The following is a 57,671-nucleotide window of genomic DNA, read 5'->3' as shown; positions in this document are numbered from 1 at the left end:
TCGATGTTGTGGATACAGGAAACACTTTACGTGCCAATGGTTTAGAGCCTTTGGAAGAAATCTGTAAAGTGTCTTCACGTTTAATCGTGAACAAAGCAAGCTTTAAACGTAAGCAAACTTTGCTGAACCCAATTCTTGCACAGCTAGAAAAAGCCGTGGAAGAACGCGAGCAAGCAAAAAAAGCATAAGTTGTTAAGTTTCTAGCTATGCTGATCAAACCGCTCAAATTTGGGCGGTTTTTTTTATGAAAACTGAAAAATAATGATAAAACTGTATTTTCACCAATTTTAACGAAAGTTATTTTCAATAAAACTCCACATGAACACATGCGATAGATGTCCACAAGCTGCAGTAAAACAGGTAAACTAATCTTTTCCAATAGATTACCTTGTGGGTAAATTGATGCGACGTTTATCGACTCAAGATCAAAACTTCAAGCAAGCTTTTGCTGACTTGTTGGCTTTTGAAACTGTGAATGATCCAGAACTTTTAAAAACCGTTGACCAAATCATTGCTGATGTTCGTCAGCATGGTGATGCTCATGTTCTTAAATTGACACAGCAGTTCGATCGACATCCAGCGCATCAATTCTCAGAATTAGAGCTGACACAAGAACAGCTGAAAGCAGCATTTGAGGGTTTAAGTTCAGAAGTGCGCGAGGCCTTAGAACTTGCTGCGAACCGTGTTCGTGAATTCCACCAAGCGCAAAAGCAAGACGGCTGGACCTATGTAGATGCTTTAGGCAATACCCTTGGTCAAAAAGTCACACCGCTGGACCGTGTGGGTATCTATGTGCCTGGTGGTTTAGCTTCTTATCCGTCTTCTGTATTGATGAATGCTGTACCTGCGCATGTTGCTGGTGTGCCTGAAATTATTATGGTGGTACCTGCGCCGAATGGCGATTTAAATCCATTGGTTTTGGCAGCAGCTTACTTAGCCGGCGTACACCGTGTATTTACCATTGGCGGCGCGCAAGCGGTTGCAGCATTGGCTTACGGCACAGAAACCATCCCATCTGTGGATAAAATTACTGGCCCGGGCAACCGTTTTGTTGCGGCAGCAAAACGTGCGGTATTTGGTCAAGTCGGTATTGATATGATTGCAGGGCCATCCGAAATTTTGGTCTATGCCGAAGGTCAAAACAATGCTGAATGGCTGGCAATGGATTTATTGTCACAAGCGGAACATGACACTGTGGCTCAAGCGGTATTTATTACGCCAGATGCAGAACTTTTAGATCAAGTAGTGCAATGGATTGAAAAGCATTTAGAAGCATTGCCTAAAGCGGAAATCGCGCGCACTTCAATCGAAAACCGTGGTGCATTAGTTTTAGTCAAAGACCGTGCTGAAGGCGCTGAATTGATTAACCAAGTTGCACCTGAGCATTTGATGCTGTGCTTAGATCAAGCGCAGGAAATGGCTGAAGATATCCGCCATGCCGGCGCGATCTTCATGGGGCGTTATACACCGGAAGCCATTGGTGATTACTGTGCAGGTCCAAACCACGTGTTGCCAACCTCCGGCACAGCGCGTTTCTCATCACCGCTCGGTGTATATGATTTCCAAAAGCGTTCAAGTTTAATCATGTGTTCTGAAGATGGCGTGAAAACTTTAGCGAAAACGGCTGATACATTGGCGCAGCAGGAAAACTTAGATGCGCATGCGAGATCTGCGAGATATCGTTACCAGTAATAAAATATAGACTAGGTGAAAAACTTAGTTTTCCAAAACTATAAACCTCTCCCTAACCCTCTCCTGAAAGGAGAGGGGAAATCTCATAAAATGAATATTCCTCTCCCTGAACGAGCTTTAAGGATTCCTTTAAAGCGAAGTGCAAGAGAGGTTAGGAGAGGGTTAAAAAGAGCAAAATAAAATGCCAAATATTACCTCTGAACAAATGCGTTTTTGGAGCCCTGATGTACGTGAATTAGAGCCGTACACACCGGGTGAGCAGCCTAAAATCCAAAATATTTTAAAACTCAATACCAATGAAAACCCGTATCCGCCATCGCCAAAAGTGGTGGAAGCAGTACAAAAAGTATTGGTAAATTCTGCTGATGTTTTACGTTTATACCCAGATCCAGATGCGTCAGAGTTAAAGCAAGCGATTGCAAAACAACAGCAAGTACCTGTTGAGCAGGTTTTTGTCGGCAATGGATCGGACGAGGTGCTGGCACATATTTTTAAAGCCTTTTTTGTGCAAGAGCTGCCGGTTTTGTATCCAGACATTACCTACAGTTTTTATCCGGTATATAGCCAATTTTTTGGTATAGCTGCCAATACTAAAATTTTGCCGCTGAACGATGACTTTGAAATTGTGGTGGATGACTATAAACAGCCGAATGGTGGCATCATTATTACCAATCCGAATGCGCCTACCAGTATTGCTTTAGGTTTGTCTGCAATTGAGGAAGTGTTGCAAGCCAATCCGAATTCAGTGGTTGTGATTGATGAAGCGTATGTCGATTTCGGTGCGGAATCTGCTGTGGCTTTGGTTGCGAAATATGAAAACCTTGTGGTTTGTCAAACGACGTCTAAGTCGCGTTCACTTGCCGGTTTGCGTGTCGGTTTCGCGATTGCACAGCCGCATTTAATCGCAGCGCTTGAGGCGGTAAAAAATAGCTTTAACTCTTATCCGATGGACCGTTTTGCGATTGCAGCAGCCGTGGCGTCATTTGAGGATCAAGCCTATTTTGAAGCGCAAAATGCCAAGGTGATTGCGAGCCGTGAAAAACTTGTAGGTCAGCTGTCTGAGCTGGGCTTTAAGGTATTGCCGTCTGCGGCAAACTTTATTTTTGCATCATTGCCTAATAAAGATGCAGGTGAGTTGGCTGCTGAATTGCGCGAACGCGGAATTATCGTGCGTTATTTTAATAAGCCGCGGATTAATCAATTCCTACGTATCACCATTGGTACAGATGAACAAAATCAGCGCCTTGTGGATACGCTTAAAAACGATATTTTGGCTTGATTTCTGCAAGCTCCGCTAAATGTAAATCTAGCCCAACCCTCCTTTTAAAAAGGGTGGTTGGGAGTGATTCATTAAAAAAGCGATTCAATTGAATCGCTTTTTTTGTTTAATCTGCCGTATACCACGTGTTTAACAAATCCAGCATCGCTTCGACTTTATCAAAGCATTCTTGATATTCTGCATCGCAATCTGACGCGATGGTGATTCCGCCGCCCGCCCACAGCGAAACCTGATCTTGGTATTTTTGAATAGAGCGGATTAAAATATTCCAAGAGCCCGTGCCATCGTGATTAAAATAACCCATCGAGCCGCAATAGGCGCCGCGAGGAGCACCTTCAAGTTCATCAATGATTTGCATCGCGCGAATTTTAGGCGCGCCGGTAATCGAACCGCCCGGCAGTGCTGACATCAGAACCTCAAAAGGGTTTACATCGGTTTTCAGCACGGCCTCAACTTCACTGACCATGTGATGCACCTGATTAAAGCTTTCAATATCAAAAAGTTTTGGTGTTTTTACAGAACCTGTTTCAGCATAAACACTCAAATCATTACGCAGTAAATCGACAATCATGACATTCTCAGCCATGTCTTTTTCAGATGATTTTAACCGTTGTTTTGACTGCTCATCTAAAACTGGGTCTTCATAGCGAGGCATCGTGCCCTTGATTGGTTTAGTAATAATCTTGCGTTCAGGCTTAAAATCTATAAAAAGTTCAGGCGAACAACTTAAAATTTCAAAATCATCAATACGTAAGTAGCCTGAAAATGGTGCATCAGTCAGTGACCAAAATTCTTGAGCGGTATCTAAGAGTGAACCGTTTGCTTGAGCTGTGAACTCTTGGGTTAAATTAATTTGATAGCAATCGCCTGCTTTAATATATTCCTGCACTTGATCAAAGGCTTTGGAGTAGTCTGACTTGGACCATCTTGCAGTACATTTTTGCGTTAATTTAAATCGATCTTGAGCGATCTTTGTTTGAATGAACTGATCAATGTAGTCGTAAATCTTAGCTGCAGAATGATCTGAACTATAAAAATACCAACCATCATCTTCTAATTTTAAAAAACTGGAAAATTGCCCCAAAAACAAGCGAGGTTGCACTTTTGCATGCAGGGAAATCTGTTGTTGCGCTGCATAATCATAGCTAATAAAACCAGCCCAGCCCCCAGAAAACCCACTGCCTAATTTTGAACATAAATCGTGGATGGCGATATCTTGCAAGGGCTGAGTATCACATTCCTCATATTGATCTAAATGAGTACGGACATAAGTTTTAAGTTCAGCATTCTTAAATTGCTGATATTGATTTGCCAAAAAGCAAATAACAGGTTGGTTTTGATCTTCTAAAAAAATCACATGTGACAAGTGTGCAAGCGCTTGCAAAATTTTTTGAGCACTAACAGTTTGTTTAAGAATAAATTTTTTAAAAGAAATCGGTTTTTGCATCAACAGAGAAATTAAATTTAAAGACTAAAATGGATTTTATACCATTCCTAATTCATTTGGTTTGCAAATACCGTTTATCGGTAAGAATTAGATTGCGACCAACGACAGTTGAACAAATTACAGCTTGGATATAATTTAATCGAGCGAGCAAACAACTCAAGGAAAGATTTAACAGTTGTCACAAAATAATATTACAGCTGAATAAATCGAGTGGTTGAAAATCAAAAAAAATAAATACTCTTGGGAGAGTACCGTATGAAAAATTTCACTAAATTAGCTCTAGTTTCTTCAATCGCATTTAGTGCGAATGCTATGGCTATGCAAGCAATGGACGATGCTGCACTTAGTTCAACCACTGGTCAAGATGGTATTAACATCGGGATTGGTATTTCTAAAATTGAAATTGAAAAACTTTTCATTCACGATAACGACGGTTTAACGGATACAGCTAAGGGCGGTACAAGTACTGCTGGTGCGATCGTTATTCAAGGTAACGGAATTGCTGGTAATGCATTAGAAAACAAAGGTATCATCATTGGTGCAAACTATGATAACGGTGGTGCTTATCTTCTAGCTTCTCGTAATTTAGCTGATTTACGTATCGATACTGATGCGGGTACTGGTGCAAATGGTGCATTCATTAACATCGCAGCGGATGTGTCTGGTTTAGATATCAAAATTGGTGAAATTGGTGTAACAGCATCTGGTACAGCTGGTACTACAGGTATTCGCCGTGGTGGTGATGATAGCAACTACAATGCAATTTTATCTGGTCTTTCTCTAAAAACTGGACCAATGACTGCTAATGTTCAGTTAGGTGCTGCTCCACAAGGTGCAATGATTAAACTGAGTACGACAATGGTTGGTGGTTTAGAAATTAAAGATCTTGGTATCCTTGATGCATCAACTAAAACGGCTACACGTGAAGCAGGTGAAATCTTTATCGAAAGCATCAAAGTTGCTGATGCTGGTAAAACCGACTTAACAATTAACCAAGATGTTCGTGTTTATGGTAAAGAAGGCACAAACAATGGTTATATTCAAATGGTAAGCAACTCTGGTCCAATTGATAACTATGTGAAAGGTGTTCATCTAGGCAGTAAAGACGCTGGTTCAATCGGTGATATCGAAGTTCAAGGCTTACAAACGTTCTACAGCCCAGCTATGGGTGTATATAACCAAGGTTCTGTGATTACGATTTCTAGTAAGTAATTTAGAATAAAAATAAGGCGCGTGTTGATCACGCGCTTTTTTTTACAAAAAAGTGCGGAATGACCCAACAAAGCATAAAAAAATGCTGTTTTTTTATAAAAAAAAAGGTATCTTGCATAATACATGGATGTAGAGCATTAGCTCTAAAAAATAATGAAAAAAGGCACATCATTGCCGATAACTAAAAGTTAGAAGATATGTTAGAGATAGCTGTAGGCTCGGCATTGATGTATTACTTTGCCAAAGAGTCCTTCGATTTAAAAGAAAAGCCAGTCGGAACAGTTCACTATACCGAAACATTGGATTCACGAAATGATTCCTTTACTCGGATGCACCGTGAATCTGTAAAAATTAAACCTGCCATAGAAGATCAATTTCGAGGCATTGTTCGGCAAGCCTACGACTACAGTTGTGGTTCGGCGGCCTTAACGACTTTATTAAATGGTTATGTAGGGACACAGCTGACTGAGCAACAGACCATGAATGGTTTGCTGAAATTTGGTGAAACTGAAAAAATTATTGAACGTCGAAGTTTCTCCTTATTAGACATGAAACGTTTTGTCGGCGCTGTCGGGCTAGACAGTGGGGGCTACAAAGGGGAGTTTTCAGATCTAGTTAAGCAAGGTCAGCCTGCGATTGTTCCCATTTCATATGCTGGTTTTAAACATTTTGTGGTTTTTAAAGCCTATAAAGATGGGCGTGTTTATGTTGCAGATCCAGCACTGGGCAATATCAGTTTTGATGAAGTTCGATTCCAAGAAATATGGGAAAACAACACATTATTCTTAATCAATGTTGCGCCTGAGCAACGTAAAAATTTATTGGCTTTGCAAGATTCAGACTTGCGACATGTTGAAGATGCAACCGTGAATCGTTATGCATTGGTTGATATTCAGTATCCGCAGTTTTACATGGAAAAAATTGCAGACAAGGCATCTACGATACGACTTGATAAAAATATGAATGAAGAGTCGGAGTCATATGGTAAATCGAATTACAACTTTCTAAGGCTTTACTATAAGAGTAAATAATTAGATCAATGCGTATAACAAAGCGTCAGGATTAAAAAAATAAAAACGGTGGGAAGGAACATGAATCGTAAATGGATGAACAAAACACTACTAGCCATGAGTATTCAGGTGGTGATGGGGGTTGCCTACGCAGCTGAAGAGCCAAGCCTTGGAGAATATGATCCGGTTGAACAAGAGACAGTCGTAGAAGAGTCTGTATCTCCTGCTGCTGTAACCCAAGCTGATACTGCACAAGAAGCTGCTGCTGAGCCAGAAATTGGACAGTATGAATCTGTTGAAGAGCCAGTACAAGCTGAGGCACCACAAGTAGAAAGTGCTACTGCCACTGAAAAGGCATCGACAGCACTTCAACAGCAAGAGGGTGATGCGAGTCAAGAAGCTAACTTACAGGAAGTATTTAGCTCGAATGAACGTCAGTATTCATTGATTAAAAAGGGTGAAATATCATCTTTTTACGATATCGATTATACCTATTACCGTGATACTCAACTTGATATGGAAATGGCACAAGGCCAACTGTATCAACTGCGTGTACAAGAGAATGCCACACACTCAATGACCAATACATTTACCGTGCAATACGGTGTAATGGACAATTTGACATTCTCGGCGTCTGTGCCTTTAGTGGCAAAAACTGATTTATTAAAAGATACTTCAACTGCTGGATTAGGGGATATTTCTTTAGGTGCACGTTGGGAACCCTTCCCATTGAAACAAGGTCGTTTACCACTGATTTTATTTGGTAATTTGTCTACGAAAACAGGTGACAGTCCATACGAAGTCAATGCAGTAAATGATCTAGCAACAGGTAAAGGTTACTATTCGGCAGGTATCGGTGCGAGTACGCGTAAATATATTGACCCCGTTGTGTTGTTTGCATCTGTCTCAGCCAACTATGGTTTTAAAGAAACTGGTTTAAACCAACGTCGTGGTACGCGTGTCATTGAAGAGTTTGAACCGGGAATTAGTGGCGGTTTTGCATTCGGTTTTGCATACTCGTTTAACTACGATGTTTCCCTCACCATGTCATATCAACAAAGTTTCAACACCGGTGCAGAATTTACCTATAGCAGTGGTGAATCCTATTCACCTGCAGACCAAACCAGTTCAACTCTCGCGATTTCTTTAGGTGTACGTGTATCACCGGATACGATCGTGAACGGTACGGTGGGGCTAGGTTTAACTGAAGATGCACCAGATGTGTCTTTAGGACTGTCTTTCCCGTTAGATATCCTAGGTTTTGGAAAAAAACTTCGTTAAGAGGGCTGTCGTATGCGTAAAATTCGACTCAGCCCACTTGTTAGTGCGATTGTTTTAACGGGCTGTTCTAGTGCTGCTTTTGCACAATTGGGTACCAACCTTTCAGTTGATGTCCGGTCACTTGCATTAGGTAATGCAGTAACTGCTGATCCTCCGGGGATTAGTGCCGTGCATTTTAACCCTGCAGCATTAACCAAAATTGAAGGTTTGCAAACCGATATGCAGGGGATCATTGCAAACTTTGATATTCAACGTGAATTTACCGTTCCTGCGGGTTATAACGTCTTTGGTTATTCAGATGATCCAATGGTCTGTAATGATGGCCCTGAAGTAACGGCTGATATTTGTACGGACTTTAAAGATAAGGTTTCTGGTGATGTTGAATATGCATCTCTATATGTACCTGTCTTAAAAAAGATGGTGGATTTTGGTGCTGGACAACCCATTGCCGCGCCAACGATGGGGATTGCCTACAATCCACCAGGTTCAAAAGCAACATTTGCATCAGCCGTTTATGCGCCCTTGATTGCGGGTTTTGGTGCTGAAAATGGCAACCCGGGTAATTTCATGGGGCAGCAAGTTGCTCTAGAGCGTATTACTTATCTATCGCCAACTGTGGGTTATCAAGTCAGTGATGAGCTATCGATTGGTGGTGGTGTAGGGATGTCCTATCAAGCCATTGGATTGAAATCTGATCTACGATTTCCCAATGAGTTGATCGGCATGTTAAGGATGATTGATGAGGTCGTCTGTACGCCATTTAAGGAAAATTCGGACATTATTACTGACATCTTGCTATTGGGGATGTGTAATACTGAAGAAGGGATGAACCCATTTGGTAAATTTGGTCAGATGGAATTGGCTTTAGAGCAGTCACTGAGTCCAAGCTATAACTTAGGGGTTTTGTGGGAGCCACGCGAAGATTTTAGTTTTGGTATGGTGTACCAAAGCGCTGCGAAAATGCGCATGAAAGGTCGTTATCGCATACATAATGCGAAAGCGCCTCAGGAGATGATTAAGGGATTAATGTCATCACCAACTGGTCAAATTTTAGCTGCCATTTTAGGTTTCCCAAATGCCGTACCAAACTCGGAGTCGGGTTTGGTTTCGATGGATTTTGAATATCCACAGCACGTACAGGCCGGGATCAAATATAAGGTCATGCCTGATTTACAAATCAATTTTGATGTGGGATGGACCGATTATCGTGCTTGGGACAAATTCCGTTTCGAATTCGACCGTCAAATTTCAGCGCTGAAAATTGCAAAATTATTATCTGAAAATGTGACCGATAATTCTTTGGCCTTACCTTTGAAATTTACATCGCCTTGGAACTGGGGTATTGGTATTGAATATTCTGCAACAGATCGTTTGAAATTACGTGCAGGCTATGAACCACGGAGTACGTCTATTCCTGATGGTAAGCGAAATACCATGGTCCCGATTAATGGTGCGCAGCTCTTTGGTATGGGGATTGGATATCGTTTTGATGCAGATACGGATTTAGATTTATCAATCGGCTTTTTACGCAGTAAAGATAACATTCCAGCGAATGCTAGTAGCTTGGCAAATTTAACAGGTGTGAATAACTTAATTTTTAACCCATATGCTGGGCTGAATGTAAAAACCGATACGAAAATCACCATCTTAGGATTAAATTACAGAACTCGTTGGTAGGATAAGCAAACAGAATGAAAAGGATTTTATTCATAAAAACGTTACTTGCACTTTCTGTGGTGCAAGTGTCGTATGCCAACGCTGGAGCGTTTCATACCATTATTGGGCCAGATGGGCGCCCAATGGTGGTACAAGTGCAAGAAAAACCTGCAAAGAAATCTAAAGAAAGTCCAACTGTTAAAACGATCAATTCTCAACCTGTACAACAAATTACTCAACCATCTGTAAGCATTAGTCCGTCTCAAACCAAGACACCGATGACACGTCAAACGACTCCAACAGCACAGACTGTTGAATCACTGAAGTCTCAACGTTTAAGTGTACGTGAGCCGGAAAAACGGGATGAAATTAAAGCTGTCACAGTAGATAAAATTAAAAACGTCTCAGGTGATAAAGTTCCCAAATCTGAAAAGTCAGTACAAGCGTCAGATACTTCAGCAAAAGTCTTACCTTCAACAACATGGACAGAGAAGTTACAGCAATCAGAGCTAACCCAACCTCGTGAAACGTATGGGACCAAAGTTTTAGCTGAAAAAGATAAACCTGTCGTTGAGAAAAAGCTCCTTACTGAGAAAGTAGTTAGCACTGATCAATCCGTACAAACTTCAGGTGAAAACTTAGAAAATAATCCTTCAAAACAATTGACTAAGGCAAAACAAGAGCAAGGTTTTTCGACCATGGCTGGTGAAAAGTATGTCAAAAATGAATATCTTGAAGATAAAGAGTTTAACTTAGAAGGCAAAAAGCGCTTTTACACCATGCCCGAAGGCGTTATTGACAGTAAGATGGGGCAAACGCGGATGCAAACCATTGAACGTGAAAAAGGTGTCAGTCGCTCCGTCATTGATAATTTATTTAAACGTAATCAACCCGAAGATACAGGCCCGATCACTTTAGCCACTTCGTATTATCGGGTCTCACAAGCTGATACTATTCAAGGTTTAGGTCAGCAATGTTTTTCGAATAAAAAAATGAAGAAAGCCAAAGAGCTCGACTTAGCTCAAGATATTAATTTATGGCCTCGAGCACCGTTGTCTGACGAATTTGACTATGAAGTCGTAAAACTAAAATCACCATTACAAAATATTCGTATACATTCATTTGCATCCAAAGTACAAAATCCTACATTTTATTGGCCATTTGCGGTATTTTTAGACAAAAATGGATGTGTCATGGAAGGCGCAGGTGGATTCAAAAATAACCAAGGTGAAGCGGATCATCTTTACCATGAAAAAATTGAAGGCGTGATTCAAGTGCCTAAAGGTAGCCAGTATTTATTCCTAACGCCTTTAGCAACAGCAATTGACGTCGATGGCCGCGTATTAACCAATCAAGGCCAACTTAAATTAACAGCAATCCGTTAAGGACATAAGAAAGAGAATTAGGATGAAAAATAAAATTTTATTACCGTTTGCTTTAACGGCATTGGTTGCAGCGCTCAGTGGCTGTGGCGGTGAAAGTGCAAATGTGAATCCTGAAATTTATGATACCAGTACGACTAATGGTACTTGTAAAAGTAATACCGAAGGCTGTGTTGAGTTCGTTTTAGATTATCCAATTGAAGGTCTGAATTTTAATTGTTCGAGCGACGTTAAAAATACCTATATTACCTTGTTTGATCTAAAAGAAGGTGTTTCGACAGGTGCTTGTAAGATTGGCGATACGGTAACTTTCTTTGTCCAAGGTGAAAAATCACGTCGAATTGATTTGGGTAAAGTGGATTTGAAGCAAATTTCAAATGTAGCCAGTGGCACGACACCCCCACGTTTGACCTTATTGGATTTGGCTGCCGGCATCGCGGGTAAACCTGCTGCAACGATTTCAAATAGCGACGCAACGGTTAAAGTGGCCATGCGTTTAGCCAAAATCATTCAAGCCTTGGCATTGAAAAATAATAGTGCAGTTACAGCTACAGACATCCAAGCGGTTTATATCAACAATGCAGATAAAGTTTTGATTGATCAAATCACTCGAAATGTCGCGACAGCAGATTTCAGTATCAGTTCAGATACGGAATTTAATGATCTGTTTACGCCTTGGCTAGACTTGTCCGAAGTCAGCAATGAAAACGCATTTACCTTAGTTTCAAAACTCATGAATATCTCAACGGCTGCAGTATATCAGCCTGAGTTTGCATTGTTTTCAACTGATGGCGTGATTACCAATGCCAGTGGTTCAAATGGACTGGTGGGCTGTGATAAAAATGAATGTTTGCCGACCGATAGTTCAAAAGTCAATTTATTTGGTCATTTCATGTTAATGACGGACCGCCAAGGCATGACTTTTGGTAGTGGTTTACAGTGGAAGGGTAAAGTTGATCAACAGTTGAGTACCATTGGTGGTGTGAATGTCTTACTCTTGACGCAGGTACGACCAACACGTTTAACAGCAACGCCACAGGATAATTGGATTGATCCGCTTACCAAGCAAATTGATAAACCTGCCATACTGGGTTTCCGTTTTGATGCAGAAGAAGCCAACTCTGGTCCTCTGATTATTAAACAAGGCACGCTACTTGCCGACAAAATGGTGGTCGGTACGGGGGGAAGTTTATATAAAACGTTAATGGCTAAAAAAGATGATTATGTTCTAACGGCCGATGATAAGAAAAAATTAGGTCTTTGGGAGCAAAACATTAACCAAGTGCAATTTAAAGGCACGATGGATTTATACAAGCTCTATCCACTGTCGTATTTAGACAAAAAAGTCTTTAAGTCTGTTGAAAATGTTGCTGCTGGACAAAATTATATCTTCCCATTGTATGCAGATTTAACCTTTAAATTTACCGATACTTCGATCAAAACAGTGAAATTGGGTGTGGTGATTGACCGTAATGGTGATATTCGCACAAATATAAAATCTGGCGTGCCAGACGATGTATTTACTCGTCAAGATAGTCAAATTGTCGACTTGTCTACACACGCGACGGAAGGCTGTAGCGGAAAAGATGTGCTCGATCCACTGCTAATGAAAGATGATAAAGGTGTACAGCAATATCGTATCGGAACGACAACACGTACCTTTACACCTGAAGGAAATATCAATCCAAATACCATTTCGATTCGTATGATTTTAGCTGACCCATATTTCCATACCCTTGATGGCGCGCTGATTGGAATGAACTCAAGTGTGAAAACTTCAGCGGACACCTCAATGGTAGTGGGCGGTGCTTTAGTGCAGTTACACAATATGATCAATGCCAATGCAGGCACGCGTCCATCTGGCGTTGCTTTGACAGATTCGGATAATAAAGTGGTGAAGTGGGGGAATAGTTTGGCCAGCTTTAGTTATATTTATAGCTTAAAAAATCCAACCGATACTGCTGCGGCTCAAACAGCGAAGTTAAGCGGTGGTGATATTTCATTAGAGTTAGCCCCTTGTTACACCATCAATGCAAAATAATCGTCAAATATGAGTAAAATAAAAAAGCCCATCAGTGATGGGCTTTTTTTAATATTGAGAGCAGCAAATTAACCTGTGTGATCGAGTCGCGTACCAAGGGTTTCGAGATGCATTTCAAACAGACCTGTTTTGCGGTCAGCAAAATAATGCCGCAGCGTTCGTTCCACACTTGGAAAGGCTAAATCATCCCAAGGAATATCTTCTTCACTGAACAATCGTGATTCAATGGTTTCATCACCCGCACCAAATTCACCATTGATTAGTTCAGATTTGAACAAGGCATAAATTTGCCCAATACGGGGAATGTTATACATGCAATATAGTTGCTCAATGTTGACTTCTGCTTCGGCTTCTTCGCGAGTTTCACGCGCTGCACCTTGCTCCATTGTCTCATAGAGTTCCATATAGCCAGCGGGTAATGTCCATAGCCCATAACGTGGCTCAATCGCACGACGGCAAAGTAAAACTTGATTGTCCCAAACGGCTAAAGCACCACAAATGACTTTAGGATTCACATAATGAATAAACCCACATGCGGTACAAATACGGCGTATCTGATGATCTCCAAGCGGGATCGCTTCTTTTGTTTTTTGTCCGCAGTTTGAGCAAAAGTTCATATTCATCGTCATGGATTGTGTGAACCGTCAGAATAACTTAAAAATAAAACTTTGGCATCATTTCTAACCAGCTTGGCCGAAATTCAGCTATGATGAAAACAAGATAATTATAAGGATGTAATGTGGATGGATGAGGGTTTATTGACTCAGCGATTGCAGCAAAGTTTACGTTTTTCTAAGCGTATTCAACCTGCGCATGCTGCTGTATTGATTGCGATTACCCAAGAAGATAATCCACGTATTTTATTGACCCGCCGCTCACTCTATATGAATAATCATGCCGGTGAAGTGTCCTTTCCCGGTGGCAAACGTGATGCCCAAGACACCAGTAATATCGTGGTGGCGTTAAGAGAAGCCCAAGAAGAAACCGCTCTAAATCCATTTGATGTGCAGCTTTTGGGTGATTTACCGATGCAAAAAGCACGGAATGGGATGTTGGTTAAACCGATCGTGGGGTTGATCCCGCCTGATGTAAATTTGATACCTCAACCCACTGAAATTGACCGTATTTTTTTTGCATCATTAAGACAGCTCTTAGAAACACCGCCAACGCCGTATGAAGTTCGTTTTGCCCAGCAATCACTATATTTCCCCAGTTTAAGAGTTGAAAATGAAATCGTTTGGGGTTTGACTGCACGGATGCTGATTTCCTTATTTCAATATGGTCTGAATTATCAAAAAGAATGGCCTTTTTTATTAAATTCGCCTTCATTTCATTTGGGCCGTGAGCCATAAATCATTTTTAGAAAGTCAAAATAGGATGTTTGATCATGCTGTACAAGTTTCAAGGATATAGCCCGAAAGCCACGCATCAACCTTGGGATGGTTGGGTTGCAGAAAATGCAACGGTCATTGGCCAAGTTGAATTAGGCCGAGAAGTGAGTGTCTGGTTCGGAGCCGTCATTCGAGGGGACAACAGTCGTATCAAACTGGGTGATTTTACCAATGTACAAGAAAATGCGGTGTTGCATACCGATGCGGGCATTGAAATGACCATTGGCGATTATGTCACGATTGGGCATCAAGCCATGCTACACGGATGTACCGTAGGAGATAATAGTCTGATTGGAATCAATGCCGTGGTCCTAAATCATGCTGTGATTGGTAAAAATTGCATCATTGGTGCAAATGCTTTAATTCCTGAAGGGAAGGTGATTCCGGATAATTCTGTTGTGATGGGTTCACCGGGTAAAGTCGTCAAGACCTTAGATGAACAAGCGGAAGCACGTCTAAAAATGAGTGCCATGCACTATGCTGCTCATTTTAAACATTTTACTCAACTCGAAGTCGCTGAACTTTAAAATGCTATACATGGCAAGCAAAAAAGCCTCGAAGTTTGTCGAGGCTTTTTTTATGGATTAAATGCAGAAAGCGCTGAGTCTGAGGTGGAACATCTCGCGAACTGCGATGGAGTGGAGTATCATATTCAACGTTTTTTAAGATTAAATTTAATTAAGGTTGCGCATGAAATTACTGGCATTGGAAACTGCCAATGAGCAGTGTTCCGTCTCGATTGTAGATGAAACTCAAGAGCTTTATTTTCAACTCGATTTACGGGCAAAAGCGCAGACGCAAACCATTCTCCCAATGATTGAGCAAGGGCTTAATCAAACTGCTATTGAGTTAGCGAATTTAACTGCGATTGCCTTTAGTCGTGGGCCTGGTTCATTTAGTGGTGTTCGTATTAATGCAGCGGTAACACAAGCCTTGGCATGGGCCAATGACGTACCTGTTGTTCCAGTATCGACTTTGCAAGCTTTGGCTCAAGCGGCACATCGTTTATATGGTTTGACCCAAGTAACGGCAGTCCTTGATGCACGCATGCAAGAAGTGTATATCGCTAGCTATCAACTCGATGCCAATGGCATTATGCAGGCTGTAGATGAAGAACAACTATTAAGCTACGCAGATGCCACACCGCAGATCAAATTTACCGTCGTGGGTTCTGGTAGTGAGCTCATTCAATCAGAACAAACACAATACAAAGACTTAAGTGCAACAGCACAAGATATTGCTACTATTGCCCGCGAAGCGGCGCAAAGAAAAGCATGGGTGAGTGCTGAACTTGCATTGCCCGTATATTTACGAGATAACGCCTGGAAGAAAATTTCAGAACAAGGCAAGCCATAATTAGGGTTATATATGGATCTTCTACTGCTGCTCAAAGCGGCAATCATGGGTATTGTTGAAGGTATTACCGAATTTTTACCGATTTCAAGTACAGGGCATTTAATTCTGGCTTCAGAATTAATGAACTTTTGGACCAAAGAAAAAAGTGATGTTTTCGTGATCGCAATTCAAATGGGTGCGATTGCTGCGGTGATTTATGAATACTGGGGCCGCCTGTGGGGCGCAGCAACCGGTATGGTGACTGGTGAAGAAAAAGGTCGCCGTTTAGGTTTTGGCTTAATTCTCGCTTCGATTCCAATCGTGTTGATTGGTTTGACATTTGGTCAGACGGTGAAAGAGCTACTGTTCAATAACATTGCGATTGCTATGGGGTTGATTATCGGTGGTTTGATCATTATTTGGATCGAAAAAAATCCACCGCAAGTGCGTGCCAAAGAAGTAGAAGATTTAACCATTAAAGATGCGATTTGGATTGGTTTAATTCAAGTTTTATCTTTAATTCCAGGGACTTCACGTTCAGGTGCGACCATTATTGGTGCCATGTTCTTAGGGGTTTCTCGTAAAGCAGCCACTGAGTTTTCATTCTTTTTGGGTATTCCGGTTATTGTCGGTGCAGGTTTGCTGGATTTATATCAAAGCTATGATGTATTTCAAGGCACTCAAGATTGGACTGTAATTGCCGTTGGTTTAATCGTTTCATTTGTCTCTGCATTGATTTTAATTCGTGCGCTTGTCGCTTATGTGGCAAAACGTGATTTCATGATTTTTGCGTGGTATCGAATTGTTTCAGGTTTATTGATTTTATTGTTCGCATTTACAGGCTGGAAATTATGGTAAGCGAAATCCGCTTATACACAGAACAAGAGTTTCATGAGAAAGCACAGCAGTATTCTGCTGTGCTTTCTTCACGTGGCGTATCTGTAAATATTGAATTGATTGAAAAATTAAACGCGCGTTTTTTACGTTTAAACCCTGAACTCAGTTTGTGTGTCGATGCAGATGGTTTGTGGTTGGCGGCTAATGGCATGAAGATGCAACCCGATTGGAAAGCAGAAGTTGGACGTTTAAAGCGAGCATCTTTAAAGTCTGAGATGATTGCACGTGCGTGTAATTTGGCAGAAAAACCACAGCTTGTGGATGCAACCGCAGGGCTAGGGCACGATAGTTTATTGATGGCCCATTTGGGTGCGCATGTGACCCTTGTGGAACGTCATCCGATTTTATTTACCCTATTGGAAGACTCACATCAACGTGCGCAGCAAGATGCGTTTTTAAGTTCGGTTGTGGCTCGAATTGAATTGGTCTTTTCAGATTCGGCAGATTATTTGAAACATTTATCGACGACCAATCAAATCTTTGATGTGGTTTATCTCGATCCGATGTTTCCGCAGCGAGACCAAAACCAGCAAGCCGTCAAAAAGCAAGCTCAGGTCAAAAAACAAATGCAATTACTGCATTTGCTGTTACCTGAAGATGGTGAGATGGATTTAGGTGATAATTTACTGGATTTAGCACAAAAAATTGCTAAACGTGTCGTGGTTAAACGTCCACGATTGGCGGTTTTTTTAGCGAATCAAGAGCCACAACATCAGTGGCAAGGTGATGCTTGTCGCTTTGATGTATATTTCCAACATGATCTTGTGACTTAAAATGATATTTGCTTCAATATTGTTCAAAGATTTGTTATATAGTTAAAAAATAGCATTGCTAAAAACGACATCAGGCATAAAATTATTTGTGCAATTAAGCGAGCCAAGGCCACCATCAGAACTCTATGATTGATTTCAAACCCTCCATCAATTTTTGGCATGATTTTAAAAGCAACCAAACTGCGGGGATGTGGTTATTTTTGGGGTCTCGTCGTTCTTTACAAATCGTTCGACCATCGATTTTACAATTGGTGTTTTGGGGGATTTTAGGTGGCTGTGCCAACAGTTTATTTAGTTGGCTCAGCACGGGGCGTATTGGCGAATTTAATGCCCAAGGTCTCATTAGCTACGCATTGTGGCCATTTATTGCTTTAATCGTGGGGATTTTCCTGTCACAACGTGTGAATAATCCACGGCTAATGTTGGTCCCAGCATTGCTCTGGTTGGTGCTTGATACGCACATCATGTTGTTTCAATGTTTGATTCAATATATGGGAGATCTCGATTTTCTTCCATACTTCTTGTACGACTACATTCCAACGTTATTCATTATTCTATTTGTTTGGCAAAGTTTGGCTGTCGTTTGGGTTTTTTCACGTGAGCTGAAATGGCCATGGTGGGAGCGAGCACTGATTATGGGTGCGACGCTATTTACTTTGGTCGTGTGGCAAGTCTCAGTCAAAGATCAGCCGATTTGGAAAGTGGAAGAAGTTCCACCAAGCTTTGCTGAAGATGCCTTCTATGCACAAAGCCGTTTGCTCAATAAGTCTTTAGACGCAGTGGAATATGGTGAGTTTGCCCAATCCCATTGGTACTTCTTAGGGGTGGCGGGTGCGAGTTATCAAGATGTCTTTAAACTGGAAATTGAACGGATTAAAGAACAGTTTGATACACGTTTTGGCACCTATGGGCGTTCGGTTGAGCTTATCAATAACCCTGCAACGCGCACTGAAATTCCGCTGGCATCTAAAACCAGTATGGAGTTGGCGCTGCGTCGTATTGGTCAGCAAATGAACCGAGAAAGTGATGTCTTATTTTTATATATGACTTCACATGGTTTACCGAATGTATTTGAGATGGAAAATGCACCTTTAGATTTGGTGCAAGTCGATCCTAAATGGTTAAAAGAAGCCTTGGATGCATCCGGAATTCGTTGGCGTGTGATTGTCATTTCTTCATGTTATTCAGGCAGTTTTATTCCAGCACTACAAAATGATAATACTTTAATCATTACTGCCTCAGCAGCTGATCGTCAGTCTTTTGGCTGTTCGAATGAAGCTGAATACACCTATTTTGGCCGTGCGTTCTTTGATCAGGCAATGCGTGAGCAGACCAGTATTCAAGCGGCATTTAATGAAACCAAAGCGACTGTAGCGAAATGGGAAGCAGCGCAAGGTTTCGAACCTTCTGAGCCACAGTGGTCGATGGGGAAAAACATGGCATTAATGTTGCCTCAATTAGAACAACGATTGTTCCCGCCGACAACTACTGCACCGGCTACGACGGTTACGCCTTAAAAGATTAAAAAAGTTTAGGATAAAGATCATGGAATTAGTACAACGAAATACTTGTTTTGCGGGTGAGCAGCGCATTTATCAATTGGATTCTTCAAGTCTAAAGACCGCGACAAAGTTTGGTATTTTTCTGCCAGAAGTAGCCTTACAAGGCCAAGCGTGTCCTGCATTGTTTTATTTGGCGGGATTAACCTGTACTGAAGAAACCTTTGCCATTAAAGCGCATGCTCAGCGTTTAGCTGCGCAGCTTGGCCTGATTTTAATCAGCCCTGATACTTCTCCACGTGGGGAACAGGTAGCGCAAGGCGATCATTGGGATATTGGGCAAGGCGCAGGCTTTTATATTAATGCAACGGAACAACCGTGGGCCGAGCATTATCAAATGGAACGTTTTCTTACTGAAGAATTGTATTCGCTGGTACAGGCAGAATTTCCGGTACAAAAAGGTGCGATTGGCATATTCGGACATAGTATGGGCGGTCATGGTGCATTAACTTTAGCGTTGAAGCATCCGGACCTGTTTAAATCGGTTTCTGCTTTTGCACCGATTTGTGCGCCGAGTCAGTGTCCATGGGGCGAAAAAGCCTTTAGTCAATATCTAGGTTCAGACCGTCAGCAGTGGCTTTCGCATGATGCTACAGCTTTAGTGCAAACCAAAGGGGCTTTGTTTAAAGCCATTTTGATTGACCAAGGCATTGATGATCAATTTTATAGCCAGTTAAATCCGATGTTGTTTCAGCAAGCGTGTGAGCAAGTTGGGCAGCCACTCGAACTGCGTGAACATGCAGGCTATGATCATGGTTATTATTTTATTCAAAGTTTTATGGACGATCATTTGCAATTTCACGCTGTCCAATTGCAAACAGCGGTTCATTAATTCTAAAGCCAGTGGTTAAAAATATTGAGGCATAGCTTGCTTTAATATACGTATAAATAAAGCATGGTGATGAGCATTGCCATGCAAATGAATAAATTCGACATACCAAAAAAAATAATTTAGGGTACTTATGCAAAATTCACAAATAGAAACGCCGCTTCCGCCAGAGCTGCCCGTGATGAATCCACCGGGTCTATTTGGTGAGACAGAACAGGCTGATGTTTTGGGACGAAATTATCATTTTAGGTTTAAAGGTAATGCGTCTGAATATTTCGGTATTTGGATTGTGAATATCTTACTGACGATTGTCACGCTTGGACTTTATGCGCCTTGGGCAAAGGTCCGCCGTTTACGTTATTTTTACGGTAATACTTGGGTGTTTCAGCGTCGTTTTGACTTTACAGGTTTACCTACAAAAATTTTAGTTGGACGAATCATTGCGTTAGTGGTCTATGGTGGTTTCTCTTTTGCCGCAAAATATTCTTGGGAAGCTTTCTTAGCGGGCTTTGTCCTGATTTTCTTTGCGGTTCCTTGGCTCATTCGATCTACGATTCGTTTCCGCGCTCGTAACAGTAAGTTTAGTAATAGCCGATTCTTTTTTTCTGGGACAAATAAAAGCGCATATTGGTGCTTTGTTAAATGTCTTGCGGTGGTTGTCTTTACCCTTGGTTTGTTTACACCAGTTGCGGTCTGGCTATATAAACGTGAATGTCTGAATCATTTGTATCTGGGGCAGTTGAAATTTAATCTGAATAATACGTGGGGCGATTATATGCGCGCCATGTATGTGCCTTTATTTCTGTTTATGGGCTTTGGTGCATTGCTGGCGGTGATCTTTGCGATATTGTTTGGTAGTTCAGATGGTTTAAATGACGCATCTTACGTCTTCATTATTTTTGGGATGTATTTGATTGGCTACATGTTTATTTGGCCACTCACAGCTGCACGTATTTTTATCACCACTTGGAATAACACCACGTTGAGCCGCAGCCAGTTTCATACGGACTGTAATCAATGGCGTTATGCATGGATTGTCTTGAGCAATTGGTTGGCTAAAGTGATCAGCCTCGGTTTACTGACACCATGGGCAGTTGTACGACTATATAAATATCAGACTGAGTCTTTGCACTTAATGTTGGTCGATGATCCAGACCAATTACAAAATCAAATGCAGCAAGATCACAATGCGATTGCTGAAGAATTATCCGATATTTTTGACCTAGATATTTCCTTATAACGCAGGTGAATTACATGAAAACCTCAGTAGTGAATGCAACCTATTATGATGGGAAAGTGTCAAAACCCTTTGTTGCTCAAATCAGTGCAGATGGGGAACATGCTGTGATTGTGCGTTATGGTCAAGACCTAGAACAAACGCAGCATTACACCTATCAAGATATGACGCTGATCGGTGCTTTAGGTGATATTCAGCCAGTGATTGAGTTAAAGGATGATGCTCGTTTAGAGTTTCATCAACCTTTGCCAGAGTGGTTTAATCTCGACGTAAAGTCGCGTTGGCATTCGATTTGGAAGTTAGAACGGTCACCTTCTCTAATCATTTTTAGTGTGATTTTCGTGGTGGCTTTTGCTTTTGTATTGATTAAATGGGGCATACCAGCAGCGTCGCATGTGGTGGCCAATCAACTGCCTGAGACAGCTTTAAAGAGTTGGGGGGATCAGGCGGAAAAATATATTATCGATATGACTGAACCCACAAAATTGCCACAAGCTCGCCAAGATAAGTTGAAACAAGAATATCAACAATTGGTGGCTGAAAATCGACCTGCGAAGTTGTTATTCCGTGGTGGTGGCAGCATCGGTGCAAATGCATTGGCGATACCCAATAACACCATTATCGTGACAGATGAGTTGGTTAAATTAGCGAAAAATGATTATGAGCTCATAGGTGTGCTTGCACATGAGCAGGGGCATTTAGTTCAACGCCATAGCTTGCAGCAAAGTTTGTCAGGTCTAGGCATCAGTATTATTTTGTTGATGATTACGGGGGATGGCTCAGACATTCTTACCAGTTTGCCAGTGGCTGCGGTGGGTGCGAGTTACTCACGAGACTTTGAATCTGAAGCAGATTTATATGCCTTAAAACAACTTTCAAAACATCAAATTCCAACGGCACATTTTGCAAATTTCTTACAACGTATGGAAGATGAAGCTGATGGTGAAGCAGCAAAAGAGAAAGGTGCAAAGGATGAAACTGCCAAAGATCAGAGATCTTGGACAGACTTCTTTGAGTCACATCCAGCGACGAAAGCCCGTATTGATGCAGTTAGAAATTATCAATCACATCAGCATTGAGTGAAAGGCTTTGATAATATGGCGACGTAGACTACGGTTCGCGTTGCCATGTTGCACTGAGTTCTTCTTGTCCCATGCGGATTAAATGATCTAAAACCACATGTTCCAATTGATCTAGATTTGCACTTGGATCTTGGGCTGAAATCACCACATCTAAAAATGCAGCTTGTGGTAGAAGGCTGACCTCTGCGGAGGGTAGTTGAATCTTGAATGCAGTATTTTCTCCAATGATCTGTTCATTGACTTCAAATTTATGTTTCCAATGATTGACTAAGCGCTTAGCAACACGTGCTGCTTGGGCGGTGGTGATGTGTGTTGAACTTTTCATAGATGCAATTTTATTGTTAAGTCGTCAGTCCTTTAACTTAGCAAAGTACATAGATGCCCGTTAAGTCTAAAAATGCAACGCTGTGTTTCTATTACTAAAATTTTTATCCATATTTATCCATAAACTTCTCCATCCCAGCTATCTCAATCATCGGCATCGAAAAAACGACTAAGGGCATGGGCAGCGAATAGGGGGACAATTTGCTATAATGCGTCAATCACTCCCTTTTCAAAGCTAGGTTTTTCATGTCCAAGCCATTCTTAATCGCACCTTCAATTTTGTCAGCAGACTTTGCGCGCTTAGGTGAAGAAGTTGAAAATGTTCTAGAAGCAGGTGCAGATGTTGTTCATTTCGATGTCATGGATAATCATTATGTACCGAACTTAACTTTTGGTGCGGGCGTTTGTAAGGCATTGAAAAAATACGGCATTAAAGCGCCAATTGATGTGCATCTAATGGTTTCACCGGTAGACCGTATGATTGGTGATTTCTTGGAAGCTGGCGCAGATATCATCACTTTCCACCCAGAAGCGACTGACCATATTGACCGCTCTTTACAGTTAATCAAATCTGGCGGTGCGCAAGCGGGCTTGGTATTTAACCCTGCGACACCTTTGCATTATTTAGACTATGTTTTAGATAAAGTTGACCAAGTATTGTTGATGAGTGTGAACCCAGGTTTTGGCGGTCAAAAGTTCATTCCAATGACTTTGGAAAAGCTGCGTCAAGCCCGAAAAATTATTGATGCTTCAGGTCGTGATATTCGCTTAGAAGTGGATGGTGGTGTTACTCCAGCCAATATCCGTGATATTGCTGAAGCCGGTGCAGACATGTTTGTTGCAGGTTCAGCGATTTTTGGTAAGCCTGATTATAAAGCTGTGATTGATGACATGCGTTCTGAGTTGGCAAAAGTGTATGCTCAAGAGGCTTAAGCCTTTGGGTATAAGTTATTCCTCGCTTGTGGATAACTATATGGATAACCGTATGGATATCTATGTAGATAACTATATGGATAACTTGAATAAATTATAAACGATTGTGCATCAATGGTTTAATAATTAGACGTATTAAGTATAAAAAGGACTCAATTGAGTCCTTTTTTTATGGGGAAAAGTGTTTGAAATACTGTATGTTTATTAATCTGTGGTAAATAATTAATCAGTTTAAAAAATAACTTTTATGTTTTAACAGGACGTTAAGCGCTGATTTTTATGACAGTGCAATAAATTTAAAACTGTTGTGAATAACTGCACAATTAATTATGCTGTTAGCAACTATTGAGATAAGCTGCGACTGGCAAAACACATCATCGATCGCACTGGATAGTGCTTTTAGATATTTCTGAAAGTATCGTTCATGATGGATAAATAGGTCGAGCTGCATGTCATGTTGATACGAATGTCATGTAATTGCATTTGAATTGTAAATAATATCATCATGGTGTTTCATGCGGCGTGATGCTTCTAGCGATGTATTATTAGGAACGTGTTGCCATAGTGCATCATTGGGTTGAATTAGGATACTAAATTGTTCAATTTTTTGCGTAAGCATCTTGGCTTTGCTTGGCTCATGGCGTTTGTCATGGGATGGAGCAGTGTGGTCAGTGCACAGCAAAATTTTCAACATCAACAAATGATGACTGCGAATGCCCATCAGGCATCAGTTCATGCAGCACATACTGATCCTTCACATTCAAATATGGCAACAAATTGCCATCAAAATCAGCGGCAAGCTGTTCCTGAGCATGCAGCACATCATGGCAAGCAGACGACACCCGAAGTCTTTTCAATGATGGATTGTCATCAATCTTTAGATGCGACATCTGCACTGCAAGATGGTCAGGCGTATCATTCAACGACACAAAGTACAGACTGTCAGGACTGTACACTCGCACATTGCCAAATCAGTACCTCTTATGTCGATAGCGCCTTGGTCGCATTGCAGACCTTCCATGTGCATCACTATGCAGAACCCCCTCGTTTCATTTTTGCTGGACAGCATTTAAAAGGCTTTTGGCAAGAAATTCTAAGACCTCCGCAAGCTTAACCTGAGTTTTAAATACGTTTTTTCGTTATTTTATAAAGGTTAAGTCATGTCTAATTTATCTAAATCATGCCTCGTGCTCGGGGTGTGTCTGCTGTCACCAACGTGGGTGTTTGCAGCCATTAAAGAATATCATCTGAATATTGATGAAAAGACCATCAATTTGACAGGTAAAGGGGTCAAAAAAATCAGTGTCAATGGTCAGTTTCCAGCGCCTTTACTGGAGTTTGAAGAAGGCGATGATGCGGTCATCCATGTACATAATCAGCTCAAAAAACAAAATACCTCGGTGCATTGGCATGGTCTATTGCTGCCCGGTTTAATGGATGGTGTACCCGGCTTTAATGGTTTCAATGAAATTCAGCCCGATGGTAGCTTTACTTATAAATTTAAGGTCCGTCAAAGCGGAACCTATTGGTATCACGCGCATTCCAAAGGTCAAGAACAAGACGGATTGTATGGCGCTTTGGTAATTTATCCGAAAGGCAAACAAGCACTTGCAGCACATGAACAGACGCAACGTGATTATGTGGTCATGCTGTCGGATTTTCATGAATCATCTAGCGCGCAGATCATGGCAAATATGAAAAAGTCTGCCGAATACTATCAAAATCAGCGTGAAACGGTTTCAGATGTATGGACGCAAATTCAACGAACAGGTTTAAAAAATACTTGGCAAGATCGTTCGATGTGGAATCAGATGCGTATGCTGAAAACGGATTTGTCTGATGTCACGGGTTATACGTTTTTAGTGAATGGCAAAACACCACAGCAGAACTGGACGGGGATGTTTAAGCCCAATGAAAAAGTCAGACTTCGTTTTGTAAATGCTGCGGCCATGTCGTTTTTTGATGTGCGCATTCCTCAGCTCAAAATGACGGTGGTCAGTGCAGACGGTCAAGCGGTCAAACCGGTCGCTGTGGATGAATTCCGCATTGGTGCTGCAGAAACCTATGATGTAATCGTAGAGCCTAAGTCTGCGCATTATCAAATTGAAGCTGAATCGATTGATCGCACAGGATTTGCGATTGGCACTTTACATGATGAAACGCAGCCTCAGCACTCAGGCATTCACATGTCAAAAGCTCGGCCACGCGCTTTGCTGACCATGGAAGATATGGGCCATGGTTCAATGTCAGGTATGGACCATAGCAACATGGGACATACAGCTACAGGTTCAACCCAAACTTCAGCAATCCAGCAAGCGAATGCTCATGAGCACAGCGCGCATACTGTCAATTCGTCAAATATTCAGCCGAATCAAGTACATGATCATGCTGCAATGGGGCATGACATGGACCATTCCCTAGTGACTGCACAGACTGCTTTGCAGCATCCAGAGATGCATAAACAGAACATGTCTGATTCAGCGCATGCCAATATGAATCATAGTGTGATGGATCATTCATCAATGAAGCACTCTTCAATGGATTCATCCATGAAACATGATACGCATACAGCGATGGAGCATGCACAGTCTAAAGGTGAGATGCAGGCAGTTGAAAATTCAGCAACGGTTATGGGCTGGGCCAATGCTTCAACACCTGTCGGTGATAAGGCACTGCAATATAGTGATTTAAAAGCGTTAACTCCGCAGCCTGATACACGTGAACCGACGCAAGATTTGGTTATTCATTTGGGTGGAACAATGGAACGCTATATGTGGACCATGAATGGAAAAAAATTCAGTGAAGCCGAACCACTGCGGGTGAAATATGGTGAGCGAATTCGACTGAAATTTGTCAATGACAGCATGATGGCGCATCCGATGCATTTACATGGCATGTTCATGCAATTGGAAAATGGGCAAGTGTCTTCTGAAATGCCAAATAAACATACGGTGATTGTGCCGCCGGGGAAAACAGTGACGGCTCTGTTAACGGCCAATGAATTAGGGGAATGGGCGATTCATTGTCACTTGCTGTATCACATGTCCGCAGGGATGATGAATAAACTTGTGGTCGCAAATGTCGCAGAGAATACGAAAACGGCATCTGTACCGCAAAAGGAGGTGTCTCATGCGCATCATTAAACCATGCACGTATACGGTACTGAGTTTAGCTTTGGCATCGGTCACTCAAGTGACCATGGCGCAAGATGCACATCACAGCATGCCGATGTCAGCTCAACATGAGCCGCATTCCTCACATGATTCGTCGCATCAAGAAATGAAAACAGCGATTAAATCGAGCCAGATGGAGCATCCTGCAGAACATGCAGAACATGCAGAACATGCAGAACATGCAGAACATGCAGAACATGCAGAACATGCAGAACATGCAGAACATGCAGAACATGCAGAAAATGCAGAACATGCAAATGCATCATCTATTGCGTCACGTGCTGCTTCTGCGCAGCATCCTGTTGATCATAAGCGTGAACATGGTGGACAGATTTATCAAGCGACCGAGATCGACAGTCGATGGCTCAATAATGCCGATGGCCGAGGACATTTAAAGACCGAAATTGAGAGTCGAATCGGGACTGATGAAAATAAGCTCTTTATCAAACTACATGCCGATAAAGCAGAATCTCAAGACGCTGATTATGCGACTCAAGTGATGTATAGCCGTATGATCTCCGACTTTTGGGATGCGCAAATTGGTGCACGTTATCGTGTCGATGAACACCAAGTGACGGACAAAGAACAGTTAGATGCTGCGGTGGGTCTGCATGGTCTGGCACCTTATTTCTTTGAAACCGATGCTTATTTATATCTTGGTGCAGATAAACAGGTGAGTTTTTCTTTGGAAACCGAACGTGATTTGCTGCTGACGCAAAAATTGATTTTAAAACCGTATCTAAACCTAGATGTAGTGCTGAGTGATGACTCTGCCTATGCACAAAAAACAGGACTCAGTTCTGTATGGCTAGGGCTAGAAACACGCTATGAAATCAATAAAAAGCTGATGCCATTTATCGATGTTGCTTACAGCTATGAAAAAGGAAATCAGCATACGGCATGGCAAGCTGAGACTGGAAGTGAAAAGCAATGGTGGTATGGCGCAGGTCTTCGTCTGAAGTTCTAAGAGGCGAATAGACCAAATAAAGAGGGCATCATCAACAGGTTTTGGTGATGCCTTTTTTTATCTCTGAATCTATCCTTTGAACAGACATGCTATGTTTTGGCGCAAATCATCTGCGCAAGTTTTTTCCTTAACTGAATAACGCCCTGAATTTGGTCAAAAAATGTAAAGACTGCACTAAAATTCAGCATATTTGCTATACTGAGACAATATTCGGAGGAACGACCTCCCTTACATCTTTGATCAAAGCCAGTAAGAAAAATCGTCAGGACGACCTGACTCTACTAATATGGAGGAAGGCATCATGGCCTGGGTTGTTTTGGTATTCGCTGGTATTTTTGAAATCGTTTGGGCCTATTCGATGAAGCTCTCAGAAGGCTTTACAAAACTTGGCCCAAGTTTAGTCACTTTATTTTTTATGATCCTGAGCTTTGGTTTATTGGCCTATGCCATGAAAACGTTGCCTTTAGGAACGGCTTATACCATTTGGACAGGAATCGGCGCGATTGGCTCTTTCCTCGTGGGTATTTTTATACTCGGTGAGCCTGCAACTGCTATGCGGATGTTAGCCGCGGTACTGATCATTTCTGGTCTAATCTTGATGAAATTATCTTCAAGTTAATATGTTCTAAAGCATAGCGGTCATTGACCTCTGTGCTTTTTTTATGGGTAAAAATATGGCTTGGGTTTTATTAATTGTAGCGGGATTGCTTGAGGTGGTTTGGGCGTATTGTATGAAAGTCTCTGAAGGCTTTAGCAAACTGACGCCAAGTATTTTGACCATCGTTTTCATGATCGCAAGTTTCGCTTTATTGTCTTATGCAATGAAATCCTTACCGCTGGGTACAGCCTATACGGTGTGGACAGGGATTGGTGCAGTGGGATCATTTATCCTCGGCATCGTTGTATTGGGTGAGCCCGCAAATGCCATGCGCATGCTAGCTGCGGTACTGATTATTTCAGGACTGGTCTTGATGAAATTATCGTCCTCCTGAATAATGAAGTGCTGCGCTTTTGAGCTTGGAGTATCTCATGCAACTTTCTTATCAGTTTTTAGATTCACCCGTTGGACAATTAAAACTTGTTGCACATGAAACCGCATTGGTGGCTGTCCTTTGGGAAAATGAAAATCCAAATCGTGTGCGATTGGCGGCTTTGGTTGAAGATCTGAAACACCCGATTTTGCTCAAAACTGCACAGCAATTAAATGAATATTTTACGGGTAAAAGACAGCAATTTGACTTGCCGCTAGACTTTGAAGGTACCGCATTTCAGCAACAAGTTTGGCAAGCTTTACTGACGATTCCTTTTGGAGAAACTCGCAGCTATAAACAAATTGCAGAGCAGATCGGCAATGTCAAAGCCGTACGTGCTGTCGGTGCAGCCAATGGTAAAAATCCAATTTCAATTATTGCACCCTGTCATCGTGTCGTGGGCGCAAATGGAAAATTAGTGGGTTTTGCAGGTGGTCTAGAAAATAAAGAAATATTGTTAAAAATTGAGAAATTACAATAAAATAGAAAATATACTTATTTAATTGATGTTACGCAGTAACATCAAAGCACAATTCGCTTCAAAGAAAGAACGATACGCGTTAACGTCATCCGCAAGTGTTTGAGACAGGATGCCGCCTAATCAAAAATGTTTTTGCGATGCTTTGAATAATTTGACGGTGGTGAACGAGTTTTGCGGTGAGGAGCATTGCTCTGCAAGATGGTTTCCTTGCGAAGCTTCGCTTCTCATTTTGCCGAAACAAAAGTACCTCCAGCCGAAGGCTAATCCCTTTATTTAAACCCTAGATGTAAGACTCCGGCGAATAGGCTTAAAAATCATTTTAAAAATGCGAAATTACTTTTATGTGGGTAACATCAGTAATTTAAAGTAATGAATCAAATCAATGAATCTTTCTCAAATTTTTGCCCCCCTCATTTCGACGTTGTGGTGGTTAATTCCATTGTTACTGCTAGTGGGTGCAATCAAAGCATTTAAACCTTATTTAAAGGGGAAAATGGGGGAGTTTGCTGTCGCCGTTCATGTCAAACTTTATTTGAAAGACCATTATATATTGTTAAATGATTTGACCTTACCAGATGGTGAGGGAGCTACGACTCAAATTGATCATCTTCTTTTAAGCCCATTTGGTGTGTTTGTGATTGAAACTAAAAACTATAAGGGCTGGATTTTTGGGAGCGAGAGACAAAAACAATGGACGCAAAAGATTTATAAAAAAAGTTTTAAATTTCAAAATCCAATTCACCAAAATTATAAACATATGAAAGTGTTAGAACAGGTGTTGAGCGATATTCTGGATAAAGACAATATGCATTCTGTGATTGTTTTTATGCCTGAAGCGGTGTTTAAAACAGAGATGCCGTCGAATGTTTTTCGGGGTACAGCTTGGGTGGACTATGTTCAAACTTTTCAGCAACCCGTGCTCTCTGAAATGAAACTTAAACGAATTCAGTTGCGTTTAGAAAAAGAAATTTTAGAAAAATCATGGAAAACAAATCGACAGCACGTTGAAGATTTAAATCAACGGCATAATTCATAAACTTCCTGTATGCTGTGGATTGTGAACAGTATCTGACTGATAAAAATAGACGGACAATAACAATGAACGACACGCTTCAACATCTTTATGAATCGACTTTAGATCATCCTGAGCAATACCAAGACTTTTATCAGCAACTTTTAGCTAGCCAAGTGTATTGTTTGGGTGAGCGTGATGCTGAGCAGCATCTGCATTTTCAATTAATGGAAACGGAGCAGGGCGAGCAAGCCATTCCATTCTTTCTGAGTCTTGCGATGCTTCAACAGGATGTTGGTGCAGACGCAGAATTTGTCATGATCAGTGCTGAAAAATTATTTGCGATTACCAAAGGCGCAAGCTTGGTGATGAACCCGACTTCGGAACATCCGAAAGAGTTTTTGGCAGATGAGATCGACGCAATTTTAGAGTTTGCCAAACAACAAAGCCTTTGAACACTGTAGGTGTGTTCAAAGGCTCTGCGGCTACGCTTTGATATGTGTTTTTAAAACTTACATACCGGCTTTGAGTTTTTCCACGATTTCATCGAGTGGTTTGACACGTTTTACTTCATCCCAAAGGGCTTTGGCTTCTGGATAGTGCTTTGACATCATGCCGAGCCATTGTTTATAACGACCGACCATATTCATTTCTTTTTTATACGAACCATTTAAGAAACGAATTTGTAAGCCAAGCAGTTCATGCCAGGTAATTAGCGGTTCATCGGTATTACGACGAATACACTGTGTAATGTCAGGGGTGGTGACTGCAGCACGACCAATCATTAGGTCTTCACAACCCGATTCGAGTTGGCACTGTTTGGCATCGGCATTGTTCCAAATTTCACCGTTGGCAATCACGTTAATTTTCAATGCTTCACGAATGGGTTGCAACTGATCCCAAAAGGCAGGCGGGGTATAACCATCGGCTTTGGTCCGCGCATGGACTGTAACCCATGCAGCTCCTGCATCTTCGATGGCATGCGCATTTTCCATAGTGAAGTTACGGTCCATATAACCCAAACGCATTTTTGCTGATACAGGAATATGACTCGGAACAGCATCACGCACAGCTTTGACTAACTCATACACCACTTCAGGCTCATCCAGCAGAACTGAACCACCACGGTGGCGGTTGACGGTTTTTGCAGGGCAACCAAAGTTCATATCAATCGCAGGGGCACCAAGTTCTACCGCGCGTACAGCATTTGCCGCCAGCATGGTCGGATTGTTACCTAAGAACTGTACATGAACTGGTGTTCCTGCTGCAGTTTTGCCTGCATTGTTCAGTTCAGGACAATAGCTATGATAAATATGGTCGGGCAGGACAGAGTCCGTGACGCGGATAAACTCGGTTACACACCAGTCAAAACTCCCCACATGCGTCAACACATCTCGCATAATTGGGTCGGTTAAGCCTTCCATCGGCGCAAGAACAAGTTTCACGGTCACACAGCCAAAAATTGAAAAACGGAGTTATACGTGGTTTTGAAAGGGATGTCTAGGTTTTGTGCTTCTGGTGACGCGGAATACGAAATCACAAGATTTTATGTAATTATTTGGTGAAATTAGGACCAAAGTCGTAAAGTCTTGACTGACATAAAACTTAAACAATAAAATGAGTAAATACAGATGGATAGTAATAATAAGAAGATGGCTTTTACTGTTGTTTTTTAATGGAATCAACAACATATACTGTGCTTGAATCTTTTAAGATTTCATGTATGATGGCTGCAACTAGAAAAAAAGTATTGTTTCGTAAATTTTCTTTAAGTATCGCAGTGTTAGTCATAATCCTTCGTTTTTTACAGAAATGAAGTTCAATTCTTTATTATTTTCCAAGTTATAGTCAGTCATCATCCAATGGCTAAATCAACAAATTAATAGGTATTATTATGTCTAATACAGTTACTGGTACAGTTAAATGGTTCAACGAAACTAAAGGTTTCGGTTTTATTGCACAAGACAACGGTCCTGACGTTTTTGCTCACTTCAGCGAAATCACTGGTTCTGGCTTCAAAACTTTGCAAGAAGGCCAAAAGGTTTCTTTCAGCATCGCTCAAGGTCAAAAAGGCCCGAATGCTGTAAACATCGTTGCTCTATAATTTAGACGTAATGAAAAAAAAGCGCTGTATAGCGCTTTTTTTATGCCTGCTATTTCTGTGTGAATAATCAAGCTATAAAAAGAGAGCCTTAGCTCCCTTCTTGATAAAATTTACTTCTTTATAAAATATTAAATCGTTTCATCGTCGACTTAGCGGCCCAAAACCATTTCTAAAATAAACTTAGATCCAATAAAGCCAACTGCCAATAGACAGAACCCAATAATGGTAAAGCGAATGGCTTTTTGACCACGCCAGCCGAATCGATAGTGTCCAATGAGCAAGGCACCATAGACGAACCATGAAATGATGCTAAAGGCAGTTTTATGCGCCAAATGCTGTGCAAAGAAGTTATCGATGGTGAAGAAACCAAACCCAAGCGCCACGGTCAGTAGTGCAAAACCAGCAATTAATAAATCAAATAGTAAAGATTCCATGGCTTGGAAGGATGGAAGCAGGCTCACCCATACACGTTTTTTCTGCTTGTTTTTCAGTTCACGGTCTTGTAAACGCAAAATGACCGCTTGAATAGTTGCCATCAGTAGGACGGCATACGCGGAAAGCGACAAAATAATATGGATGTCTAAACCCAGTGAATGTTGCTCTATGAATTGATTTTGTCGACTAAATGCGAAGCCTAAAATCAACCCAGTCGCTGCCACAGGAATGCCCAGCAGGTTCATTGCAAGCACAGGTCGATAGGTACTAAATAACACACTGAGTAATAGCATGAGACCTGAAGTAAATGACATCAGGTTGAACACGTCATAGTTCACACCCATAGGCGTCAACATGTCGTTATATAAAACACCTGCATGCAATAACATGCCTAAACCAAGTACAACACCAATAAACCAATGGTTCGGCGCACGTTTAGACATTAAATGGCTGAATAAATACCAAAAAGACGTGGTATAAGCGATTAATGCTAGGATCGTGTAAACCAAGGGGAGACTGATCATGTCAAACCTTTTTCAGGATGTTGAATATTCATTTATATAAATTCTGCAAGAACTAAAGTATCCTATAGCATTCTATGCATAAATTTTCTATTTTAAGAAACAATTTTTTGCTCATGGCTATTTTAAGCGGATTTTGCAATGTTTGATACCTTAACAGAACGACTCACGCAGAGTTTAAGAAATGTTACTGGCTCAGGGCAGCTAACCGAAGACAATATTAAAGATACGTTACGCGAAGTACGTATGGCACTTCTTGAAGCCGATGTTGCGTTACCTGTAACTCGTGAATTCATCGCGAAAGTTAAGGAAGAAGCATTGGGCCAAGAAGTGATGACTCAGTTATCACCGGGGCAGGCTTTCGTCAAAATCGTTCATGACGAATTGACCAAAATGATGGGTGAGGCGAATGAAAGCCTAGACCTAGCGGCAAAACCACCAGTTGTTGTGCTTCTTGCAGGTTTGCAAGGTGCGGGTAAAACAACTACTGCGGCAAAACTTGCACGTTTCTTACAAGAACGTCAAAAGAAAAAAGTAGCAATGGTGTCTGCCGACGTTTATCGTCCAGCAGCGATTAAACAGCTACAAACAGTTGCAGGTGAAGTTGGCGCGATTTTCTTTGAATCAAGCGCAGACGAAAAACCAATTACCATCGCAAATCGTGCGATTGAGCAAGCAAAAATTCAATTTGCTGATGTCTTGATTGTCGATACAGCAGGTCGTTTACATGTAGACGACGAAATGATGGATGAAATTAAAGAGCTTCATGCAGCGATTAAGCCGACTGAAACATTGTTCGTGGTTGATGCCATGACCGGTCAGGATGCGGCGAATACGGCAAAAGCCTTTAATGATGCCTTACCTTTGACGGGTGTGATCCTGACAAAAACGGATGGTGATGCACGTGGTGGTGCAGCACTTTCTGTTCGTGCCATTACTGGCAAACCAATCAAATTCTTGGGTATGGGTGAAAAACTCGATGCCCTAGAGCCATTCCATCCTGAACGTATCGCACAGCGTATTTTGGGTATGGGTGACGTACTTTCTTTGGTCGAAGAAGTTGAACGTAAAATCGACAAAGAAAAAGCCGAAAAAATGGCGAAAAAACTGCAAAAAGGCGGTAGCTTCAACTTTGAAGATATGCTGATGCAGTTTGAACAAATGAATAAAATGGGCGGCATGATGGGCTTCCTGGATAAACTTCCAGGCATGAGCAACTCAGGGATTCAAGATGCAATTGCACAAGCAAATCCTGAAAAGCAAGTGAAGAAAATGGAAGCGATTATTCAATCGATGACCATTAAAGAACGTCGTAACCCAGACTTGATGAATCCAAGCCGTAAAAAACGTATTGCAGCAGGCTGTGGTATGGATGTTGCAGAAGTGAATAAACTCATCAAGCAACATGCGCAAATGGCGAAAATGATGAAGAAATTTGCCAACCCAACAGGTATGGCAAAAATGATGAAATCATTAGGCAATATGCAAAAACAATTTGGCGGCGGTGGCATGGGTCCATTGTTCGGCAGTAAAGATCCGAAGTAATTTGGACTGAAAAAAAGGCGCATTCAGCGCCTTTTTTTATGGCTGTAATTTGACGAGACTGTGCGCTTAAGCAAAGTGATTGAGTGCATTTAATAGAAAGTACTGGAGCAATTTGGCTATATGATCCGATATATACCGAACTGAGCTAAATTATTACAAAAAGATGCCAAATTGACATTGAGAGCGTGTAGGTGACAGGTTTAAAACAGAGGTGAAAATTTGCCGAACTGCAAATTGAACGCTCCACCAAAAATAATCACCTAAAATAAGAATCAAATAATGAATACACCGCATACGCCAGAAAGCCAAAAGATCTATATTGTTCATGGTCATGATGCATCACCGAATGATCATTGGTTTCCTTGGTTGGGACGAAAGCTGCAAGAAGCTGGACATTATTCTCGACGCATCGTGATGGCAAATGCGGCACAACCTGATTTTGACCATTGGCAGAAATTTCTAGCGTTGCAAATGCCTGATTTGGATGAAAATACCATTGTGATTGCACATGGTTTGGGGTGCTTAACCACGCTGCATTATCTCAATCAATATTTTGAACAGCATGGCACACGGATTAAAGCGGGCGTTTTTGTATCGGGTTTTAAAAGTAGTTTACCGACACAACCTGAATTAACCGCATTTATTCAACGTGCAAAAATGGATAGCGGTGTTTTACAGACCTATATGCCGATTTGTATCAGTCTGATTTCATCCAATGATCCTATCGTACCGCCACCGGTTGCGATCCAATTGGGCAATTTTATAAATGCACAAATTTATGAGGTGAAAGAAGCGGGGCATTTCACAGCAAAGGATGGCTTTTCTGAGATTCCACAACTGTGGCACGTGTTAGAGCCGATTTTAACGGCTTAGCTAGGTTCTGTGCGCGTGTTTAATAGATCGCGTGTTTTGTAGATAAGATATTTAGTGAAGACTGAGATTGCAATCATGCAATTGGTGCAATTGAAGAGAAAAAAGGCGCAATCTGCGCCTTTTTGTTTGTTCGAATTATTGATAGATCAGTCGAGTTCTAAAGCAACACGTTCACGAATGTCGTCAATGTCGTCATTGGCTTCGCGACCATCTTCCTGCCATGCTTTGTAAACACCAACATATTCACCATCGGTATCGACCACATATTCAGCCGCAATTTTTCCTGAGGCATACCATAAGCGATAGGCATCATTGCCATTTTCATCGACTTTGTAAGCTGCGCCACGTTGTCCTGTTGGATAAAACTCTTCGCCTTGGATGCTCACGCCATCTTGGTTCACAAAGGTTGATTCTACTTTGCCGTTTTTGCGATAAAGCGTTACTGGGCCTTCAATATCACTGCCACTGAAACTAAATAGTTTCATCGGATCTTTGACCCAAGCAGGTGAGGATTGAGGGGTTTTGGTTTCTTGGTAAAAATCTTGGACTAAAAAATCACCTGTGGCATTACGACCTAAAAGTACACGGTAATAGCCGTCTTGGACTGGGGTCATGTAATAACTTGAGTCAATATACGATACGCAGCCGCAGTAATCAGGATTATCTTCATCTCCAAAATAGCCCAAAACTGCTTCAGAGGTGCTGAGCTGTGATTTGATTTCGGCAGGGATTTTAGAGTTGGCTAAATTTTGTGTCGTGGTACAACCGCCGAAGAATAATGTAGAGGCGAGCAGGCTTAAACCCAGTAAATTTTTAAATTTCATATCTATACTCTTCGTCTTATATTCTATCTTGAAAGACATTTTTAAATTATAAAGTTGCTGATGTATCTGTCGATCATCGCAGGCTATTGTAATTCCTTGGACGAAAAAAGGTCATGAATCGCGATACAATTTGTAACCACGCTTGTATGAAATGACCCTCAATAAAAAAGCGTGATCACCATTGGCCATCACGCTTTCACAGTTTGCTATCACATAAATGGCTAAATTACACGCCATTTACATAACTTTGTAGGCCTCTAAGCAGCAAATCTGCTTCGACAGCCGGCTGATATTTTTCTAAATAGCGTGCAAATAGTGCAGCATCGCCACCGGTTAAAATCAACTGACTTGGATATTTATCAAGAACCTTTTCAATGGTGCTGACCAAGCTGAGCAAGATGCCATGATGAACAGCGTCGATGGTGTTTTTACCAGGAGACAGCTCATCAAAGGTGGCATCTGGAATTTTAATGCCTTTGGTGTTTTGGATGAGCGAATCACGTTGCAAATACAAATTTGGCAAAATATAGCCGCCTAAATGTTGTAAGCCATCCGTTAAGTCAATGGTGAGAGCCGTGCCACAGCTAATGACACAGTATTTTTGTGTAGGGTCTTTGACCACTGCGAGCATTTGCAGCCAACGGTCGATCCCGAATTTACTGGTATCTTCGTAGGCACAGCGCAAGCCCGCATATTCGGCATGAACTTTGGCAATGGTGACAGGAATGGCTAAAAATTTAAGAATTTTTTGAATCCGATCATTATTTTTTTTGTCGAGTACCGAAGAAATTCCGACCTGATCTAAGTCCAAACTTTTAAAGTGCTGGATCAAACCGAGTAGGAGTTCAGCAGGCGACTGTAAATGCAGTTCCGCAGCATGCTCTATGATTTGATCGTGTTCGGTAATCCAGTATTTCAGCCGGGTATTACCGACATCGAGCCATAATTTTTTCATCAGTAGGCCTTTGCAATCCTGTTTATGATTGATCTGCTAAACGTAAGCGACCTTGGAAATGATTTTCTAAGCGCTGCGAAGTTTGGATGTTGATCGAACCATCATTTTCAATACCGAGAAAGCGGCCTTGGCTTTTGCCTTGCAGGTGTTCAAGTTCAACAGGCTGTTGCATAAATGCAGCATAATGGTTGAATCGTGCAGCGAGGTTATAGCAGTTATGATCGAACCATTCACCAGCAAGTTGGATCGCGGCATACAGTTCAGCAATTAACTGCAAACGGTTTGGCGAGGGAAGTCCGAGTTCAGATAACGAGGTTGCACGTTGCTCAATTCCTGCGGATGGAATCGGAAATAAGTTCATGCCAACGCCGACAATCGCTTGATGTGGCGAAATCGGTTCAATCAAAATCCCGCCCCATTTGCCTTGTGGGCTATACAGGTCATTGGGCCATTTCACTTGCAATGCTAGATTTTGCAAACTTGGCATTTGCAAGATATTTAAGGCAATTTCAAGTGCAAGCCGTCCATCTATCGCTGTCTGTAAATTCAGCAATGTGCTTAAATAGATATTACCAACGGGTGAGACCCATTGATGATCGCGTTGCCCACGGCCTTGAGTCTGTTGTTCACTGCATACCAAAACATGTTGAATGCCTTTTTTAGCAATCTCACGGACATCGTCATTGGTCGATGTGGTAATGGGCTTCAGTAATAAAACTTCAGGCGGTTGAGGTACTGTGCTCAGCAATTGCTGTAAGTGTCTGGTCTCTAAATCCATTTGAATCTGAGAGTTGTGGAATAATATTGATGGAGTTAATCATATATTTACTGATTGGTGCAATCGCTGGTTTTGCTGCGGGGCTATTTGGTGTGGGCGGTGGTCTGATTATTGTGCCAATTTTATTCATCGTCTTTACCCAACTTCAGTATGATCCCAGTGTGATTATGCACATGGCGGTAGGCACGTCTTTGGCCACGATTATTGTGACCTCACTCAGTTCGGTTTCGGCGCATCATAAAAAAGGTGCAGTGCTGTGGAATGTCTTTCGGAATTTGGCACCAGGTTTGGTGATCGGTTCATTTTTCGGTGCAGGCATTGCTGATTATCTCTCAGGGCAGGGCTTGCAACTGTTAATCGGCTTTTTTGCGGTCTGGGTGGCTTTTAAAATGTTTCGCGGTGCAGCGACACCGGTTGATCCGAATAAACATTTACCCTCACAAGCCATGCAAATGGCAGCCGGCGGCGGCATTGGGATTGCCTCTGCGATCTTCGGTATTGGTGGTGGCAGCTTAACCGTCCCGTATTTGAATAAAAACGGCGTCATTATGCAAAAAGCAGTCGCAACCTCTGCTGCATGTGGTTTACCAATTGCGATTGCTGGGGCACTCGGCTTTATGTGGTTTGGTCATCAAGCCGATATCGTGGTTCCCAATACCATTGGTTATATCCATATTTATGCATTTATCGGGATTAGTGTAATGAGCTTCATCACTGCAAAATTGGGTGCGAAAGTGGCTCATATGTTGTCGCCATTTATGCTAAAGCGTTGTTTTGCATGTTTATTAACAACAGTCGGCTGCTATTTTATTTACCAAGGTGTGCAAGCCTTTGGCGCATGATTGTCCGTTTTGACTGACAAAATTGGCTTTGTTGACACAAGATTGTCAGACAATGTCATGTTCAATTAGGTTGCTTATCGTTTCTAATGCAAATAGATTGAGTGTAAATCTGAACATTGCATCTTATAAAAAAAAGATAGGAACAGTATGCAACAACAAGAAGCGGACAGTTTGTCAGAACAAATTGCCAAGCACATCGGTGAACAAATCATTCGCGGTGAGTTGGTTGAAGGCGAGCGTATTCAGGAACTCAGAATCGCGGCCGAATTGGATGTGAGCCGTGGCTCTGTTCGTGAAGCTTTATTGATTTTAGAACGAACCCAGCTCATTGAAATCTACCCACGCCGTGGCGCCTTAGTCTCTGAAATGTCGGCTTTACAAGTGCGCTCATTATTTGATATTGCAGCATTATTGTTGGGTCAAATTGTGCATCGTATGGCGGAAACGTGGCGCAGCCATGAAGCTGAGCGTATTCAGTTATTACTTGAACAATTAGACGTGGAAACTCGCCAAGGCAATACCGAAAAGTTTTATGATCTGATTTTTCAGGGCATGGCTCGTCAGCATGAAATGGTGGGAAACACCTACCTGATGCGTTATTACCAAGAATTGTTACCATCGCTCAGACGTAGTTATTTCCTGACACTGAATATTTCACGACGTGAACTACAAGAATCTTTTGATTTGTTTAAATTGGTGACTGATGCAGTTTTAATCAGAAAATCACATCAAGCCACTTTATTTATGGAAGATTTTTGTCGACACTTACGCAACCTTGTGTTGGAATCACTAACACGGATGAAACAAATCGAATTAGCGTGGGCGAGACGTTCACGCCGCTGATCAGGACATTATGCGTTTAAGCAGTTTAAAACTTTCCGGCTTCAAATCTTTTGCCGATAGCACAACTCTAAAATTTGAAGGCAACCGTAGTGCGGTTGTTGGACCGAACGGCTGTGGTAAATCCAATGTGATTGATGCCATTCGTTGGGTTATGGGTGAATCCAGTGCCCGTCAATTGCGTGGTGGCACCATGCAAGATGTTATTTTTACCGGAACGGCAAAGCGTAAACCAGTCGGGATGGCGAGTGTTGAACTGCGTTTTGATAATACCTATGGCAAGTTAGGTGGCGCGTATAATGCCTATACTGAGCTTGCAGTTCGTCGTCAGGTCAATCGTGATGGTAAATCCGAATATTTCCTCAATGGCACTAAATGCCGCCGTCGTGATATTACCGATATTTTCTTAGGCACCGGTTTAGGTCCACGTTCGTATGCGATTATTGAACAGGGCATGATCAACCGTTTGGTCGATGCCAAACCTGAAGAAATGCGTGTGTATATTGAAGAAGCCGCAGGGGTTTCTCGCTATCAAGCTCGACGTCGTGAAACTTTACAGCATCTAGAACACACCACTCAAAACTTAGAACGTCTCGAAGACATTGCATCAGAACTGAAGTCTCAGCTGAAAACCTTAAAACGTCAGTCTGAAACGGCGGTGCAATACAAAGAATTAGAAACCCAAATTCGTACTATTAAGATCGAAGTATTGTCTTTCCAATGTGAGCAAAGTACACGTTTACAGCAAGAATACACGCTGCACATGAATGAGCTTGGGGAAACCTTCAAACTGGTGCGTTCTGAGCTGAACACCCTAGAGCATGACCTATCTTCCACCAGTGCCTTATTTCAACGGCTTATTCAACAGTCCACTCCTTTACAAAGTGAATGGCAACAGGCGGAAAAGAAACTGTCTGAGTTGAAAATGACGCTGGAGCAAAAACAGGGTTTATTTGCACAAAATTCGGCAAGTTTGGTGGAGCTTGAAAAGCAAAAAGCTCAAACCAAAGAACGTTTACAGTTATTAGAGTTACAACTGGAAACGCTGCAAGAACAGCAAGATGGATTTATTGAGCAATTACAGCGCCAAGAAAGCAGTAGTCAGGATCAGACCCAGCAGTTGGCCGATTTGAAAGCTCAGCATCAACAAGCGGTTCAACAATTTGAACAATGCCGTGGGCAAGTCGAAAAGCAGCAACAGCAAAAGCTACAGATGTTGGCGCAAAGTGAACAATTGACCAAAAATATAGGTCGTATTGAGCAACAGCGCGAGACCCTGCAACAGCAACGAGGTCAAATTCAGCATCAGGCGCAGCAAGATGAGTTGGAGCAGTATCAGCAAGATAAGCAGCAGCTCGAACAGCAAATTGTGCAACAAGAGCTGGTGATTGCCGAAACTCAAGCACAGCTTGCAGCTGCACAAGAACAGCAGGCACAGCACAAAAATACGGTGCTGCAGCTAAAATCAGAAATACAGGTGCTGTTGTCAGAGCAGAAAAACCTAAACCAATTGATGATTAAAGCCAGTCCAAAGCAGCAAAGCCAGCGTCAACATTTAATGCAGCAGTTGCAGTTGAGCACTCAAGGCAAACAGCATGCGCAACTGGTCGAGAAATTTTTGTCTAAATGGCTAAGTGCCCAAGTCTTGGGACACAGTGATAATTTTCAAGACAGTATTGCACGTCAGGTCAAAGGCAGTCATCACACCGCAGCACAAATCGTTGGATTAGAAGCTTTGGCGACGTGGATTGAAGCACCACAACTTTCGATCTGGCAGCAGGTCGCGATTGCCGAAACATTGACGGTGGCATTGAGTCATCAGGCTAAACTGGCTGCTGGTCAGTCGATACTCACGCTCGATGGTTATCATGTCGGTGCGGATTGGGTGATTGGTCTAGACTATGACGAGGACAGCCAAGCAGGGCAAGGTGCATTGAGCCACCGTATTCGTTTAGATGAATTGACTGAATTACTTGCAGAGCAGCAGCCAAAGCTGACGCAGCTAGAAGGCCAATTGCCTGAGTTGCAAAATGCCGTACAAGCTTTACAGCAAAATCTGCAACAGCAACATAGCCAATTAAAAAATTGGCAAAAAGACATTCAAACAGCTGATGTTGCGATTGCGAAGGTACAAAGTTCCAATCAGGCATTTGCATTACAAAAGCAGCAGTTAGAAGATCAATTGCAACAACTTGAAGCCCAGCTTGAAGAAGATGCCATGCAAAAAGACGATTTGGAAATTGATCTGCATGCGCTGACGATTAAGCTCGAGCAAGCCTTGCCAAATTATAAAACCTTGCAATTCCAAGTTGAGGAATTGAGTCTAGCGCTGGAAAGTGCTCAGCAAGTGGCATTACACAGTCAGCAAGAATTGGAAATCGTGCGTCGTCAGTCTGTACAGACGAAACAACAGATTGAATTATTAGAAAAAGACACGGTCTTTTTGAAAGCGCAAACTCAGCAAATTATTGGACAGATGGAACAGGCGAAGAAATTTGTCGATCCTGTACAGTTAGAATTGCCTGCGCTTGAGTCACAGTATTCCGAACAGGCCCAAGTCACTGAGCGTTTACAAAAAACCTGGAATGACTGGCAGCTTGAACTGAATAACGTACAGAGCAAACAGCAGACATTGACGGAACAACGCCATTCACATCAACAACAAGACGAAAAATTGCGTACGCAATTGGAAGAAAAGCGTCTAGCTTGGCAATCCGCGCAGTCTGATTTGCAGCATTATTCAGAACAATTGAAAGAAATGAACAGCGAAATGCTGACGGGTTTAAGCATTGATGTGGTATCCCATCAGCAAAAACTCGAAAAAGCACAGCAGCAGTTTGATAAATTGGGTGCAGTCAACTTGGCTGCAGCAGAAGAATATACTGAAGTTTCTAAACGCTTCGATGATTTAAGCCACCAAATCGATGACTTGCAAAAGACTGTTGAGCAACTGCAAGCTGCGATGAAAAGCATTGATCAGGAAACGCGAAAGCTGTTTATGACCACTTTTGATAAGGTCAATGCAGAGCTTCAAGAGTTGTTTCCGAAAGTATTTAATGGCGGCGAAGCAAGTTTAAGCCTTGAAGATGGTTGGCAATCGGGTGTAAAACTGATGGCACGACCACCGGGTAAGCGAAACAGCTCTTTGGCATTATTGTCGGGTGGTGAAAAGGCATTGACCGCATTGGCTTTGGTTTTTGCGATTTTCCGCCTAAATCCTGCACCATTTTGCGTTTTAGACGAAGTCGATGCACCTTTAGACGATGCAAATGTAGGAAGATTTTGTAATCTTGTAAAAGAGCTTTCAGAACAAGTGCAATTTATCTACATTACACACAATAAACTGGCAATGACAATGGCAACTGACTTACTTGGTGTGACCATGCCAGAACCAGGAACTTCAAAATTAGTGACTGTGAATATTGAGCAGGCCAAAGAATACGGTTTAGCTGCGGAGGCATAACATGGAAATCACCACTATAGCTGGGATTGTAATCGCTGTAATTATCATGGTTGTGGGCATTCGAATGATGTTTCGTAAACCTGCAGATGCAGCGCCATCACTCGACACCGAATTACATATTGACCCTGATAGTCAGCAACCTGTTATTCCGCGCCATGTACGAAATCAGTTAAATACACCTGAAACCACTCAACGTGTAGAGCCGACTTTGGCTGATGAAAAAGTCACAGCGGTTGAAACGACTGAAACTGTTCAAGCGAAAGTGACTCCAGAAGCAACAGTAACGGAACAAGCAGAGCAGAGCGCTGAGGCGACTGCAAAGACTGAGACGACTACGACGGATCCCGTTTCAGTTGAAAATGCTCAAACTGCGACAGAAGACACTACTTTGTCTACAGAAGCCACTGAATCTACGACAAATACTTCTGTAGTAGATGTAGCCAATGAAATCGCGACTCCTGCGACGGACGTTCCGGCTGACGCGGTTCCTGTAGAAAAAGCGCCAGAATTTAGTGTAAATAGCGCAATTGAAAAAGCTGAAATCAGCGATTTTGATGAAGAAAGCAGTATTTTGGATGCGCATTTACATGAACAAAAAATTGTCGATGAAGAAAGTGCTTTAGCGACTGCGGAAACCTATATCGCCTTAAATGTGTTCCCTGATAGTCGTGCCTTGTCGGGTGAAAAAGCATTAAAAGTGTTACTGAAATACGGTCTGCGTTTTGGCGAAATGGCCTGTTTCCATCGCTATGATGAAGAAGGGACAAAGTTATTATTCTCTGTATTACAAATGAATAATGATGGCGCTGCGCAAGGTTTTGATCTTGAAACTTTATCGACTGAAGAAGTAAAAGGTTTGGCTTTCTTCTTGGCGCTGCCACACAGCGATGTACAAAATGCCTTTGATACTATGGACAGCATTTCACGTCTAATTGCACGTGAAATTGACGGTACTGTGTATGATCAAAATAACCAAGAATTTACACCGCAGATGCGTGAACATTGGCGTCATCAAGCGATTGATTATCGTCAAGGTCAAGCTATCGAAGTCTAAGCGTCTTTGATTGAAACTCACCGAGTGGGTTTCTATAATAGCAACAGATAATGAAATTTGAGGGCGGAGCGTGAACCGCCCTTTTTTATGGTGAATGTATGACACAACAATCCACTGTCGTTGCACAGATGCGACAACTGATTCAACTCTTGGCGAAGCATAACCATGCCTACTATGTCATGGACACGCCAGAAATTGAGGACAGTGAATATGATCAACTTTTTCACCAATTAAAAGCACTAGAAGAGCAATACCCTGATTTAGTGCAACCTGATACACCAACCACAAAAGTGGGTGGAAAGGCCTTGTCTAAGTTTGAATCCGTAACCCATGCAGTGCCCATGTTGTCATTGGGTAATGTGTTTAATGCAGAAGATTTATTTGCCTTTGCTCGTCGTGCGGAAGAGCGCTTACCGAATCAAAAAATTGAATATGATGTCGAATTAAAATTTGATGGGCTGGCCATTTCTCTCTGGTATGAAAATGGCATTTTAGTCCGTGGTGTGACACGGGGTGATGGTGAAACAGGGGAAGACATTACTCAAAATGTAAAAACCATTCGTAATTTACCTAAAGTACTGACTTCTACACAGACTGAAATTCCAAGTCTTCTTGAAGTTCGTGGTGAAGTCCTGATGCCAAAGTCAGGCTTTGAAAAGCTCAATGCTGAAAACGAAGCCAACGGTGAAAAAACCTTTGCCAATCCACGAAATGCAGCAGCAGGAAGCTTACGTCAACTCGACCCTGCAATTGCGGCTTCACGTCCATTGGCTTTTTATGCTTATGGCATTGCACAGTGCGAACCACATCATGGTCAAACCACCATGTCTGCTAGCTTGGAATGGCTGACACAGTTTGGTTTTGCTGTCGGTGAACGTCACTTTATTTGTGACAGCATTCAGGACGTACAAGCTGCGTATGAGCAAATGATCATTGATCGTCCAAGCCTGAGCGTTGAAATTGATGGCATGGTGATTAAGGTAAACAGCCTGAAGCAACAGCAAACATTGGGTTTTTTAAGTCGTGAACCGCGCTGGGCAACGGCATATAAATTCCCTGCAGTCGCAGCGCTGACGACAGTTGAAAATATTGATTGGCAAGTGGGGCGTACAGGGACTTTGACCCCAGTCGCGCGTTTAAACCCTGTGGCAGTCGGTGGGGTGACGGTTTCCAATGTCACCCTACATAATATTGGTGAAATTCATCGTTTAGATGTACGTGTGGGTGACACGGTCAGTGTCTACCGTAGCGGTGATGTGATTCCAAAAGTTGAAAAAGTATGGCCTGAATTCCGTCCTGTAGATACGGTAGAAGTTCAGTTACCTGCATGTTGTCCAGTCTGCGCATCTCCTGTTGTGATGCCTGAAGGTGAAGCCTTGGCACGTTGTTCAGGTGGTTTGTACTGTGCTGCACAGCGTATTGAGGCGATTCGTCACTTTGTATCGCGTAAAGCTATGGACATTGAGGGCTTAGGCGACCGTTGGGCGGAATCACTTTTACATTTGGATCTGCTCAAAGATGTTGCTGATATTTATAGCTTGCATGAGCATCGTGAAAAATTACTGACCATTGAAAAAATGGGTGAGAAGTCGGTTCAAAACCTCATCGATTCTATTGAAAATAGTAAGAAAACAACGCTAGGTGCATTTATTTATGCACTCGGTATTCGAGGCGTGGGTGAAACCACGGCACGCATGCTCGCCAATACTTTCCAAACCTTTGATGCGATTCGCCATGCAGATCTCGAATCCTTGAAAAAAACGCCAGACGTTGGTGATATTACCGCAGAATGGATAGTCGACTTTTTCCAAGCGCCGCATAACCTCGAAGTGGTTGATCGTTTGTTGGCAGCAGGGATTCATTGGGATGCACCCGTTGCACCAAGTCGTCAGCCACTGAATGGCGAAAGTTGGGTGATTACAGGGACTCTGAGCACCATGGGTCGTGATGAAGCGACGCAAATGCTACAAGCCTTAGGCGCACGTGTCAGCGGTAGTGTTTCGGGTAAAACGAAATGTGTGGTTGCAGGTGAAAAGGCAGGTTCTAAATTAGAAAAGGCTGAAAAACTGGGTGTTCCGGTGATGAGCGAAGACGAGTTTATTGCCTTTGTACAACAGCATAATGCTTCTTAAGTATTGAAAATCAAACCTGAAAAGGTTGTGACTTTTGAACAAACGCCTGATGCATTGCATTGCATTGGGCGTTTTTATTTTGCTGCTTAACATGATTGAGTGAGCGTATCAGTTGTTGGTGATAGATCAGACATCATTCCTCAACATCACTCACTAAGCATTTTGTTAAAGCGTGAATGTATTGAGATACAATTTTAGCCATAAAAAAAGCAGCCCTTAGGCTGCTTATTTTTATTCAGTGATCACATTATTCTTGATCAACTTTCATTGGTTTTACATCCATTTCTTGATATGAAACCAACTTTGTTTTGTGTTTCCACTTATAACCGAACCAAATGGCAAGGAATAAGAAAATACCAATATAGGTAGAAACAACGGCTAACCATTCACCATCTAAAACGGCTTGATAGTTCTGACCAAGGACCACGATGGCACACAAAATAAAGGCAAACCACGGTGCAAATGGGAAGAATTTTGCACGGTAAGCAAGGTCTTCCAATTTGTTGCCTTGAGCCAAGTAGCCTTTACGGAAGCGATAATGTGAAACTGCAATACCGAGCCACACAATAAAGCCACACATACCTGACATGTTCAGTAACCAGTTAAATACCGCTTGTTCACCGATAAATGTGGTTAAGAAGCACAGTGCCGCGATCGCCGTCGTTGCATAAAGTGCATTCATTGGTACGCCACGTGCATCTAGGCGACCAAAGACTTTCGGCGCACTGCCTTTACGTGCCATATCAAACAGCATACGGGTAGAGGAGTACATACCAGAGTTACCCGCTGATAAAATCGCAGTCAAGATCACTGCATTCATCACCGATGCAGCAAAAGCAAAACCTGCTTTTTCATACAGTAAAGTAAATGGTGACAGCGCAATATTTTCAGAAGATGCCGCTTGTAATAAACGTGGATCATCGTAGGCAATCAATGTGCCGATAATGAAAATACACACGATATAAAACAACAAGATACGCCAGAAAATTTGCTTGATGGCAATAGGAATGGTCTTTTCAGGATCTTTCGATTCACCTGCAGCCACACCAACCATTTCAGTCCCTTGGAAAGAGAAACCGGCAATCATGGCCACACCAATCAAGGCAGATAAACCACCGACAAATGGGGCTTCACCCTTACTCCAATTGGCAAATGTTTCTACACCCGGTGTCAACATGATTTTGCCAATCATAAACAGACCGATAATGATAAAGGCAACAATTGCGAGCACTTTAACAAGCGAGAAGAAGAATTCGGATTCACCAAAGCCTTTTACGGTCAGCGCATTAATGGCAAAGACGATTGCGAGGAAAATCGCACTCCAGTAGAAGCCCGGAATATCTGGAAACCAGAATTTCATAATGAATTGGACTGCAACCAATTCAAATGCCACGGTAATCGCCCAGTTGTACCAATAGTTCCAACCCAAAGCGAAGCCGAAACCACCCTCGACATATTTGGTGCCGTAGGTAAAGAATGCACCCGAAGTTGGGTTATGTGTTGCAAGCTCACCTAAACTGGTCATCAAGAAGTAAATCATGATACCAATTAAGCAGTATGCGAGCAGGGCGCCACCCGGGCCTGCATTGGCAATGGTTGCACCTGAGGCAAGGAATAAACCTGTACCAATTGATCCACCAATTGCAATCATGTTGAGATGGCGAGCACCCAACTTACGCTGAAGCTGAGCTGGTTTTTGAGTTTCGCTCATCATTGTTCCTTAAGATTTTTTTGCGTGCTCGCAAACAAGACTTTAAATCCTTGTTGGTCGGCTTTGATTGTACATTGACCATAATGCTGCTCAATTAAAGTCGGATAATTGAGGAATCGGTTGGCAACAATCCAAAGCTCACCCCCAGACTTCAAATGTCTGCGCGAAGTTTTGCATAGATTTTCACTGGCATTGTAGTCGGTTTGAATCCCTTGATGGAAGGGTGGATTGCTGACTATGGCATGTAAAAATAATGGAGCATCCTCGATTCCTGTGACCGCTTTAATCACAAGTTGTTCAGGTTCAAGCAAATTTTGTTCAAATGTCATTTGTGTAGACGCTAGTGCAAAGGCATCTACATCCATGGCAAAAATACGATTTTTAGGATTCAGTTTGGCTAAATAAGCACTGATGACACCCGCTCCACAGCCAAAATCAGCAATTTTGCCCGAAGTGACTTGTGATAAATAAGGCAATAAGGTAGCCGTACCCACATCTAAACGGTTCTGGCTAAATACGCCAGGCAGTGCGCAAATCGTAAGCTCACCATTTGGGGTTTCAACTGGATATTTTTGCACCCAATCTTGTAGTGGCTTCAGTGTTACAGTTTTTTCCAATAGGGTTTGCCACATTTGACAGTGACGCGCACTATCAATTTTTAGGGTTTTACCAAAGGGCTGTAATTGTTTTGCAGCGCGTTCAACACCGCCTTTTTTCTCACCCACGAGGAAAATAGACGCACCTTGAGCAAGATGACTTGCGACATTGTGTAATAAATAATTCAGCAGTTCTTTTGATTTTGGAACAAAAATAACCGCTTGATCAAACTGACCTTCAGGAAAATCGACACCAAAATGGACGTTTGACTGTTGATTTTGAAAGTACTGAAAATCATTAAAATTCCAGCACCAAATCGATGGCTTAATATTGTCATTCAATTGACTGAGTAAGTCATCTGTCGGTGCATTTACGAAAAGCACGCGATCTTGTAATAAATCGATCTGTCGTATAACGACTTCACTTGTGAGATCCATAGATTTCTCCATCATAAAAAACACTGCCTAGGGCGGAACCTAGGCAGTGTTCTTTGACAAATGAACTTACTTCTTCACTTCAGGAAGAACAATATTCAAAATAAGGGCAGCGATACCACCAGTGGCAACGCCTGAACTGAAGATATTACGGAACAATTCAGGAAGATGTTCAAGGATTTGTGGTACTTGTGCAACACCTAGACCCAATGCCAATGAAATCGCAATGATTAATAGTGCGCGGCGGTCTAAATGAATGCCTGACAAGATATTAATACCAGAGGCAGCCACAGCACCAAACATCACCATCACAGCACCACCAAGCACGGCTTGTGGAACTGCCTGAATGACACCAGCTACAGCAGGAAGTAAGCCTAAAATAACCAAAAGGGCAGCAATCCAAATCCCCACATAGCGGCTTGCAACACCTGTTAACTGAATAACACCGTTGTTTTGCGCGAAAACAGAACTTGGGAACGTGTTAAAGATACCGGCAAGGAATGAGTTTGCACCATTCACCAATACACCACCTTTAATACGCTTCATCCATTCAGGACCATCGACAGCTTGATTTGAAAGCTTAGAAGTCGCGGTAATATCGCCAATTGCTTCCAAAGATGTCACAAGGTAGATAAATGCCATTGGAATGAACAAGCTCCAAGAGAAGCTTAAGCCAAAGTGCATCGGTGTTGGAATTTGAACCAGTGGCGCATCTTTTAAACCATCAAAGTTTAAATGACCCATAAAGCCTGCAAGGATGTAACCCACGACTAAGGCAATCAGGATGGCAGAACTTTTTACCCATGTAATACGCACACGATTCAGTAAAATGATCAGTGCCAAAACGGTACAAGACATGATGAGGTTGTCTGCATTGGCAAATGTTTTATCGCCCATGGCTTGATAACCACCACCCATGCTGATCAGGCCTTCTTTAATTAAAGTCAGACCAATCAATAGCACCACAATACCTGTTACCAACGGGGTAATTAGTTTTTTCACCCACGGTAAAATTCGTGACACACCCATTTCAATGAATGAACCCGCGATCACCACACCAAAGATAGATGCCATAACTGCTTCTACAGGTGTACCTGCCGCAACCATTGCAGAACCAATACCGATAATAGGACCAATAAAGTTAAAGCTGGTTCCTTGTACAATCAGTAGACCTGCACCAAATGGGCCGACTTTTTTACATTGTAAAAAGGTTGCGATACCAGAGATCACCAATGACATCGAAAGAATCATATTGGTGTCTTCTTTTGACACGCCAAGTGCCAAACAGATCAGCAGACCCGGCGTCACAATTGGGACAATAATGGCCAATAAATGTTGGAACGCAGCGAGGAAAGCAATAAAAGGTTTTGGTCGATCATTCAATCCATAGACTAAATCGAGTTGATCTTTTGCTTCGGGAGATTGGTTTAAATCAGACATGCGGCACTGAAAATTAAGGCTAGGTGGCGCTATTCTAATCTGTTTACACAGCTTTACAAAACCAAAAGCGTGCCAGTCGTCAAAAAAAATGCGATTGTCAATAAACTGTCACTACTAAAATCTATATTTTTTCTGTATAATTTGCCCTCAAACTTTAGGCGTATCGAATTCACATGTCAGATATTAAAACTCTCCGTAACATTGCCATCATCGCGCACGTCGACCATGGTAAAACTACTCTTGTAGACAAACTTTTACAGCAATCAGGTGCTCTTGGCGATCGCGCAGGCGAGATCGAACGTGTAATGGATTCTGGCGCTATTGAAAGTGAACGTGGTATTACCATTCTTGCAAAAAACACTGCAATCAAATGGTTAGACAAGCGTACTAACACTGAATACCGTATCAATATCGTGGATACCCCGGGACACGCCGACTTCGGTGGTGAAGTAGAACGTGTAATGTCAATGGTTGACTGCGTACTTCTTCTTGTTGACTCTCAAGAAGGCCCAATGCCACAAACTCGTTTCGTAACGCAAAAAGCGTTCGCACGTGGTTTAAAACCAATCGTAATTATTAACAAAGTCGACAAGCCAAACGCTCGTCCAGACTGGGTAATTGACCAAGTATTTGATTTGTTCGACAACCTTGGTGGTTCTGACGAACAGTTAGACTTCCCAGTTGTATATGCTTCAGGTCTTCGTGGTGTGGCTGGTCCATCTCCAGAAGAACTTGCTGAAGACATGACTCCATTGTTCGAAACAATTGTAGACATCGTTGAACCACCAGCGGTTGACGTTGACGGTCCATTCCAAATGCAAGTGTCTTCACTTGACTATAACAGCTTCGTAGGTGTTATCGGTGTTGGTCGTATTCAACGTGGTTCAGTGAAATTAAACACTCCTGTAACTGTAATCGACAAAGACGGTAAAACACGTAACGGTCGTATCTTAAAAATCATGGGTTACCATGGTTTAGAGCGTATCGATGTTGAATCAGCTTCTGCTGGTGATATCGTTTGTGTAACGGGTATTGATGAACTTCATATCTCTGACACAATCTGTGATCCGAAAGCTGTTGAAGCTTTACCTGCACTTTCTGTAGACGAACCTACAGTATCGATGACTTTCCAAGTAAACAACTCACCGTTTGCTGGTAAAGAAGGTAAATTCGTAACTTCACGTAATATCCGTGAACGTCTAGATCGCGAATTGATTCACAACGTAGCATTACGTGTTGAAGATACTGACAGTCCTGACCGTTTCAAAGTGTCTGGTCGTGGTGAGCTTCACCTTTCAGTTCTTATTGAAAACATGCGTCGTGAAGGCTTCGAAATGGGCGTATCACGTCCACAAGTAATCATCAAAGAAATTGATGGTGAAAAACAAGAGCCATACGAAAACGTAACTTTTGACGTTGAAGAGCAGCACCAAGGCGCTGTAATGGAACAAATGGGTCACCGTAAAGGTGAAATGACCAATATGGAAGTTGACGGTAAAGGCCGTATCCGTATTGAAGCAACTGTTCCTTCACGTGGTTTGATTGGTTTCCGTTCTGAATTCTTAACAATGACTTCAGGTACAGGTATCATGACTTCAAGCTTCTCGCACTACGGTCCAATGAAACAAGGTACTGTTGCGAAACGTCAAAACGGTGTATTGATTTCTATGGTTCAAGGTACTTGCTTGGGCTATGCATTGTTCAGCTTACAAGACCGCGGCCGTCTATTTGCACGTCCACAGTTAGAAGTTTATGAAGGTATGATCGTTGGTATTAACTCACGTTCAGACGACATGACTGTTAACCCAACTAAAGCGAAACAGTTAACTAACGTACGTGCTTCTGGTACTGATGATGCGTTGACTCTTGTTCCTGCAATTGAATATACGCTTGAACAAGCGCTTGAATTCATTGAAGATGACGAATTAGTTGAAGTAACTCCTAAGTCAATCCGTATCCGTAAACGCTGGTTGACTGAAAACGAACGTAAACGTAACCGTAACGGTTAATTTTACAGTTTCAAAAAAAACCGCTGACTTAGGTTAGCGGTTTTTTTATGCATGGGTGTTTTGAATAAAAAGGGAAAACTTGAATGACTTTATTCATTTGATCCGACATGCATAATATTGATAAATCCTTTTTAATAGAGTGAATTACTATAGTGAAAAATGTTTTGTGTGAATTTTTATACATGGCATTTAGAATCTAATAAAAACCAAGTAAATTAGGTGGAAATAGTTATACAGATATAATGTATACTTCGTCACAAAATTAAAGCTGAAAAAAATTTCTGGAGATCACATGAGTATTATTCAAGAATTTAAAGAATTTGCCGTGAAAGGCAACGTGATGGACTTGGCTGTCGGTGTCATCATTGGTGGTGCGTTCGGTAAAATTATCGACTCAATGGTGAAAGATATCGTAATGCCATTGATTTCATGGATCTTGGGCGGTGATGTTGATTACTCAAATTGGTTCGTTGTTTTAGGCGATAATCCAAATAACCTCACCACGCTCAAAGCTGCACAAGATGCGGGCCTAAATGTCTTGGCATATGGTAACTTCCTAACCATCTTAATCAACTTCTTGCTTTTGGCATGGGTGGTGTTCTGGTTAGTGAAATTGATGAACAAAGTGCGCCGTCAAAAAGTTGAAGAGCCAGCTCCAGAAGCAACACCAGAAGATATCGAATTGCTACGTGAAATTCGTGATGAATTAAAACGTAAAGGCTAAGCTTTACTGCAAATTAAACGGCACATTTTGTGCCGTTTTTTTCGTCTGAAAGAAAAGCGGATTGAGCATCAAAATACTGGAGCTTGTCTTTGAATCTCACTAAGATAGCTGCTGATTTTTTAAACGGCTTGAACGTGGATGAACCATTTATTTGTCTATGGGACTTTGTGCCCAAACCGTGAAAATGCACATTGGTTAGAAAATATTGGCGGCACATGGCAGAAGGCCACAGTCAACGGAGTGGTACATACTTTAGATTGGGGGCCGGATAAAGGTTTGCCCGCGATTGTGCTCGATCAAGAAGCACCTCTTGTTGAAGGCTATTATTTCAGTACGGAAAATCTCTCGCAGCATTGGCCTGCCTTGGATGAATTTGAAGGTATGCAGTATCAACGTGTCAAAGTGAATGTACAGCTAGATTCAGGTGAGCAAAAGCCGCTTGGGTGTATGAAATGAAAAACGCAGCTTAAGGGCTGCGTTTTAAGTTGGACTGCTGTAAACAGCGGCTTAATCCATACGGAATTTAATTTCTAGTAAGTGCCAGCCAAATTGGCTTTTGATTGGACCATGCAGTTCACGTTCGGGTAGGGTAAAAACCGCTTTATCAATTGGGCCAACCAACTGGCCTTTTTTAATGTCGCCAAGCTCGCCGCCTTTTTTACCCGAAGGACATGTCGAATGCTGCTTCGCAATTTTGGCAAAGTCTGCACCGCCTTTGATTTTCTTTTTTAGTTGCTCACATAGTTCTTTATCTTTGACTAAGATGTGGCGAACAATCGCAGACTTCATGCTTTATTTCCTTTCAGGGTTTTCTTACTCAGCATTTTAACCTTTTTTAAAGGTTGGCACTCAGGGCAAAACACCGAAGCGCGCTGTCCAAGCTTAATATTTTGCAATGTGGTTTCACAGTTGATGCACATTTCACCTGCGCGTCCGTAGGCGAGTAGGGTTTGTTGGAAATAACCATTCTCGCCCATTGCATTGCTGTAATCGCGTAAAGTTGAACCGCCTAAATCAATCGCCTGTTTTAAAATGCGTTTGATTTCGATGACCATTTTTTCAACTTGTTCAAAACTCAAACTCGAAGCAGGCTGCGCAGGGTGTATGCCGAGGTTAAATAAGCTTTCCGTTGCATAAATATTGCCGACTCCGACCACAATATGATTGTCCATGATCGATACTTTAATGCCGGTCTGCTTATTTTTAAATTTTTGGAATAAGTATTCAGCATTAAACGCATCACTCAGCGGTTCAGGGCCAAGCGTGTCAATCAGTTTAGTTTGAGACGATGCATCTAACCATAAAATACAGCCAAAGCGACGTGGATCGTGATAGCGCAATTGCATATCTTCAAAATGAATTACCAGATGATCATGCTTTCGTAATTCTTCATGACCCTCACAAATCCGAAAACTGCCAGACATGCCTAAATGCCACAACATGCTGTCCTGTTCAAATTCAGCCAAAATATATTTTGATCGACGGCTGAGCTGAAGCAGCTTTTGTCCGACGAGTTTTTGAATGTCGTCAGGAATAGGCCAACGCAGGCTCGACTGAAAAACCTCAACTTTGAGAACCTTTTCATTCAATAATGGCAATAAACTGGTTTTAGTGGTTTCTACTTCTGGTAATTCAGGCATAAAGGTCGAAGCAATGGGTCATTCAAGTTATGCATACTATTGGGTCTAGCCCAACAGAATGCAAGTTTCATCGCGGTCTGAGGGAGTGTATGAATAGTTTATTGATTATTAATTGTGAGAATAATAAACCAATAAGTCACGATGATGAGTTTAAGTAAGCAATCGGAATTTTAAAATTTAATTTTGAACAAATATAAGATATTGAAAAATAATAACTAAATAAATTTCATAACAATAGATTTATTTAAATTCATTTATTGATAAATTAAAGTTTTGTGAATGATAAAAATAATGCTGAGATAGAACGTGAAAAATTATGTAATTTTTGTGACATTAGATTTCAAGCCTTGTGGCTTGTCTAGAGACTCTCTCCAGATTTAGGTTTTACCATGAAAAAATACAGTCTAGCTCTACTACCTGCATTTGTTGCAGCAGCCATGACACATGTTCACGCCGCAGAAGCATTCGACACTAAAGGTCAGTATATGCTCGGGGATTGGGATGGTAAACGTACCGAACTTGCACAACAAGGTGTGAAGTTTGAGGCCAATATTGCTGCTGATGCTGCCTATCTTGCTGATGGCGGTCGTAATCCGGGACATTCAGCAACGGTAGCTAGCCAATTGTGGTTAGGTACACAGCTTGATATGGAAAAACTCGCAGGTTGGGATGGTGTGACTGTGCGTGCCGTAATGACTGCTCGTCAAGGTCAAAGTACCTCAGTTCGTGATTTGCAAGGAGATGTTCCTCAATTGGCAAATGCACAAGCCAATTTTGGTCGTGGTAATCAGGACAGTCGCTTAACTGAATTATCGATTGAAAAGAATTTTAAAGAACAAGGTATTAGTGTTAAAGCCGGTCGTCTTGGTGTCGGTATGGACTTTAACGTGATGGCGTGTGATTTTGCCAGTAATGCCTTTTGTGCTGCACAAATGGGTAAATGGCAAGGTTCTATGTGGATGAATACCCCAGTTTCACAATGGGGTGGACGTGTGAAATACCAAGCAACGCCAGAACTTGCGGCACAAGTCGGTGTTTATGAATTTAACCCTGACAATGGTAATGCCAAAGCAGAAGGTCAAGGTTGGAGTCTAGATACAGATCATGCTGATGGCGTAACCATTCCCGTAGAATTGGTTTGGACACCAAAATCATTGGTCAATGGCTTACCGGGCAGCTACCGCTTTGGTGCGATGTACAACACTGCAGATAATGTAAAAAATCAAAAAGACATTATTTCGGGTGAAGCTGAAGATCGTACCTTTGGTGGTTGGGTAGCGATTGAACAACAGTTAACGTCTACAGGTGAAGGCAAACGTGGTTTGCATAGTTTTGCCAATTTTACTTGGCATGATCGTGTCACCACAAAAGTTGATAATTCACAGCAGTTGGGTTTGAAATACATTGGATTGACCGATCGTTTGCCTAACGATATGGTTGGCCTGGGCGTGAACCGTGTGCATGTCAATGATCGACTTTCTGCTGAGAAATTTGATGCAAGTGCAGAGTATAATGTCGAGTTGAACTATAGCCATAACCCGACGAAATGGTTGATGATTCGTCCAAGTTTACAATATGTGATTAACCCAGGCTCAACAAATCGAGTTGATGATGCTTTCCTAATTGGTTTAAGCTCTAAGGTAATCTTCTAATGTCAAAATAGGTGCTCTATGCAAAGTAAATTTAACGTCACATCATTTAAGACACATTTACTTTGCCTGACGGCATGTATTAGCCAGCAGCTGTATGCAGAAACAGGTTCTACGGAACCTGTTTTACTTCCTGAGATTACCATTGAAGCACCACGAACCAATACCACGTGGTTAAAAACACCTGCATCGGTATATCGGGTACAGCAGGCTGAAAATAATAACAATACTGGCGTGAATCTGTCTGAAACCTTAAAAGGTGTGCCCGGACTGCAACTGAATAACCGTGAAAACTATGCACAAGACTTGCAACTGTCTATGCGAGGCTTTGGCGCACGTTCAACCTTTGGTGTGCGTGGTATCCGTTTATATGTTGATGGAATCCCTGCGACCATGCCTGATGGTCAGGGACAGACGTCAAATATCGATATGAGTAGCTTAAATCATATCGAGGTATTGGGCGGGCCATTTTCCTCTTTATACGGTAATTCTTCGGGTGGGGCGATCTTAACAACGACCAAGCAAGGTACTGGAAAAGACTCTATCGAACTCGGCTATTCGGGCGGCAGTCATAATAAAAGTCGTGCTGACATTGTGTTGCAAGGTGGCTCAGAACAGGCCAATGAGCCTAGCTATGTCGTGAGTTCTTCTTATTTTGAAACCGATGGCTACCGTGATCATAGTGCTGCAAATAAGGTACTTAGCAATGCAAAACTGACTTGGGATCTGGATGATGGTTCCAAGGTCAATTGGATTGTGAATCATGTGGATATTAATGCCGATGATCCACAAGGTCTGAATCGGGAGCAATTGCGTCAAAATCCGAAACAGGTCAATGATGCCAATAATACCTATGATGTACGTAAGGAAATTAACCAAACTCAAACTGGGTTGACGTGGAAAAAACCATTGAATGAGCAGCATGAACTTAATGCAATGGTGTATATGGGGCAACGTGATGTGGTGCAGTATCAGTCCATCCCCCAAAATCCACAAAATAATGCGCGCCATGCAGGCGGTGTGATTGATTTTAGCCGTGACTATTATGGAACAGATATTCGCTGGACAGGCAAAGAC

At 42.0% G+C, this 57,671-nt stretch carries 52 protein-coding genes and 1 pseudogene (2 of these 53 running past the window's edge); 40 read left to right on the top strand and 13 right to left on the bottom strand.

Annotated features, from left to right (window positions below):
- The 3 genes from hisG to hisC all read left to right on the top strand — a co-directional run.
- On the top strand, positions 1–188 hold the end of the coding sequence (gene hisG, locus B1202_RS13840; protein ID WP_078191192.1) for an ATP phosphoribosyltransferase. Its footprint begins 514 nt before the window's first position; the window shows 188 of its 702 coding nt (coding positions 515–702); its start codon lies off the left edge, out of view; its stop codon occupies positions 186–188.
- 202 nt (positions 189–390) lie between these two features.
- Positions 391–1,692 carry a histidinol dehydrogenase gene (hisD, locus tag B1202_RS13835; protein ID WP_171262659.1) on the top strand — a complete coding sequence of 434 codons (1,302 nt, stop codon included), beginning with the start codon at positions 391–393 and terminating at the stop codon, positions 1,690–1,692.
- Positions 1,693–1,873: 181 nt separating this feature from the next.
- Positions 1,874–2,971 carry a histidinol-phosphate transaminase gene (gene hisC / locus B1202_RS13830; RefSeq protein WP_078191191.1) on the top strand — a complete coding sequence of 366 codons (1,098 nt, stop codon included), beginning with the start codon at positions 1,874–1,876 and terminating at the stop codon, positions 2,969–2,971.
- A 106-nt stretch (positions 2,972–3,077) separates the two neighbouring features.
- Here the strand turns inward: hisC and pabB are convergent, their stop codons facing one another.
- Entirely contained in the window at positions 3,078–4,418 is a 1,341-nt protein-coding gene (gene pabB, locus B1202_RS13825; RefSeq protein WP_078191190.1) for an aminodeoxychorismate synthase component I, read from the bottom strand.
- Positions 4,419–4,673: 255 nt separating this feature from the next.
- On the opposite strand from pabB, the gene B1202_RS13820 reads away from it, so the two are divergent.
- From B1202_RS13820 to B1202_RS13795, 6 genes are all read left to right on the top strand, one after another.
- The gene (locus B1202_RS13820) at positions 4,674–5,630 is read left to right on the top strand and encodes a DUF6160 family protein (protein WP_078191189.1); all 957 of its coding nucleotides are present in this window, start codon (positions 4,674–4,676) and stop codon (positions 5,628–5,630) included.
- A gap of 197 nt (positions 5,631–5,827) precedes the next feature.
- On the top strand, positions 5,828–6,661 hold the full coding sequence (locus B1202_RS13815; RefSeq protein ID WP_078191188.1) for a C39 family peptidase: 834 nt from the start codon (positions 5,828–5,830) through the stop codon (positions 6,659–6,661).
- A 60-nt stretch (positions 6,662–6,721) separates the two neighbouring features.
- Positions 6,722–7,921 (top strand): hypothetical protein, encoded by a 1,200-nt coding sequence (locus tag B1202_RS13810; RefSeq protein ID WP_078191187.1) that lies wholly within the window; start codon positions 6,722–6,724, stop codon positions 7,919–7,921.
- A gap of 12 nt (positions 7,922–7,933) precedes the next feature.
- Positions 7,934–9,598: an OmpP1/FadL family transporter gene (locus B1202_RS13805; protein ID WP_078191186.1), complete on the top strand. Its 1,665-nt coding sequence runs from the start codon at positions 7,934–7,936 to the stop codon at positions 9,596–9,598.
- A gap of 14 nt (positions 9,599–9,612) precedes the next feature.
- Positions 9,613–10,962, top strand: coding sequence for a putative pilus assembly protein FilE (filE, locus tag B1202_RS13800; RefSeq protein ID WP_078191185.1), 1,350 nt, complete (start codon positions 9,613–9,615; stop codon positions 10,960–10,962).
- Between the two features lie 22 nt (positions 10,963–10,984).
- Positions 10,985–13,000 carry a hypothetical protein gene (locus tag B1202_RS13795; RefSeq protein WP_078191184.1) on the top strand — a complete coding sequence of 672 codons (2,016 nt, stop codon included), beginning with the start codon at positions 10,985–10,987 and terminating at the stop codon, positions 12,998–13,000.
- 68 nt (positions 13,001–13,068) lie between these two features.
- On the opposite strand, the gene B1202_RS13790 is transcribed toward B1202_RS13795, so the two are convergent.
- Positions 13,069–13,617, bottom strand: coding sequence for an NUDIX hydrolase (locus B1202_RS13790; protein ID WP_078191183.1), 549 nt, complete (start codon positions 13,615–13,617; stop codon positions 13,069–13,071).
- A gap of 126 nt (positions 13,618–13,743) precedes the next feature.
- On the opposite strand from B1202_RS13790, the gene B1202_RS13785 reads away from it, so the two are divergent.
- The 9 genes from B1202_RS13785 (at position 13,744) to B1202_RS13745 (ending at position 22,100) form a co-directional block, all read left to right on the top strand.
- Positions 13,744–14,352, top strand: coding sequence for an NUDIX hydrolase (locus tag B1202_RS13785; RefSeq protein WP_078191182.1), 609 nt, complete (start codon positions 13,744–13,746; stop codon positions 14,350–14,352).
- Between the two features lie 35 nt (positions 14,353–14,387).
- Entirely contained in the window at positions 14,388–14,918 is a 531-nt protein-coding gene (locus B1202_RS13780; RefSeq protein WP_078191181.1) for a gamma carbonic anhydrase family protein, read from the top strand.
- Between the two features lie 163 nt (positions 14,919–15,081).
- Positions 15,082–15,747: a tRNA (adenosine(37)-N6)-threonylcarbamoyltransferase complex dimerization subunit type 1 TsaB gene (gene tsaB / locus B1202_RS13775; RefSeq protein WP_078191180.1), complete on the top strand. Its 666-nt coding sequence runs from the start codon at positions 15,082–15,084 to the stop codon at positions 15,745–15,747.
- 12 nt (positions 15,748–15,759) lie between these two features.
- Positions 15,760–16,584 (top strand): undecaprenyl-diphosphate phosphatase, encoded by an 825-nt coding sequence (locus B1202_RS13770; protein ID WP_078191179.1) that lies wholly within the window; start codon positions 15,760–15,762, stop codon positions 16,582–16,584.
- Positions 16,578–17,396: a class I SAM-dependent methyltransferase gene (locus B1202_RS13765; protein ID WP_078191178.1), complete on the top strand. Its 819-nt coding sequence runs from the start codon at positions 16,578–16,580 to the stop codon at positions 17,394–17,396. The genes B1202_RS13770 and B1202_RS13765 overlap by 7 nt, the downstream gene beginning before the upstream one ends.
- Before the next feature lie 125 nt (positions 17,397–17,521).
- Positions 17,522–18,913 carry a C13 family peptidase gene (locus B1202_RS13760; RefSeq protein WP_078191177.1) on the top strand — a complete coding sequence of 464 codons (1,392 nt, stop codon included), beginning with the start codon at positions 17,522–17,524 and terminating at the stop codon, positions 18,911–18,913.
- A 28-nt stretch (positions 18,914–18,941) separates the two neighbouring features.
- Positions 18,942–19,787, top strand: a complete 846-nt coding sequence (gene fghA / locus B1202_RS13755; RefSeq protein ID WP_078191176.1) for an S-formylglutathione hydrolase — start codon at positions 18,942–18,944, stop codon at positions 19,785–19,787.
- A gap of 130 nt (positions 19,788–19,917) precedes the next feature.
- Positions 19,918–21,024, top strand: coding sequence for a YjgN family protein (locus B1202_RS13750; RefSeq protein ID WP_078191175.1), 1,107 nt, complete (start codon positions 19,918–19,920; stop codon positions 21,022–21,024).
- A gap of 14 nt (positions 21,025–21,038) precedes the next feature.
- Positions 21,039–22,100, top strand: coding sequence for a M48 family metallopeptidase (locus B1202_RS13745; protein WP_078191174.1), 1,062 nt, complete (start codon positions 21,039–21,041; stop codon positions 22,098–22,100).
- 31 nt (positions 22,101–22,131) lie between these two features.
- Here the strand turns inward: B1202_RS13745 and B1202_RS13740 are convergent, their stop codons facing one another.
- Positions 22,132–22,428 (bottom strand): DUF2218 domain-containing protein, encoded by a 297-nt coding sequence (locus tag B1202_RS13740; RefSeq protein ID WP_078191173.1) that lies wholly within the window; start codon positions 22,426–22,428, stop codon positions 22,132–22,134.
- A gap of 245 nt (positions 22,429–22,673) precedes the next feature.
- On the opposite strand from B1202_RS13740, the gene rpe reads away from it, so the two are divergent.
- The 9 genes from rpe to B1202_RS13695 all read left to right on the top strand — a co-directional run bounded on the left by rpe (position 22,674) and on the right by B1202_RS13695 (position 30,479).
- A complete protein-coding gene (rpe, locus tag B1202_RS13735; protein WP_078191172.1) occupies positions 22,674–23,360 on the top strand; it encodes a ribulose-phosphate 3-epimerase in 687 nt (228 codons plus the stop codon).
- Between the two features lie 595 nt (positions 23,361–23,955).
- Positions 23,956–24,474 (top strand): hypothetical protein, encoded by a 519-nt coding sequence (locus tag B1202_RS13730; protein WP_143221617.1) that lies wholly within the window; start codon positions 23,956–23,958, stop codon positions 24,472–24,474.
- 46 nt (positions 24,475–24,520) lie between these two features.
- The gene (locus tag B1202_RS13725) at positions 24,521–26,503 is read left to right on the top strand and encodes a multicopper oxidase domain-containing protein (RefSeq protein ID WP_078191170.1); all 1,983 of its coding nucleotides are present in this window, start codon (positions 24,521–24,523) and stop codon (positions 26,501–26,503) included.
- Positions 26,490–27,500 (top strand): copper resistance protein B, encoded by a 1,011-nt coding sequence (locus B1202_RS13720; protein WP_078191169.1) that lies wholly within the window; start codon positions 26,490–26,492, stop codon positions 27,498–27,500. Before B1202_RS13725 ends, B1202_RS13720 begins: the two co-directional genes overlap by 14 nt.
- Positions 27,501–27,801: 301 nt before the next feature.
- Positions 27,802–28,119: a DMT family transporter gene (locus tag B1202_RS13715; RefSeq protein WP_078191168.1), complete on the top strand. Its 318-nt coding sequence runs from the start codon at positions 27,802–27,804 to the stop codon at positions 28,117–28,119.
- Positions 28,120–28,174: 55 nt separating this feature from the next.
- Positions 28,175–28,492 carry a quaternary ammonium compound efflux SMR transporter SugE gene (sugE, locus tag B1202_RS13710; protein WP_078191206.1) on the top strand — a complete coding sequence of 106 codons (318 nt, stop codon included), beginning with the start codon at positions 28,175–28,177 and terminating at the stop codon, positions 28,490–28,492.
- A gap of 37 nt (positions 28,493–28,529) precedes the next feature.
- Complete coding sequence (locus B1202_RS13705) at positions 28,530–29,012, top strand: methylated-DNA--[protein]-cysteine S-methyltransferase (RefSeq protein WP_078191167.1); 483 nt, start codon at positions 28,530–28,532, stop codon at positions 29,010–29,012.
- A gap of 382 nt (positions 29,013–29,394) precedes the next feature.
- A complete protein-coding gene (locus B1202_RS13700) occupies positions 29,395–30,048 on the top strand; it encodes a nuclease-related domain-containing protein (RefSeq protein WP_078191166.1) in 654 nt (217 codons plus the stop codon).
- Positions 30,049–30,110: 62 nt separating this feature from the next.
- Positions 30,111–30,479, top strand: a complete 369-nt coding sequence (locus B1202_RS13695) for an SseB family protein (protein ID WP_078191165.1) — start codon at positions 30,111–30,113, stop codon at positions 30,477–30,479.
- Positions 30,480–30,536: 57 nt separating this feature from the next.
- On the opposite strand, the gene B1202_RS13690 is transcribed toward B1202_RS13695, so the two are convergent.
- Positions 30,537–31,469: a tRNA dihydrouridine synthase gene (locus B1202_RS13690; protein WP_213033262.1), complete on the bottom strand. Its 933-nt coding sequence runs from the start codon at positions 31,467–31,469 to the stop codon at positions 30,537–30,539.
- Between the two features lie 449 nt (positions 31,470–31,918).
- Between B1202_RS13690 and B1202_RS13685 the strand changes: the two genes are divergently transcribed.
- Positions 31,919–32,128 (top strand): cold-shock protein, encoded by a 210-nt coding sequence (locus tag B1202_RS13685; protein WP_067761877.1) that lies wholly within the window; start codon positions 31,919–31,921, stop codon positions 32,126–32,128.
- A gap of 149 nt (positions 32,129–32,277) precedes the next feature.
- Here the strand turns inward: B1202_RS13685 and B1202_RS13680 are convergent, their stop codons facing one another.
- Positions 32,278–33,087 carry a cytochrome C assembly family protein gene (locus tag B1202_RS13680; RefSeq protein ID WP_078191164.1) on the bottom strand — a complete coding sequence of 270 codons (810 nt, stop codon included), beginning with the start codon at positions 33,085–33,087 and terminating at the stop codon, positions 32,278–32,280.
- Positions 33,088–33,225: 138 nt separating this feature from the next.
- Between B1202_RS13680 and ffh the strand changes: the two genes are divergently transcribed.
- Positions 33,226–34,629, top strand: a complete 1,404-nt coding sequence (ffh, locus tag B1202_RS13675) for a signal recognition particle protein (protein WP_078191163.1) — start codon at positions 33,226–33,228, stop codon at positions 34,627–34,629.
- 279 nt (positions 34,630–34,908) lie between these two features.
- Positions 34,909–35,502: an RBBP9/YdeN family alpha/beta hydrolase gene (locus B1202_RS13670; protein ID WP_078191162.1), complete on the top strand. Its 594-nt coding sequence runs from the start codon at positions 34,909–34,911 to the stop codon at positions 35,500–35,502.
- Between the two features lie 146 nt (positions 35,503–35,648).
- Here B1202_RS13670 and B1202_RS13665 read toward each other — a convergent pair whose 3' ends face one another.
- The 3 genes from B1202_RS13665 to B1202_RS13655 all read right to left on the bottom strand — a co-directional run bounded on the left by B1202_RS13665 (position 35,649) and on the right by B1202_RS13655 (position 38,059).
- On the bottom strand, positions 35,649–36,326 hold the full coding sequence (locus B1202_RS13665; RefSeq protein WP_078191161.1) for a hypothetical protein: 678 nt from the start codon (positions 36,324–36,326) through the stop codon (positions 35,649–35,651).
- 226 nt (positions 36,327–36,552) lie between these two features.
- On the bottom strand, positions 36,553–37,281 hold the full coding sequence (locus B1202_RS13660) for a type III pantothenate kinase (RefSeq protein WP_078191160.1): 729 nt from the start codon (positions 37,279–37,281) through the stop codon (positions 36,553–36,555).
- A 22-nt stretch (positions 37,282–37,303) separates the two neighbouring features.
- Positions 37,304–38,059 (bottom strand): biotin--[acetyl-CoA-carboxylase] ligase, encoded by a 756-nt coding sequence (locus B1202_RS13655; RefSeq protein WP_078191159.1) that lies wholly within the window; start codon positions 38,057–38,059, stop codon positions 37,304–37,306.
- 29 nt (positions 38,060–38,088) lie between these two features.
- On the opposite strand from B1202_RS13655, the gene B1202_RS13650 reads away from it, so the two are divergent.
- From B1202_RS13650 to ligA, 5 genes are all read left to right on the top strand, one after another.
- The gene (locus B1202_RS13650; protein WP_078191158.1) at positions 38,089–38,901 is read left to right on the top strand and encodes a sulfite exporter TauE/SafE family protein; all 813 of its coding nucleotides are present in this window, start codon (positions 38,089–38,091) and stop codon (positions 38,899–38,901) included.
- 147 nt (positions 38,902–39,048) lie between these two features.
- Positions 39,049–39,744, top strand: a complete 696-nt coding sequence (locus tag B1202_RS13645; protein WP_078191157.1) for a GntR family transcriptional regulator — start codon at positions 39,049–39,051, stop codon at positions 39,742–39,744.
- A 10-nt stretch (positions 39,745–39,754) separates the two neighbouring features.
- Positions 39,755–43,204: a chromosome segregation protein SMC gene (gene smc / locus B1202_RS13640; protein ID WP_078191156.1), complete on the top strand. Its 3,450-nt coding sequence runs from the start codon at positions 39,755–39,757 to the stop codon at positions 43,202–43,204.
- Position 43,205: 1 nt separating this feature from the next.
- Positions 43,206–44,258 (top strand): cell division protein ZipA C-terminal FtsZ-binding domain-containing protein, encoded by a 1,053-nt coding sequence (locus B1202_RS13635; protein WP_078191155.1) that lies wholly within the window; start codon positions 43,206–43,208, stop codon positions 44,256–44,258.
- A 98-nt stretch (positions 44,259–44,356) separates the two neighbouring features.
- A complete protein-coding gene (gene ligA, locus B1202_RS13630) occupies positions 44,357–46,390 on the top strand; it encodes an NAD-dependent DNA ligase LigA (protein ID WP_078191154.1) in 2,034 nt (677 codons plus the stop codon).
- Between the two features lie 247 nt (positions 46,391–46,637).
- Here ligA and B1202_RS13625 read toward each other — a convergent pair whose 3' ends face one another.
- The 3 genes from B1202_RS13625 to B1202_RS13615 all read right to left on the bottom strand — a co-directional run bounded on the left by B1202_RS13625 (position 46,638) and on the right by B1202_RS13615 (position 50,572).
- Complete coding sequence (locus B1202_RS13625; protein WP_078191153.1) at positions 46,638–48,101, bottom strand: amino acid permease; 1,464 nt, start codon at positions 48,099–48,101, stop codon at positions 46,638–46,640.
- Entirely contained in the window at positions 48,101–49,135 is a 1,035-nt protein-coding gene (locus tag B1202_RS13620) for a methyltransferase (RefSeq protein ID WP_078191152.1), read from the bottom strand. Before B1202_RS13620 ends, B1202_RS13625 begins: the two co-directional genes overlap by 1 nt.
- A 66-nt stretch (positions 49,136–49,201) precedes the next feature.
- A complete protein-coding gene (locus B1202_RS13615) occupies positions 49,202–50,572 on the bottom strand; it encodes a uracil-xanthine permease family protein (protein WP_078191151.1) in 1,371 nt (456 codons plus the stop codon).
- Positions 50,573–50,745: 173 nt separating this feature from the next.
- On the opposite strand from B1202_RS13615, the gene typA reads away from it, so the two are divergent.
- The 3 genes and pseudogenes from typA (at position 50,746) to B1202_RS13600 (ending at position 53,775) form a co-directional block, all read left to right on the top strand.
- Positions 50,746–52,581, top strand: coding sequence for a translational GTPase TypA (gene typA, locus B1202_RS13610; protein WP_078191150.1), 1,836 nt, complete (start codon positions 50,746–50,748; stop codon positions 52,579–52,581).
- A 292-nt stretch (positions 52,582–52,873) separates the two neighbouring features.
- Positions 52,874–53,305, top strand: a complete 432-nt coding sequence (mscL, locus tag B1202_RS13605; RefSeq protein ID WP_078191149.1) for a large conductance mechanosensitive channel protein MscL — start codon at positions 52,874–52,876, stop codon at positions 53,303–53,305.
- 138 nt (positions 53,306–53,443) lie between these two features.
- A pseudogene (locus B1202_RS13600) lies at positions 53,444–53,775 on the top strand (gamma-glutamylcyclotransferase family protein).
- A gap of 37 nt (positions 53,776–53,812) precedes the next feature.
- On the opposite strand, the gene B1202_RS13595 reads toward B1202_RS13600, so the two are convergent.
- Positions 53,813–54,094, bottom strand: coding sequence for a peptidylprolyl isomerase (locus B1202_RS13595; RefSeq protein WP_067764891.1), 282 nt, complete (start codon positions 54,092–54,094; stop codon positions 53,813–53,815).
- Positions 54,091–54,945 (bottom strand): bifunctional DNA-formamidopyrimidine glycosylase/DNA-(apurinic or apyrimidinic site) lyase, encoded by an 855-nt coding sequence (mutM, locus tag B1202_RS13590; protein WP_078191147.1) that lies wholly within the window; start codon positions 54,943–54,945, stop codon positions 54,091–54,093. The genes B1202_RS13595 and mutM overlap by 4 nt, the downstream gene beginning before the upstream one ends.
- Positions 54,946–55,334: 389 nt before the next feature.
- Between mutM and B1202_RS13585 the strand changes: the two genes are divergently transcribed.
- Positions 55,335–56,597, top strand: a complete 1,263-nt coding sequence (locus tag B1202_RS13585) for a carbohydrate porin (protein ID WP_078191146.1) — start codon at positions 55,335–55,337, stop codon at positions 56,595–56,597.
- A gap of 18 nt (positions 56,598–56,615) precedes the next feature.
- Positions 56,616–57,671, top strand: the 5' portion of a protein-coding gene (locus tag B1202_RS13580; RefSeq protein WP_078191145.1) for a TonB-dependent receptor. Its footprint extends 1,050 nt past the window's final position; the window shows 1,056 of its 2,106 coding nt (coding positions 1–1,056); it begins with the start codon at positions 56,616–56,618; the stop codon falls past the right edge of the window.

This window comes from Acinetobacter amyesii, assembly GCF_002018365.1.
Lineage (GTDB): Bacteria > Pseudomonadota > Gammaproteobacteria > Pseudomonadales > Moraxellaceae > Acinetobacter > Acinetobacter amyesii.
The sequence above is the reverse complement of the archived record's forward strand: the minus strand, read 5'-3'. Positions and strand labels throughout refer to the sequence as shown.

Bases quoted from the DNA above. Each gene is read 5' to 3' on its own strand.
- B1202_RS13650 (WP_078191158.1), top strand. From the start codon at position 38,089: ATGGAGTTAATCATATATTTACTGATTGGTGCAATCGCTGGTTTTGCT.
- B1202_RS13810 (WP_078191187.1), top strand. From the start codon at position 6,722: ATGAATCGTAAATGGATGAACAAAACACTACTAGCCATGAGTATTCAG.
- B1202_RS13645 (WP_078191157.1), top strand. From the start codon at position 39,049: ATGCAACAACAAGAAGCGGACAGTTTGTCAGAACAAATTGCCAAGCAC.
- B1202_RS13725 (WP_078191170.1), top strand. From the start codon at position 24,521: ATGTCTAATTTATCTAAATCATGCCTCGTGCTCGGGGTGTGTCTGCTG.
- ffh (WP_078191163.1), top strand. From the start codon at position 33,226: ATGTTTGATACCTTAACAGAACGACTCACGCAGAGTTTAAGAAATGTT.
- fghA (WP_078191176.1), top strand. From the start codon at position 18,942: ATGGAATTAGTACAACGAAATACTTGTTTTGCGGGTGAGCAGCGCATT.
- B1202_RS13805 (WP_078191186.1), top strand. From the start codon at position 7,934: ATGCGTAAAATTCGACTCAGCCCACTTGTTAGTGCGATTGTTTTAACG.
- B1202_RS13765 (WP_078191178.1), top strand. From the start codon at position 16,578: ATGGTAAGCGAAATCCGCTTATACACAGAACAAGAGTTTCATGAGAAA.
- B1202_RS13815 (WP_078191188.1), top strand. From the start codon at position 5,828: ATGTTAGAGATAGCTGTAGGCTCGGCATTGATGTATTACTTTGCCAAA.
- filE (WP_078191185.1), top strand. From the start codon at position 9,613: ATGAAAAGGATTTTATTCATAAAAACGTTACTTGCACTTTCTGTGGTG.
- mscL (WP_078191149.1), top strand. From the start codon at position 52,874: ATGAGTATTATTCAAGAATTTAAAGAATTTGCCGTGAAAGGCAACGTG.
- ligA (WP_078191154.1), top strand. From the start codon at position 44,357: ATGACACAACAATCCACTGTCGTTGCACAGATGCGACAACTGATTCAA.
- B1202_RS13795 (WP_078191184.1), top strand. From the start codon at position 10,985: ATGAAAAATAAAATTTTATTACCGTTTGCTTTAACGGCATTGGTTGCA.
- tsaB (WP_078191180.1), top strand. From the start codon at position 15,082: ATGAAATTACTGGCATTGGAAACTGCCAATGAGCAGTGTTCCGTCTCG.
- B1202_RS13665 (WP_078191161.1), bottom strand. From the start codon at position 36,326: ATGAAATTTAAAAATTTACTGGGTTTAAGCCTGCTCGCCTCTACATTA.
- B1202_RS13760 (WP_078191177.1), top strand. From the start codon at position 17,522: ATGATTGATTTCAAACCCTCCATCAATTTTTGGCATGATTTTAAAAGC.
- rpe (WP_078191172.1), top strand. From the start codon at position 22,674: ATGTCCAAGCCATTCTTAATCGCACCTTCAATTTTGTCAGCAGACTTT.
- B1202_RS13790 (WP_078191183.1), bottom strand. From the start codon at position 13,617: ATGAACTTTTGCTCAAACTGCGGACAAAAAACAAAAGAAGCGATCCCG.
- B1202_RS13585 (WP_078191146.1), top strand. From the start codon at position 55,335: ATGAAAAAATACAGTCTAGCTCTACTACCTGCATTTGTTGCAGCAGCC.
- B1202_RS13745 (WP_078191174.1), top strand. From the start codon at position 21,039: ATGAAAACCTCAGTAGTGAATGCAACCTATTATGATGGGAAAGTGTCA.
- typA (WP_078191150.1), top strand. From the start codon at position 50,746: ATGTCAGATATTAAAACTCTCCGTAACATTGCCATCATCGCGCACGTC.
- B1202_RS13660 (WP_078191160.1), bottom strand. From the start codon at position 37,281: ATGAAAAAATTATGGCTCGATGTCGGTAATACCCGGCTGAAATACTGG.
- smc (WP_078191156.1), top strand. From the start codon at position 39,755: ATGCGTTTAAGCAGTTTAAAACTTTCCGGCTTCAAATCTTTTGCCGAT.
- B1202_RS13715 (WP_078191168.1), top strand. From the start codon at position 27,802: ATGGCCTGGGTTGTTTTGGTATTCGCTGGTATTTTTGAAATCGTTTGG.
- B1202_RS13705 (WP_078191167.1), top strand. From the start codon at position 28,530: ATGCAACTTTCTTATCAGTTTTTAGATTCACCCGTTGGACAATTAAAA.
- B1202_RS13785 (WP_078191182.1), top strand. From the start codon at position 13,744: ATGGATGAGGGTTTATTGACTCAGCGATTGCAGCAAAGTTTACGTTTT.
- B1202_RS13820 (WP_078191189.1), top strand. From the start codon at position 4,674: ATGAAAAATTTCACTAAATTAGCTCTAGTTTCTTCAATCGCATTTAGT.
- B1202_RS13595 (WP_067764891.1), bottom strand. From the start codon at position 54,094: ATGAAGTCTGCGATTGTTCGCCACATCTTAGTCAAAGATAAAGAACTA.
- B1202_RS13625 (WP_078191153.1), bottom strand. From the start codon at position 48,101: ATGAGCGAAACTCAAAAACCAGCTCAGCTTCAGCGTAAGTTGGGTGCT.
- B1202_RS13655 (WP_078191159.1), bottom strand. From the start codon at position 38,059: ATGGATTTAGAGACCAGACACTTACAGCAATTGCTGAGCACAGTACCT.
- B1202_RS13670 (WP_078191162.1), top strand. From the start codon at position 34,909: ATGAATACACCGCATACGCCAGAAAGCCAAAAGATCTATATTGTTCAT.
- B1202_RS13700 (WP_078191166.1), top strand. From the start codon at position 29,395: ATGAATCTTTCTCAAATTTTTGCCCCCCTCATTTCGACGTTGTGGTGG.
- B1202_RS13680 (WP_078191164.1), bottom strand. From the start codon at position 33,087: ATGATCAGTCTCCCCTTGGTTTACACGATCCTAGCATTAATCGCTTAT.
- B1202_RS13615 (WP_078191151.1), bottom strand. From the start codon at position 50,572: ATGTCTGATTTAAACCAATCTCCCGAAGCAAAAGATCAACTCGATTTA.
- pabB (WP_078191190.1), bottom strand. From the start codon at position 4,418: ATGCAAAAACCGATTTCTTTTAAAAAATTTATTCTTAAACAAACTGTT.
- sugE (WP_078191206.1), top strand. From the start codon at position 28,175: ATGGCTTGGGTTTTATTAATTGTAGCGGGATTGCTTGAGGTGGTTTGG.
- B1202_RS13635 (WP_078191155.1), top strand. From the start codon at position 43,206: ATGGAAATCACCACTATAGCTGGGATTGTAATCGCTGTAATTATCATG.
- hisC (WP_078191191.1), top strand. From the start codon at position 1,874: ATGCCAAATATTACCTCTGAACAAATGCGTTTTTGGAGCCCTGATGTA.
- B1202_RS13740 (WP_078191173.1), bottom strand. From the start codon at position 22,428: ATGAAAAGTTCAACACACATCACCACCGCCCAAGCAGCACGTGTTGCT.
- B1202_RS13695 (WP_078191165.1), top strand. From the start codon at position 30,111: ATGAACGACACGCTTCAACATCTTTATGAATCGACTTTAGATCATCCT.
- B1202_RS13770 (WP_078191179.1), top strand. From the start codon at position 15,760: ATGGATCTTCTACTGCTGCTCAAAGCGGCAATCATGGGTATTGTTGAA.
- B1202_RS13750 (WP_078191175.1), top strand. From the start codon at position 19,918: ATGCAAAATTCACAAATAGAAACGCCGCTTCCGCCAGAGCTGCCCGTG.
- B1202_RS13720 (WP_078191169.1), top strand. From the start codon at position 26,490: ATGCGCATCATTAAACCATGCACGTATACGGTACTGAGTTTAGCTTTG.
- mutM (WP_078191147.1), bottom strand. From the start codon at position 54,945: ATGCCTGAATTACCAGAAGTAGAAACCACTAAAACCAGTTTATTGCCA.
- B1202_RS13780 (WP_078191181.1), top strand. From the start codon at position 14,388: ATGCTGTACAAGTTTCAAGGATATAGCCCGAAAGCCACGCATCAACCT.
- B1202_RS13685 (WP_067761877.1), top strand. From the start codon at position 31,919: ATGTCTAATACAGTTACTGGTACAGTTAAATGGTTCAACGAAACTAAA.
- B1202_RS13620 (WP_078191152.1), bottom strand. From the start codon at position 49,135: ATGGATCTCACAAGTGAAGTCGTTATACGACAGATCGATTTATTACAA.